Below are 57,063 nucleotides of genomic sequence, written 5' to 3'. Positions count from 1 at the left end.
GTCCCAAGGACCGTATCACCGCCATCGATGACAGCAACTGAAGCTTTACCTGTCGCACGTCCGGCAATAACGGCATCGCCTTCAGGGTTGATGCGCACAACATCAAAGCTGGGGCGAACGTTTTCAGCCTTCTTTTCCGGCTCTTTAACGGGTGTTGGGGCTGGTTTGGCTTCTTCTGCCTTTTCAACAGGGGCTGGTGTTACGACCGTTTCCTCTTCTTCCCAGAACAAGGCCAGAAAGACGGCTGCCAAAAGGGCTGCCAATCCGATCGCGATGATTACAACTGAACGCATAATTTCCACCATTTCCCGTCTATTTATAACAACCTAGACCTATTCTAAGGCCAGCGCAATTATAGAAGGCTATAAATTACGTAAGATATCAAAAAACACAAGGCTCAAAAGGGCTGGCAACAGGCACAGAAGGAACAAAACAAAATAATATCCCTTCTGCAGCCATACAGGGGCATTCACCAGCATTTTTACCGCAGCCGATCGTGTAAATAACACCAGCACCAGACACAGAAGCGCCACAATCGGCACCTGACCATGCAGCCACATATGCCAGATCAATCCGCCAACGGACATGCTTAAGATTACAACGGCATTTTCCTGAAAGGCAAAACCGAATTTCTTCACCGTCCAGATCAAAGACGTCAGACTGATCACACCCAGGGCCAATGCAAAATTAGTTGCTGAAGCATCTTCCATTTCCTGTCCGTAAAGCCACAGGACAGAAGAAATCACCGCCAGCGCAACCAGCGCCCCGGCAAAAGAGTCGTCATTTCTGACTTCATAGCGAGTGCGAAAGATAAAAACGCCCGCAATCACCAACAGGATATATCCAGCCATGGCTGATTTAACCAGCATGTCCACCTCCATGGGCATGCCGATCATGATCCAACACCAGATAGCCAACGTCACAAACGCCAACACCATGCGGGCAATCAGATTTTCAATCCATAAGACATACAGCAAGCACAGCAAACTGGCCGCTGCCGTCGCATAAACATAAGCCGCCATACCAAACTGGAACGGTTCACCCGGACGTCCAAAGGCAATCACCCCTGCGATCAAACAGGCAAAGCTTACGGAAAGCGAGGCAACGCAATCGCTTTTGTCATTTGAGATGGCCCAACGCAACAACGGCACACATCCCAGCATCGTCATTGCCGGAAAAACTATGCTTAATACAACTGGACTATTTAAAACTTCTGTCATCCCGTTATGATAGCGTCAAAGAGTTACTAGGGCGTAAATCCATCTAGAGAAAGTCATCTTATGAGTTTTAAACCAAAATCGCTTTGTGTGTTCTGCGGGTCGCGTGTCGGCAATGACCCGACCTTTGTTGAGGAAGCCAAAAAGCTCGCCAAACGTATGGCTGAGGAAGGCATTGAATTCGTCTATGGTGGCGGGTCTATCGGGATTATGGGCACTTTGGCTGAAGAAATCCTGGCAAACGGTGGGCGTGTCACGGGGGTGATCCCAGAATTTTTGCAAAAACTGGAAGTCGGTCACCATGGGCTGACAGAACTGATTATTACCGACAGCATGCATGATCGCAAACGCACCATGTTTGAACGGTCCGACGGATTTATCGTTCTGCCCGGTGGTCTAGGCACCCTGGATGAAACCTTTGAAATCATGACCTGGAAACAGCTGCGCCTGCATGACAAACCCATCATCGTGCTGGACTGTAAAGACTACTGGAAACCGTTTGAGAACTTGGTCAACGCCACCGTTGAAGGCGGCTTTGCCCACGAAGGGGTAAAGGACCTGTATCAGATGGTCAAATCTGCCGACGAGGTATTTGACAGCTTTAAAGAAATCCCTGAAGTCAAACAGGAAGTGCTGACCAGCCATCTGTAGCGCTGATGGAGTATGGTTGAGAATTAGTCTAAAACACTCTGAACGAGAGAACCACCAATGATTGCTGACTTTCTAAAAAATCACTTTATAGGTATTTTGCTCCTCAATGTTCTAGTTGCATTCTTGCTCTCTCATTTTGCGTTTCCCATTATCCTTGAAGGGCTATCCTACATTTATTCAACTGCCATTATTTTGGCAGTAATGTTGATACACTCTGCTATGGGATACATCTTTTTCTATAATCGAGAGATCACAGAACAAGATTACATTACAAACATTGGCTTATCTTGGAAGATTTGCCTGAATGTCATGTTTATGTTGTTTACTATTGGCATCATTTGGGCGGTTGTAGAGAGTCTTCTACATCGAAGTTTTAATACCTCATCCTACTTTCTTTTTTCGGTTGGCTTGAGCATCGGCCTATTTCAAATAAAAAACATCAAGGTTCATTTATCAAAAAAAATGATTTGAGCTTGGCAAAGCAACCTAGTGCAGTATTGAGCAATCTTATGCCCAATGCCTGATGGATTGATTCTATTGGCTTTTCATGCCATAAAGGCGTGGGTCTTACTTGGGAAATAACGAACCGTGAAAAAAGAATATCTTGATCTCACGCGTATGATTGAACGACTTCACCGTCGTTTTCTTGATGTTTTGCGCGCCGAACTCAACCGTTTGGATATCAAAGAAGTCAATGCTGTGCAGGCCCTGCTGCTTGCCAACATCGGTGATGAGGAAATTTCCATCCGGGATTTGATTGAACGCGGCTATTATCAGGGGTCCAATGTTTCCTATAACATCAAGAAACTGACGGAAAGCGGCTTTCTGGAACAAAAACGTTCGCCCCATGACCGTCGTTCCGTCAACGTCAAACTCACACCTCGCGCACTTGAATTCACTGAAAGCCTGAAAGCCATGGAAGACCATCACGCCAAAACCATGGAAGCTTTCGGCCTGACCCCCATCGAAGTCGAAGTCACCTTAAAAGCCATGAAACGACTGGAACGCACCTGGACCGATTACATCCACTACGGGCCTAATGAATAAAATCAACAGGGTCGGAATAATTTTCTGCCAAAACAGATAATCAGTGACATGGCCGTAATAGCGGCAGACCATCAATTATGAGTTTACGGCCTAATTATTAAATTCATTTCCATATATAGATTTTAACTTCATCAATGCAAAATCGGTTACGACCGAATGGGTATGCGATGTAATTTTTTTAATTGTTTGTGGGTTCGTAGCAGCAAACTTCTTCGAAGAATAAAGTGTATAATAGCGTTGTTCAAAAGGTAGAAAAATGCTGAAATCCATAAAATCAAGTCCTTGCAAAACCACTTCTTCAATAAACCTGACATCAGGTGTCGCGATAGCGTCAACCTTTCCTGAACTCAAAGCAGTTAACAAGGCGCTTGGGTCTTGTAGTTTAACTAATATTGCATTCGGAATGGATTTTAAATTAGTAACTATTGAACCTTTACTACTATAGCCTATTTTTTTACCAGAAATATCGGAAAACTGTTTAATTGGGCTTGTCGATTTAGAAGCAATCACGATCTCCGTTGCTGCAACATGAGTTAGTTTTACAGCAACCCTATTGCGCTGAGTGTTTTCAATAAATATTCCCAGATCCAGCTTTGATTTTTTTACAAGCTCAACTACTCTTGCAAACGGTAAAACATTTATGTCAATTTGGCGTCCAATAACTGTTTCGAGTTCGCTTAAATAGCTTGCAATTCCACCGTGCCATTTTCCAGTTACTGGATCTTTCGTCATATCTTTTAATGCAGAAACACCTATGGTAACAGGCTTCATCTCTGCATTCGAATGCAAAGGCATGAGTAATACTATGAAAAACAATAATGACTTTAATTGCTTCACAACGCTGCCTATACAAAACCCATCAATGTTTTTATAAAAATAAAACAGAAGTAAACATTTACATTTTGTTTCGAATTTTACGTATTTTAATATCGTAAAGATTATATTTTTCCGCTAATTTATTATATGCGCTAGAAAACAACACCAATTTCAACGCCTCCTTAAACCCATTTAATTCCGTTTCGCTAAAATCTTTACTAAACGCAAAATAGAGAGGAACTTTTCTGATAGAAAATACCTGCTCATACTCTTTTGCGTCAATATTCGATTTTCCCATCATATAAGACACAGCTTCCAACGGATGAGCCATCAAAGGCACTCTGCCGTTATGAAGTTTCAAAAGATTCATGTTTGGATCAAAACTGCTATCAAGTTGATGAACGGGAAATCCAAGCTTTTTCAATGCTTGCTCAGGTGCGGCATTTTTTACCGTAGTCACCTTGTACCTCGCCAAATCATCTATTGAAGAAACAGAGAAATTCCCTCTTGTTTTGCCAACAACACCGATTTCAATCGATAGGTATGGTCCCACCCAATGAAATAAATCTTCTCTTTGCTTATTTTTGACTACAGCAATCCCAACTCGCCTTTCCGCTTTCTGTAGTTCGGTATACAAGCGATTGAAGGAAACAGCAAAGATTTCATAGTTATGCGTTTTAGACGTTGCAGCCAACAACAATTGAAACAAGTCAATTGAAAACCCACTTACAGACTTGTTTTCAGAATGAATTGAAAAGGGGGGAAAAGGTTGTGCCAGTATCCGATAGTCATTCGCAAAAGCACTGTTCTTCAGCAAAAGAATAAACAGAACAAATTTGAACGCAATTTTCACCATACCCCACCCCATTAATCTACAACCTATATGAATATAGATATCATAAATTAATTAAAAGGTTAAATACAAACCTCTTGGTTGATATTTTTTCGTATCGTAAATATTAAACTGAAACCTCATAAAAATTACATTTTGTTATATTCTGACTGCAACCCACAAAAGAAAAAATAAAGCATTCTTTTTCATCGCTTGTTCACTAACACCTGAGTAGACATTAGACAGTCGGGCGAACAAAATAACTTCATTTACAACCGATTAGAGTAGATCCAGCGCATCACGTATGCTGTCTGCCAGATGAACCTGAAAATCTTTAGAAGCCAACCTGTCAGCCTTTTCACGTTCCCCGTCATCAGAGCCGTGACCTGTCAGAACATGCATGCCCGCTGTAATCCCGGCATTCAATCCGGCTTTCAGATCCCCGGCCTTATCCCCGATGATGAGGGAGCCTTGTTTTTCAATGGCAATCGCATCCATGGCGCGCGTCAGCATACCCGGATTGGGCTTGCGCGCTTCATGATCAGGGTGGCGGAACGGATCAATCCCGGATTTGTGATAGGGACACGCATAGACCGCATCCACAAAGGCCCCATTTTCAACCATCAGCAAATCCAGCATACGTTGCTGAACAGCAGCAAATTCCACCCAACCGAACATGTCACGTGCCACACCGGCCTGATTGGTAACAATAACCACTGGCATATCTTTGGCATTGGCTTTGGCGATAAGCGATGCCGCACCATCAATCAACGCAACCTCTTCAGGTTTGTGAAGGTAATGCATCTCTTCTACGATCACTCCGTCACGATCCAAAAACAATGCTGGACCTGGGGTAGTAAAACGGTTTGCGGTTTCAAACAACTGACACCAAATATGGTCTGGCCCGATAGTGACATTGGCAGGGAGGTCTAAGGACATTGCAAAATCTCAAAAATATTAAGGTGCGAGATTTCGTAACATGTTGCGGCAATCCGTGCCAGCTTATACTATGATAAAAAAGCATAAAAGGTGCCCCACATGATCACCCGGCGCAATATCCTGAAACTTGCCACCACCGGCGCAGCCAGCGCCTACCTGTCGCGTGGATTAAAGGCCGAAGAACAGCCCATCGTGATTGGGGAAATCAACAGCTATATCGAACATCTGGAAGAATTCACTACGCCTTATCGCAAAGGACTTTTGCTGGCGACAGAAGAGATCAACCAGAAAGGTGGCGTTCGTGGCCGCCAACTCAAGGTCATGTCCAGAAACGACTATGGTAAAGAAGAAGAAGCCATTCGCCTTGCCCATCATATGGTGAAGACAGAAAACGTCGCCATGATCTGCGGGACCTTTTTTTCAAACGTCGCGCTTTCTCTGGCAAAAACGGCCTTGGACCTGAAAGTCCCGTTTTTAGCCTCTGAACCGCTGAGTGACCGCCTGACACTGGAAGATGGTAACGATTATACCTTTCGCCTGCGTCCCAACACCTATATGCAGTGTAAAATGCTGGCAACCGAAGCGGCCAAACTTCCGGTTAATAAATGGGTTTGCATTGCACCGGATTATGAATATGGCCATTCCTGTGTGCAGAATTTCAAAAACTTCCTGCAAAAAAGCCGCCCGGATGTGGAATGGCAGAACGATCTGTTCATCCCGCTGTTTAATCTGGATCGCAAGGCCGTCAAAGACCATCTCTATAATCTGAATTGTGACGCGGTGTTTAACGCCACTTTCACCACCGATCTGTCTGAATTGGTCGATGTGGCTGAACAAAACAACCTGCTGGCGGGAAAGTCTGTAGTCAGTATCCTAAGCGGTGAACCTGAATACCTGCAAAAATTGACCTCCCCAATTTGCGACGGCTGGATTGTGACGGGGTATCCCTGGGATCAAATCAAAACCCGCCCCCATCAGACATTCATCACCACCTATCAAAGACGGTTCGAAGAAAATCCGACCATGGGCTCCCTTGTCGGCTATATGACCATTCTTGCTGCCCGTCAGGCTCTGCAGAATGCAGATGATTTAAGACCGGCTTCCGTGATTAAGGCACTGAGTCATCTCCATTTTGACAGCCCGCTTGGCACTACCCAGTTTCGCAGTATGGACAATCAATCCTCCATGGGGACTTTTGTCGGCAGGTTGGAACATCAAGATGGCATCAACCAGATGACCAAATGGTTTTACGCCGATGGCAGCGATTACTGGCCGACACAAAATGAAGTCAGACGTCGCCGACTTCAGGGAACGTAAAATGTGTTCCAACTTTGAAGCCGCCATTGCATCACGCCTGTTGCAGGAAACCTATGCTCCATCGGTAATCCCTAAGACAACAACACCCAAAACCAACATTCGACCAACTGACGAGGTGTTGATCATCAAGCCCGGCAATCAGGCAGAACTAATGACCTGGGGCTTTCAGACCACCTGGTCCACTCAGCCCTTGATCAATGCACGGGCCGAAACCCTGTTTGAAAAACCGACTTATCGCACCAGTCTTGAAAACCGATGCCTGGTCCCGGCCTCAGCCTGGTTTGAATGGCGCAAACACCATAACCAGAAATTCAAAAACCGCATTTCCATTGAAGGCCAGAACATGTTCGCCATGGCCGCCATCTGGCAAAATGACCGTTTCTGCATCCTGACCCAACAGGCAGATGCACAGATTGAACAGGTCCACCATCGCATGCCCGTGATTATTTCAAGTGATAAGCAAGAGTACTGGCTGGATACTTCAGTTCAAACCAAAGATATCCTGTGCGGCGATCAGCTTACACTGACAGCACGCTTTGATCTGGATGAAGAAAGGCCCAAGCACGAACAGTTCGACCTGTTTTAATGCCCCATGATCACCGGAATATCGCTCATCTGAATCACATCGCGTGTCACACCGCCCAGGATCAACTCCCGCATCCGGCTGTGGGAATAACCGCCCATCACCATCATGTCAGCGCCTTGCTTTTTGCTTTCCTCCAGCAATGCTTCGCCCACAGATTTTCCGGCAGGTGAAAAGAAAACAGATTTGGCCGAAATCCCATGCCAGCTTAGATACCGTTTCAGCTCATCACCTTCAGCCGCCGGAGTGGCAGAGGTATCAGCCGTGATCACATGGACTTCATCGGCCATTTTCAAGAAACCAAGGGCAGACGCCACAGCACGTGCACCTTCCACCGACCCATTCCAGCAAACAGCCATCACTTTTGGAAAATCTGTCATTTCCCTTTCTGGCAACAACATCATGGGACGGCCTGTTTCAAACAAAGCAGCATTCAAGGCAAGGGTACTGTAGATTTCAGTATCCTTTACAGGTTTTGGTACCAGGATCAGGTCATTCAGGCGACCATAACGGGCAATTACTTCATCTTCGCGACCTTCATCTTCGATCCAGGTAACGGTGGTTTGTTCCCCTTCCGATGGGACTTCGCTTTCCACGATGCAGCTTTCCGCAATCACGGTTTTAAAAAAGCTGCGTGCTTTGTCACGTTGGATCGCACCTTCTTTTTCCGCCATGCCGATCATGTCTTCGATCATGGCCCCGGACATACCTTCCCCCAACAGCGGGATGGCTGCTTTCGGGTCAGGCATAACATAAAGAACATTGATATGGGCGTGTAAGGCTTTCGCGAGAACACGCGCTGCGCACATGACATGACCGGAAGCATTACCACCGTCGATGGGCGCCAGGATAGATTTCACATACATGACAACCTCCCAATATAATATCTTATATAAGGATACGCCTATTTACCCGTTTCATAAAGGGAAATCGGTCTTTTCCAAAAGATGTGATCGCACGATTTGATAAATAGTTTCAAAGTCTTGAGATACATCAATCCGGTGCCAGTCCATTACCCCCAGATCATAAGACTGCTGTAGTTCCACAATCTCAACCGTCGCATCAGATGGATCATTCACTCTTGCCGCAACCCGTTGTTTTAACGTTTCTTTCGCGGCATCCAGCCAAATGCCGACGAAAGGAATATTCAGTTCCTCTGCATAGTTTTGAAGTTTTGCACGTTCTTCTTCGCGGGCAAAAACACCATCCACAATCACGCACTGCCCGGCTTTTAAGGCTGTCGTCATATCATAATACAAAGTCTCATAGGTCTGTTCTGTCACCTCTGGACTGTAAGCTGTTTGATCAAGTCGGTCTTGTGGCCTGACACCCTGCAATCGTTTACGGATCATGTCCGTGCGGGCAATAAAGGCACCGGGCTGCCGCCCCCAGTGAGGTGCCAACTTCTGTGATAAAACGGACTTGCCACTGCCTGACAGTCCACCTATGGCAATCAGTATGACTGGTTTTGGCGATAGATATTCTAAGGCTTCGGTTAAGTAAGACCGGGCATCCTGTTCCAAAGAAAGACGCGCAGCTTCTGTCTGCTGATTTTGCGAGGCCACACCATTGACATGCATCCGAATGGCAGAGCGGGAAGCCAAAAACAGCCCCGACAGGTAAAGCGCATTCATATCCCCACTGCAGCCTAAATATCTGTTCATCGCCTTGTTGGCCAAATCCATCTCGCCGCGATGACACAGGTCCATCAGCAGGAAGGCGAAATCATAAAACATATCGATGACGGCAAAATCCGGTTCGAACTCAATCGCATCAAAGACGAGGGTTTGGGATTGATACTGGCAGATATTGCGCAGATGCAAGTCCCCATGGCAATGGCGCACATATCCGCCAATCTGGCGTTCATCCAACAGGCTCTTATGGCGTTCAATTGTTTCGGCAACCAAGGACTTCAGTCGATCCAGCAAAGCCTCATCCAGAATATGATCCGGGCAGTTTTCAATGGCCTTGTAATGCCCCTCAAAGGCACGCACCATTCCTGCCACCCCACCATATTCTTTATCAATTTCCGCCTGATCATAAAAGGCCACCGCCTGATCACACAAGTCATGAATCATTTGCGTGGAGAGTTGCCCCTGATCGCACAGCACGTTATAGAGGCTGGCCTGATCGAAACGATGCATCTTTACCAGATAGTCAACAGGCTCCCCTGCCCCATCCAAGGATAATTCATCGCCTTCACAGGTCACAGGGATCACATCCTGATAGAGGTTTCCAGCAAAGAAATTATTTACGCTCAATTCCTGCTTACAGAAATGATGACGATCTTCAAGCGCGCGAAAATCAACAAACGGCAGGGCGATGGCGCGCTTAAGTTTATAGGCAAAATCACCAGCCAGAAACACAATGGAGATATGCGTATCAAACCGTTCAACCTCTTGTTCATCAGGCAGACCGTAAGCATCAGGGTGGCTTAAAAAATCTATCACATCTTCTTGATGCATTAATGATTGTCCTTGTGGGTAACTGGCGTTAATCTCTGATCTTATGACAGATGGAACACAAAAAACAGCCGTGATTACCGGAGCCTCTCAAGGGATCGGTCATGCCACCGCCAAGTACTTTCTGAATAAAGGCTGGCGCGTCATCACCTGCGCACGCAAAGACATGAAAGGGAATGAACTGGAAGGGGCAGAAAACCTGATCCATTTTCCCACTGACCTCGCCAGTGATGAAAGCCTCAACCATTTTATCAAAAAAGCGAATGAACTGATCGGTGATGATCCGCTGCATGCCTTGGTTAATAACGCCGGGATGTCGCCCAAGACCCCATATAAGGAACGTCTGGGCTGTCTAAACGGTGATTTGAACGCCTGGCGCGACGTGTTTGATCTCAATTTCTTTGCCCCGCTGAAACTGTCGCGCGGCTTTGCCCCTGCCCTTCATACCGGGAATGGGGCGATTGTGAATGTGACCTCCATCGCCGGGCATTACATCCATCCGTTTGCGGGTTCCGCCTATTCCATTTCTAAAGCGGCCCTTTCGGCCCTCACACGGGAAATGGCCAATGAATTTGCCGCCATCGGCGTGCGCGTCAATGCCGTTGCGCCGGGTGAAATCCAAACAGATATGATCCAGCCGGAATATGAAACCCTTATCCCGCGCATCCCACTAAATCGCATGGGCTCCACCGATGAAGTCGCCGCCAGCATCTATTATCTGGCCAGCGAAGATTCCTCTTATGTGACGGGGTCAGAAATGTGGCTGACCGGTGGACAGCATCTCTTCTAAGCAGGTAGCAGACATATGATAAAACCAAGATTACTGATCGTCGAAGATACGCAAGTCGTGCGCATGGTGATTGCCAAAACCGTTGAAGAAATGGGCGCCAAAGTCGTTGGCCTTGCAAGCGATGGGATTGAGGCTGAAGAAAAGTTTCAGGAACACAAACCTGATCTGACCCTGATGGATATTAAAATGCCCAACCGGGACGGAATTGAAGCACTGAAAATCCTGCTGAAAAAGAAACCCGATGCCAAAATCGTCATGTTAACCGCTATCGGCGATATCGAAACAGCCGAAAAATGCATAGAGATTGGCGCAACAGGCTATCTTTATAAAGATTTCAACTCCGACGATTTTATCGACGGGTTGAAAATGCATCTCGAAACCGCCTAATTTCCTTCTACGCAGAGATCATGTATAAAGGCGCAAATAGACTAAACCAGGAATAGAATAAAAATGATAAGACCAAGAATCTTGATCGTGGAAGATACCCAATCCATCCGCATGATGGCGGCTTCTATTGTCGAAACATTGGGCGGCAAAGTCGTTGGGGTTGCCAATGACGGGATTGAAGCGGAAGAAAAATTCCTAAAACACAAACCAGATTTAACACTGCTGGATATCGAAATGCCCAACCGCAATGGTATTGATACGCTTTCAACTCTGCTGAACATTCAGGGGGATGCCAAGATCGTTATGCTGACAGCCGTTGGTGATATCTCCGTTGCTGAACGTTGCATCCGACTGGGGGCTTGCGGCTATCTGATGAAGGACTTTCAATCGCCTGAATTTAAAGACGGCCTGAAACAACTCCTTGATACAGCCTGATAAAATCCGCACGCAAAAAAGCCGCCTCACCCGGACAATGAGGCGGCTTTTTCCTGGTCTTGATTACTTATATGACGACGTTACCGTGATCTGTTCAAAGATCGCCTGTGGCATAATCATCGCCATGGGGATGGCTTCGGCAAATTTAAGCGATTGACCTTCATTAGCTTTGATCGAAATCGCAAACTCGCCGCCCTTGTTCAGCATGCTGGATAAATCCGTGCTGATTTTGGTTGCGGTTTCCGCCCCGACAAATTCGCTCATCACTGCCTGAGACATCATGGCTGCCCCCATAATCAGCATATCTTTGCTGGTATTCTCTTTCTCCGCCTGAATATCCAGCAGCGTGCCAATCAGGTTTTTGTCTTCCACACTGAGTGACAAGTCCTTAAAGCTCAGTTGTTCCAGCACAGCGCCAAACTCCTGGGGCATTTCATCGCCTTCCTGATAAGACATAAAGACCTTCTGAATTTCCTTCAGCTTTTCAAAGTTGGGCGTATCAGCAATGGTCGCCGCCAGACTGACCTTAACCGCATCCTTCATTTCAAAGGAGAAATCCTTATAGGCCAAAATCTGTTTTTCCAGATCCCAATCAAATTCCATGCGAGTATTCAGCACAATACTGTCCAGACCCATTTTTTTCATCACAGCATCAAATTCTTCCGGCTTTTCTTCTTCCGGAATGATGATTTCAAGGCCGTTCATGCGCATCAAAGCCTTGGTGGCGATATCTTCAATGAAATTGTCGCTTTCATAAAGGATTTCATTGATCGTCACAGCCTTTTTGCCTTCGATACTGATCGCTGTATCACGCATGGCAAAATCTTTGAAAGTACCCGAGAAAATCTGGTTCACGTCGATCGTTGACAGGGTCATATCGACTTTACTGCCTTCATACCCTGTTCCTTTCATATCAAGGCCTGTAAGCGTGAGCTTATCAGCCTTGATTTTCTTCGACAGTTCCACCAACTCGGCAAATTCCAGCTCATCTGCTTTTTCAAATTCAGGGCTGAGACTGCCCAGGTTAGACCCGGCAAGTGTGATGTTATCGACGTTCAGGAGAACGGTTTCTTTCTGTCCCTCTTCATTGGTGGTTACGGCATCAACCACGATATCGACAACGGACATCGTCTCAAAATCAACCACCTCAGGCTGATTGATCACTTGCATGATGTCAAAACCGGATGCTGTAATTTCTTTTGCGAGCAAGCTCACTTTGACCGCATCTTGAACAATTGAATATTTTGTATCTTGAGTAACGACTGTTCGGCTCAATAGATCGACTTTGATCGGGCCAACAGACAGTTCAGCACCGTCATTCCTGGCCTCTTCAATCATACGATCAGCGTCCATACGCAGCGCTGATTCGATTTTATTTTCTGCCAGTTTCAATCCGCCAAAAGCAACAACGCCCAGGCCAACAACGGACAGGATAACCTTAGATGATGTATTCAAAATCTATTCCCTCCACAGTAAGGGCCACAGGCTATGCCATTTACTGGAGCAGAGTCTACACTCAAATGGGAAACTTGCGGTTATAGATGCGATTAAATGCCTTCAAGCTTGGCATATAGATCATTGCGCATGGCTTCCAGCCATTCCAGGCGTTTTTCGATCAAATCAAGGTCATGATCCAGCCATTGGGTGAGATATCCCGTTTCTTCGCAATGGTTGTCACGCAGATCACCAAGGCGGGACAATTCAGCTTGTGCCGCATCACACAGGCTGTCCACCTGATTGCATTGTTCTTCGCCTGGTAAAAGATGCAGAAAGCGGAATTTCAGGGTGATGATCAATTTATTTAGATCATTGCTGTCAGCACGCACGCGGGCCATCAGCAGTTTCTGAAGCTCAGCACGGCCTTTTTCCGTCAGTTCCATCAAGGCATCATCTTCCATACCCTGACCTTCGCTGGGTTTAATCAACCCCTCAAATTTCAACAGTTCAAGGGACGTGCCCATCAATTCCAGCGAGGGACCTGTGACCCGGCTCATGAAATGGCGGGCATCATGGGCCAGAACACTGTAGCGCATACCAACACCCGCCTGGGCAAGTGTCCCCAGCGCGCAAAGCCTGACGGCTTCTTTCGGTGTTAATGTATTATCGGCATACATGTCTGAACGGTCCTGTTTCTACTTCGATAGAATTATATCACAGGTCACGATGATATTCATTTAAGAATGATTTGCAATAAATTTTCACACAGAAAAAGAGGCAACGCTTCCTCAACGTTACCTCTTTCAAGTCATAGGTGGCAATTTTGTTTAAGCAGCTGCTTTTTTCAGTCCCAGCGTTGCCCAGACTTCGACCAGACAGTTCACCAGTTCGTTCATCATTTCTTCCGTATGGAACGGTGACGGCGTAAAGCGCAGACGTTCTGTGCCTTTGGGAACGGTTGGATAGTTAATCGGCTGAACATAATGGTTATATTTTTCCATCAGCATATCACTGGCCTGCTTACACAGAACCGGATCACCGACCATCACCGGAATGATATGGCTGGGGTTATCGATATGCGGGATACCCACTGCATCCAGTTTAGCACGGAAATATTTCGCACGCGCCTGATGCTGTTCGCGGATTTCGTTATGTTGGGATACATACTGAATGGAGGCACGACAGCCAGCAGCCACCGCAGGTGGGATGGATGTAGAGAAAATAAAGCCCTGACCGAAGGAACGGATGAAATCACACATGGCTTTGGAGCCTGCGATATACCCGCCCACAACACCAAAACCTTTGGCCATCGTGCCCTGAATAACGGTCAGACGATCCATCAGACCTTCGCGTTCAGCAACACCTGCGCCATGTTCCCCATAAAGGCCAACAGCGTGAACTTCGTCGATATACGTCATGGCGTTATATTTATCAGCCAGATCACAGATTTCCTTGATCGGCGCAATATCACCATCCATAGAATAAACCGATTCAAAGGCGATCATTTTCGGGCGATCTAGTGGTTGTTCTTTTAAGATACGTTCCAGATCTTCCAGATCATTATGCTTAAAGACAACTTTTTCACTGCGCCCCAGTCGAATACCTTCGATCATGGAGTTATGGTTCTGATCATCAGAAATGATCAGCATGCCCGGCATTTTTGCACCCAATGTGGACAGGGTTGTAAAGTTTGCCACATAACCGGATGTGAAGATCAGGGCAGCTTCTGTTTTATGCAATTTTGCCAGTTCTTGTTCCAGCAGCACATGATAGTGGTTAGTACCCGAGATATTGCGTGTCCCGCCCGCACCTGCGCCACATTTTTGCAGGGCGTCCTGCATGGCGCTTAGGACTTCTTCGTTTTGCCCCATACCAAGATAGTCGTTAGAACACCAGACGGTGACTTCTTCGACGCTTTCTTCACGATGGTTCATCGCGCGTGGGAAATGACCCGCTTTACGTTCCAGATCAGCAAAAACACGATAGTTGCCTTCATCCTGCAAGTCACTGATGCGCTCGGCAAAAAACTCTTCATAATTCATTTTATACTCTCCGTCCGTGCAATCTATATGCTCGGTTCCCCTTACTCTCTGTTTAAGAGTACTACCTAAACAATGTGACCTGAATGTGTCCATTTTCACTATAGGGATAAAAATAATAAAATTACGCAACCGGACTTGACCCACATCATGCAAGTACGCCCCCCTTTCAAGGTATAAAGGTAATACCAATTTAAAGGCATAATTTATAAATGCCTCTTTGCGCTTTTCTGTCTCACACTTACAAATTAAGGACGACCAAAATGTCCCTCAAAGATATCCTTGTACATGTCGATCACACCCGCAGTTGCCATGAACGTATCCGTGCAGCCCTGAAACTGGCGGAGCTTCATGACGCCCACTTGACGGCGCTTTATGTTCTTTCCAAACCAATGATCCCCGGCTTTATCGAGGCCCAACTCAGCAAGGAAGTGCTCAAGGCACAGGCCGATGCGTCAAAAGAAGCAGCCAAGGAAATTGAAGAACTGTTCAACGATCTGGCAGCAGGCACCAACGTGCGTGTTGAATGGCGCTGCGTCGAAGGTGATCTGGTGGAACAGGTCATGCTGCACGCACGCTATTTCGACCTGACTGTGCTCGGTCAAAATGATCCGGAAGGCGACGAAGCCCCCGGATCCAACGAAATGCCGGATCAGATTCTGCTACGATCCGGTCGCCCGGTTCTGATCATTCCTTATGTGGGTACGTTTGACACCATCGGTGAATATGTCATGACCGCCTGGGACGGCAGCCGCCTGGCCGCCGCCGCGATCAATGATGCGATTCCGTTGATGAAAGGGGCCAAGAAAGTCGAAGTACTGGCTGTTGACCCACAGGATTCCAAACATGGACCGATTCCAAGTGCGGATATGTCCCTGCATCTGGCACGCCATGGCATCAAGGCCGAAGCTGACCACTTGGCCTCCGGTGGTCTTTCTGCCGGCGACACACTCCTGTCTTATGCCGCAGATAACAGCATCGATCTGATCGTCATGGGCGGATATGGCCACCGTCGCTGGCGTGAAGTGGTCTTGGGTGGTGTGACCCGCCATATGTTGCAGCATATGACTGTTCCGGTCTTTATGACCCACTAGGTCATGGCAACAGACACAAAAAAAGGGGGCTCTCAAAAGCTCCCTTTTTCTTTCCTATGGTTTTCGCCTTACATTTTGACGACGCTCTCCACAAAGGCGTTTACGTCATCCGACAGAACTTGTGACTGTTTGGCCAGTTCTGCCGATGCGGACTGAATCTCTCCAACCGCCAGACTGGATTCTGATGCACCAGCAGCTACATCGCCAATGGTATCCGCAACGGTGCGCACTTCACTTACAGCATGTTGGGAATTTTGTGAAATCTCGGACACAACCGCACTTTGCTGTTCTACGGTCGAAGCGATATCACCAGCGGTCTGATCGATCTGTTCAATGGTCTGTGAAATCTGATGGATCGCACTGACCGCAGAATCGGTAGCCGACTGCATGGATTTCACTTGCGTGGAAATTTCTTCTGTCGCATTGGACGTCTGGTTTGCCAGGTTCTTCACTTCGCCTGCCACAACCGCAAAGCCTTTACCTGCATCCCCCGCACGTGCGGCTTCGATGGTTGCGTTCAGCGCCAGCATGTTGGTCTGATCAGCAATATCGTTAATCAGGGACACAACCTCGCCAATGCGTGAAGCCGCTTCATGCAGTGTTTCGATCACTTCATTAGCATCAGACGCACGGCCCACAGCTTCAGAAGCCATTTCGGCGGAGCGTGTCACCTGAGCATGAATTTCGTTGATGGAAGCGTTAAATTCTTCAGTTGCCGCAGCAACACTTTCTACGTTACTGGATGCCCCACCTGCTGCACCGCTTACAGTTTCTGACTGCTGACTGGTACGTGCTGCCACATGCCCCAGTGATTGACTGGATGCTTCCAGTTCCTGGGCAGCAGCGGATACGTTGTGGACAACCCCTTTGATGTTAGCACCGATTGCACTGGCACTTTCAACAAAATCTTTGGTCTTCTTGCCCATAGCATCCAGACCATTGTTGACAACAGCCGCGTAGTTGATGAAGTCCCCGGTAATCCCGCGCAGCAGAATTTTACGGAAATATTTGCCTTTTGCTGCATATTCAAGCGCAGCGCCTGCTTCACGCGCAAAAGCTTCGGTTTGGTCAAGCAGGTGGTTGGTGTCATGCATCAATTGCGAAACATTGCTTTTTCCACGAATATCCAACACACGAACATCAAGGCGTCCTTTGGCCGCCTGCGACATAACTTCGCGGGTCTTTTCTACCATATTGTTGGCATTAATCGTCGCACGAAGTGCCAATAGCTGAACCAGAACCGCAATCAGAACGACTGCACCTGGGACAAGACCAACAAAAATAAACATGTAGATTGCAACAAGAGCAGAGACAATCAACGATACAAGCGCCAAGCGCTCTGACTTAGAGCGAGAGAATAAATTCATCGTATTCCATTCCTGCATCTGCGAGTTTATCAAGCAGCATCTGATGAGCTGCATTCATGCCATCCTTGCGATTTGCATGGCGGTCTTCTTCGGCTTTCAGTTCCGCATAAAGCGGTTTAATCACTTCAAGAGCTTCTTCACTGGGGACGCGACGGTTTGAATGATAGCCCTTGATGGTCTTGCCATCTTCATCAAACGTCGGGGTCACGTGCGCCAAAACCCAATAGTGGTCGCCATATTTGGTTCTGTTCACCACATATGCAAACAGTTCTTTACCGTCTGAAATTGTATCCCACAGTAATTTAAAGACACAGCGCGGCATATCCGGATGACGGATCATACTGTGCGGCTGACCGATGACCTCGGCTTCAGTATAATCGGCAACCTCCAAAAAGGTCTGGTTGGTATAGATCAACCGCCCTTTCGTATCGGTCTTGCTGACGATAATTTCATCTGCTTTAAAGGTACGCTCCTTACCTGTCAAAGCATGCGAATTCGCAACCATTCATAATTCCCCTATAAAATTCAGGCACTTTTCTTTTTATAAAATACATACCCATAATTAATTTATGATTAATTTGGTAATGCATTTTACACTTCTTGTCTGCACTTAATTGTTATATTTTTCAACATATATTATATTCACGTAATATTACGTAATTCCAATGGTATAATTCAATAGTTTTAAAGAGTTAGCTAAACCACTCAGATACAATAAAAAAACAAAAAAGATAATAAACTATAAGGTGTTAGTTAAAATGACAGACGCAACAGACAGCAGTCAAATCATCATCTAAAGGACGCGGTGCCTGCGCCAAAAACGGGGTGAGAATCCCCTCCACATCCCAAGTATCTGACGATTGAACTGTCTGCCTCAGTAATTTTTCCACACCATCCTGTCCGAGGTTCAGCTTTTCCTTTCGACCATGTTCCAAAAGGGCATCACTGAACAAAAAGATGGCGTCGTCATTTCTGATTTCAAGTCTTCTATTTTCATAAACAGCCGATTTCATCATCCCTAGCGGAACCCCTTTGCCACAGCCGATTTCAATCTCGGCTTTCTGACGGTTCAAACGAATTGGTGTCGTCGTCCCGGCGGCTGCATATTCAAAGGATTGCTGTTCTACGTCCAGAACGCCCAACAGGACAGTTGCATACTGTCCGGTCTGTAACTGTTCACACAACCATTTATTAAGCTTTCCCAGGTACTCAGCCGGTGTTTCCTCCCCAATGGGATCGCTATCCATTTTACTGGACAGACGAAAAGTGTTCATCGCTGCGGCAACCCCGTGCCCTGAAAAATCCACCAGATATATCATGACCTTCTGAGGGGAGATCATATGCACGCCCCAGATATCTCCACCCAGATCACGCGAAGGTTCATAGTGACTGGTCAGTTTCAGATTGTAGGCCAGTTCAATCGCGCGCTGCATATCGTTGGATGGAAGAAGATCACGCTGCATTTCATGGGCACGATTTAATTCAGTTTCCATTTCCTTGAAGGATCGTTTTTCCAGATCCTTCACCCGTTTAACTTGACGCAGGGACGTTTCAATCCGGGCCAACAAAACCTCATAATCAATCGGCTTGGTCAGGAAATCATCTGCCCCTTCCGTCAGCCCCTTGATCATGTCATCACGTTCCCCGTAAGCCGTCAAAAAAAGAAACGGAACCGTCCCCCAGGGCGCATCGCTTTGACGCACCTTTGACAGCAATTCATAGCCCCCCATAACGGGCATACGGATATCACACAAGACCAGGTCCGGGCATTGGGTCTGGATCAGGTGCAAGCCCTGCTGACCATCAGCCGCATCATACACGTCGTATCCCGCTTCGCGTAACTCATCACAAATATCAAAACGCAGGATTTCTTCATCTTCAATGCAGATTATTTTAACCATGCACCTGTCCCTCTGAAACAAAGGAACATTCCAGCACGTTGCCTTTACCGACAAAACGCAATTTTTCCAGCCCGGCTTTTTGCGCGATCACAAGACCGCGCCCACCTTTTTCTGCCCCTTGTCCGCCAGCCGTTCTTTCAAGAGTCGTTTCCCAGTCAAAGCCATTGCCGTGATCTTCAATCTTCAGATCAACACCACCATCTTTGCGCCTGACATACAAATGCGCCTGCCTGTCCTTAAATCGATCATCTTCAAGACGCTTATCAATTTCGTCCAGCCAACGCCCTTCATTGCGCAGCTTCAATTTTTCTTCTGATCCGATCTCAAGATTACCATGTTCCACCGCGTTAATGAAAAGCTCCCCCAATCCCAAACGCAGCAGTTTCTTTTCCGGGGCAAGGCTCGCAATCAACAAGGCCAGAGCCTGGGCTTCTTCCAGGTTTTGAAAGGTGAAGACGGCTTCTTCCATATGCTGTACGCCTTGGGCGGCACGCACCAGATCATTGCGGATCACCCGTCTTTGGGCATGGTTGGTCACCAAAGCCCAGGCAATATCACGCAACAAGTCTGCACTATGATAAACTTGCACATTTTCAAAGCGTTCCAGAAGTTGCTTCTGATAATGAACGGGGGCCAGAACGGGAGCATGACTTTCGCGGATCAGCAATTCCACATTGCCAATTTCCTGGCCGACTTCTGGGATAGCAGCATCTTCACCAATAATCACCAGGTCAGGTTCAGCGATGCATTTTTCGCAAACAAACAGACCATCACAGTCAATAATGCGCAAGCCCAGACCTTCCATAACCGCCTGCAGTTTCTGACGGTTGTCAGGATCATTTTCAAAGATAAAACAACATTGATGCTTGCCGATCATTATTCACCAGACGTTTTAAGCATCCTCGTAAGGAATAAGGTTTTGGAATTCTGAAATATCCAGCACGTCACGCACCGCACTGCCTGCAACTTTCATAGTCACGGACTTGCCACTTTCTTCGCAGAATTCTTTAAAGACTAGCATCAACCCCAGTCCTGCAGAATCAAGGAAATCCAGTTTCGTCACATCAATTGAATATTTCTGCGCATTCAACGCCATTGCTTCACTGGTCAGGCCACGAAAATCATCTTCATCCGAAACGGTCAGTTCTCCAGAAAGCTGCACGTTTACCACGCCATTACTTTCGATCAGTGAATACTTCATCTCTTGCGTTCCTTCCCCGAATTCAAAAACTAATCTTATCTATTTTGCAATAAGATAGTCGATAATTGATCATAATCCTAAATTATATCCAATGACAACTACACAGATGCAGGAAGCGTCATTTTAAAGCGACTGCCCTGCCCGCTTGCACTTTCACAGGTGATCTCTCCTTTATGAATGGTCACGATCTGCTTAACGATACTTAGCCCCAACCCCGTACCTTCCACATTGATTGCCCCTCGTGATCGATAAAAGCGATTAAATATCTGATCTTTGTCTTCATCCGCAATCCCCATACCTTCATCTTCCACCATCACTTCAACCGTCCCATCACGCTTGAGAACGAAAAGCTTGATAGCAGAACCTGCCGGGGAATATTTGGCTGCATTGTTGATCAGATTGCCAAGGGCAATTTCAAACAGTTCCGGGTCAAGCGGGACGGAAACATCCTCATCCAGCGCAGCCAACTGGATATCATGCTGTTTTTCGATGACCTGCTGGCGTTCCCCAATATCCCTGACCGCCTCTGAAATATTGATCTCTTTCGGTTTGAATTCCAGATTTTCACTATCGATGCGCTGTCGGGTTAAAGTGCTTTGCAACAGCTTCATCAAACGACGCACCCCGTCGCGGATATCATTCAACCGCTTGACGGCCTCTGCTTCCCCCATCTTGTCTTTATGACGCAACAGACGCTGGGCCGTACTGTCAATGATCGCCAGTGGATTTCTGAATTCATGGGACACCACAGACACAAACATCTTTTGTTGTTCGTTCACTTCCTGTTGGGTGCGCAAGGCTTCTGCCAAATCTTCGGCCTGACGCTGCAAAAGGGTTTGCTGATCTTTAAAAGAGGTCACATCGGTGTGAACAACCACGGTCCCGCCCGATGGTGTTTTGCGCCGCCTTGTATGGATCCAGCGTCCATCGGTCAATTGAACTTCATCGCCACTTACCCCGGCTGTAACACGGGCCAGTCGTTCTTTCTGCGCAGCTTCATCTTCCTGTGTGCGTAAACTTTGTAAAGCACATAATCGTTCAGCCGACACGCCGGGGCGCAGCGCAGATGCCATTTCCGGGAAAAAGATATGCACCAGCTTACTGGAAAATTCCAGGCGATTCTGGTTGTCAAACACCAAAATGGCATTGTCCGCTGCGTTGATGGAAGCGATCAAATTCTCCCGCGTGCCCTTAACCTCTTTCGTGCGCACGGCAACCAGATCAGCCAACTTGTCACGATGAAGCTTTAATTCATCCTCTGCCTTTTTGCGTTTGGTGTAATCATGATACTGGCAGATCACGTTTTTAAGCTTGCCCACCTTGTCATAGACTGCCGTGTAGCTCGCGACCACCCACAGGGTCTGACCGGATCGGTTGACCAGTTTTTGCTCACTTTGAAAAGTTTCGCGTTGATGGCGACGTGCCGCATCCAGCCAATTGGAAAATTCTTCAAACGCATTGGGATGTAAGAAGTCCTGAATATGGCGGGTATAAAGCTCGTTATTGCGAAAGCCCAAAAACACCTGCAAGGCCCGATTGGAATCCTTGATATAAGATTCCGCATCAATGATCGCCATGGGCATGGACCCCAGCAGAAATGCCTGACGAAACTGTCGGTCAGTCTGGCGCAAACGTTCTTCGGTCTCGCGTTGATCAGACACATCACGAAAAGTCACCAGCCAGCGCATATCCGCAACATCGTGAAGGGGCGTCACCACAATGGCAAGTGACAAAGCTTCCCCATCATGTCTAATAACTTCAATCACCGGAACGTCTGCGGACTTACTTTCTTCAAGGTCTTTGTTTTTGAAATAGTCCAACCCCGTATCAAAAGCGCCTGGCCCCAAAATGACGGAAATATGCTGACCGATACATTGCTCATCACTGACATTCAACAAATCGGCAGCCGTCAGATTACAAATGCAAACCGTTCTACTGTCATTCAGTGCCAGCACCCCTTCTGAAGTGGTATTGAGGAAATGACTATAAAGCAGATTTCGTTGGCGCAATTCAAACGTATGGGCGTCAATGCCCGCTTCCAGGCGGTATTGGTTTTGATGATGTTGGACACGCAGGATCAGGGTCAGCAGCGTAATCACCAGCCCCATAAAGGTCACCCCACCCCACAGCAATCCATAATGCCCACTAAACTGGCTAATCACGGACAGTTCCAACACCCGGCCTGCGACGGTAAAGCGCGCAGCCGTCATGTCTTTTTGACGAAAATCTTCATCCCAGTTATCTGAAAACAGCGTATGTTCCACCATGGGCATGGTGATATCACGCAGGCGCACGGCTTTGACCTGTGCGATCTTGGATTTCAACAGAGGTTCAATATAGTGACTGAAATCAAAATGCCCCAGCACCACACCACGAATTTCAACATCAGAAGACCGCCTGTTTTCCCGCACCGGAAGCAAAGCGATATAATCTTCCTGCTTGCCAGTCCCTAATACTGAGGCCGTGCTCATCATCAAGCGACGACCACGCGTGGCATGTTCGATAATATCAGCCATATTGGGCAAAGACAGAATATCTCGTTTTTGAAAACGGGTCACAAGATGGGAATATTCCATCTTCACCTGATAGGACAGTTCACCAATTTTATTTTTGCGTGCTTCGGCCCAATAGATACTGCGCAAAGCGGGAAAGCGCGCAATAGAGCTAGAGACAAAAATATCGAAATCTTCTTTGGAAAAATCCTGACTGGTCAGAATGACATTTTTCAGTCCATGCATAACCTCGCTTGCGGTTACGATCTCTGCCTTTATTTCGGACCCAATGGCGGTGACCCATTCTTTCTTATAGGCGTCTTCTTCATTTTCCAGCCAGACACGCATCAACCCGCCCAGCGCGATTGACAATCCAATCCCGAGCATGCCGATCAGAATAAATTCAATTAACCCTCTTTCTTCCCGAACCAGGTCGCTTTTTTTCATTTTTTACAAGCATTCCTCTTCAGCCGCCCCATATCTTACATAACAGACCAATATCTGTGAATTAAATTAAGGGGTTAATCATGTCAGATCATGTTTATAAAAAAGTAGAAATCGTTGGCTCTTCCAAAACCAGCATTGAAGATGCCATTGAAACCGCACTCGCAAAGGCATCCGCCAGCTTGAAACATATCGACTGGTTCGAAGTCACAGAAACACGCGGCCATGTGATCGATGGCAAGGTCGGCCATTATCAGGTGGTTATGAAAGTCGGCTTCAGACTGGATTAGGTTTTTCCAGGCGAAACCGTCGAAAGGTCTCGCCCGCAACACTCAGCGGGCGATCCTCAACAAATCCCATACGCAACACTGCCCTGGTATTCTTCCGGCTGGGCGGCAACAGGATCGTTATGGCCGCAAGCTTCATCTCCTCAAAGGCCTGATCACACACTTTCCTGAAGATGCGCAGTCCACATCCCCAGAACCGAGGGTCCAGCACAAGGGCGAAATCCGCCTCGCCTTCTTCTTCCTGCAACCCGCCCCATCCCGCAAATTCCCCGTCAATCACAAACGCCCACGGCCCATAGCCATGATCGTCCCAGAGCTTTTGCTTGACGGTGAGGAAAGCTTCACAGTCAGCCGTAGAGAACCCGCCTTGCAGCAAAGGAAGTTGTTCGCCCACCAACGGATCATTCATCAAGGAGATGATCTTTTCTTTAGGGATGTCATTGAGGGAAACGAAACGAACGTCAGCCATAAAAACGCACAGACTCCAAAAAATGTTTCTTTTTCTGCCAAGAAGAACTAAATACAGCCTGATCAATATAGCCCAATTGCTCTTTCAGGAAACCCTGCCGTGTCTGAACAAACGAACACCACCAAGAAAATTGACCGTCGCCTCTCTGTCGCCCCGATGATGGAGTGGACGGATCGGCATCAGCGGGTGTTTATGCGCGGGCTGACGAAAGAGACCTTGCTTTATACGGAAATGGTGGTCGCCCCAGCGATTATCTTTGGCAAGGATGGGCCTGGGCGGTTTCTGGATTATAACGAAATTGAACATCCCATCGCCCTGCAGCTGGGCGGCAGTGATCGTGACCAACTGGTGCAATGTACCAAGATCGCCAATGATTGGGGCTATGATGAGGTCAATCTGAACTGTGGCTGCCCAAGTGATCGGGTCTCTGCCGGGCGGTTTGGGGCCTGCTTAATGGCGGAACCTGATCTGGTGGCTGACTGTATCAAGGCCATGCAGGATGTAAGTGACGTTGATGTAACGGTCAAGCATCGCATCGGGATTGATGATCTGGACAGTTATGATCTTCTCTGCAAGTTCATCGACACCATCGCCCAGACGGGCTGCAAGACCTTTATCATCCATGCGCGCAAAGCCTGGCTGAAGGGCCTCAGCCCAAAACAAAACCGGGAAATCCCGCCGCTGCGTCATGATATCGTGCATGAAATCAAAAAAGACTTCCCTGATCTGGAGATCATTCTGAATGGTGGCATCCAGACGGTGGAAGAAGCCGCAAGTCATCTGGATAAAGTCGATGGCGTCATGATTGGCCGTGCGGCTTATGAAACCCCTTATGTAATGGCAAATGCGGATCAGGTGATCTTTGGGCAGGACAAGCCCGTGATTGATCGTTTCAAAGCGTTGGAAAACTTCATTCCTTATGTAGAAAAACAAGTTGCCAATGATGTGTATGTGCGTCATATGGCGAAACATCTGTTTGGGTTGTTTCAGGGGTTGCGCGGGGCAAAAGCCTGGCGTCGCTATCTGAGTGAACATATGTTTTTAAATGATGCGCAGGCCGACATCATCACGCAGGCCGCCGCCTTGGTCGAAGCCCAAAATAAAACATTCACTGAACTGCAAAACTCTTGATTGGGACAGCCTGCCCACCTATACTTTCGATTAATTCCATTCAAGAAAGATAAAGCGTGTGCCGTCGAAAAAAGTAACGTGGAACGATAAACTCACGACTGAGTTACGGTCCATTGATAACGACCATAAGGTTCTTATCGAAGCCTTCAACGAATTTGTTGATGCCATCAATGCCGAAGAGCCGACAGACAAGTTATGTGAGATGTTTCAAGGAGTGATTGACGAGGTCGTACGTCATTTCGCCTTTGAAGAAAAGGTCATGCTGAACATCGGCTATAAAGGCTATATCGAACATAAACAGCATCATGCCAACCTGTGTGCCGATGCCGCCGGGATTCTGGAAGAACTAAAAGCAGCGAACTCCGCCAAAGATACTTTGCCGTCAGTTAACTTCCTGCGCGCCCTGGTCGTAAAACATATGGTCGAACAAGACCTGAAGATCAAAGAATTCGTTATGCGTGACGTTTAACAGCATACATATGTATTTTATCACGTTTTCTTGTGGTTATCGGTTGCCACATTTTTAAAGTGTGCTACCGTCTAAAAAACAACAAAGTAAGCGTGACGGACCCCATGCAAACTGACTGGCAGGACATATACGAAATCGGCATCCCTGAGATTGATCAGGCGCATGCTGGCCTGTTTGAAAGTTTCAATGATTTTGTTGACCTCAGCCAGTCCGGCGCCAAAGTCGATCTAATCCTGAAAAAGTTCATCACCCTGATTGAAAAAGTGGAAAAGCACTTCCGCGAAGAAGAAGAAATCATGGCCAGCATTGACTATGATGACCTGGAAAATCACGCGCTGATCCATCAGCAATTGCTGGGGGATGCCAAAGAACTAAGTATCGAACTGTCCAACGCCATTGAAACAGACGACATGATGCCTTACATCACCTGTCTGAAACATCTGATCATTGAACATGTAATCCGCCATGACAGTCAGATCACGGCTGCCTAAAATCAGCCTTTACAGAAATAATCCATCACGTACGGAAATTCTGAACCCGGTGTCCACTGCGCCACATCCAGTGGGTTTTCAGCCTTTGCCACCTGTTCCAGCGGCTGGACTGAAACCAGTTTTTCTTCACATTTGATGAAGGCAGACAGGTTCAACGGGTCCACATGTTCCTGCATAGCAACCAATGGCGCATGCAAGATGTTTGTGCCTGCAATCTGTTCCGGTTCCTGCTTGGTATTGGCCGCGATGAAATGGGAGACACGCGGGACAATAATAGTCCAGGGCATAAAGAAGCTTTTGCTGCGATATTCCTTCAGCACCACGATTTCGGTGTCGTAGGAATCGATCATACGGTCAATCCAGCTGTAGCTCATATAGATATTGTAGCTAAACAGCGTAATCCCGGCCAGCATGGGCAGAACGAACTTGGGAAGTGGGACGCGCAGAAAACGGGCAATCGCCCAAACAGGTCCACAAACAAGGGCGGCCAAACAGATGGCTGTCAATACTGTCCACATGGGAAAATCTTCTTTATCCAGAGATCACGACAAGGTGCCTGAAAATGCTGGAAAACTGTGGGTTTGTCAATGTTTTGACCGATGAAACGCCTATTTATTTCGAAACATTAATTCACGCAGCGTAATCTGTTCCCCCTTGGACGCTTTATGGGCGGCCTGGGCAAGGAAAAGCTCCCCGGAGGCCACGGCATCCACAAGGGCGTTATGGGCGCGATAACGCGGTAGATTATAGACTTCCCGCGCTTTAGCCAGACGCAACACGCCCCCATCCAAAGGCTGGTTTCGCTGCTGACGGTTGCGCTTTTCAAGTTCCAGCGTATCAACCGCACGGGTCAGCAGCGGATAGCCGTAAATCCGCTCACACGCCGCATTCAAAAAGCCGATTTCAATGGGCGCATGGTGGGCCAAAAGAACGCGACCGGACAAGGCCAGCAACACATGGGGCAGAATTTCTTCCAATGGTTCAGCTTCAGCCAGACGGTCATCGGTCAGCCCATGCACGATCACGGAATCTTCTGGCAGATCACTGGACGGTTTAACCAGATAGTGGGCGGACTCAGACAGGACCACATTCTCCTTCACAATCGGAGCAAAGCCGATGCTGAGGATTTCATCTTTTTCCGGGTTCAGACCTGTCAGTTCCAGATCGATACAAAGATATTCCAATTCCCGATAATCCGTTTCCGGCCAGGGAATTGGTTTTCTGTAATATTCTTTCATGGGACCGTCCGGCATGCGGATCAGATACCATTCACGACGCAGATCAGGACCAAAAAGGCGTTTCCACATAAGTCATATTCTCCGTTTTTCTTATGTGTAATGCGAGGCCAAAGCCGACTGCATGGTCTTCACCACATTGAACGCATCTTTTAGGTGGTTGCGTTCAAAGTTGGACATATCTTCCGGTGCCATGAAGTTATCCGCTTTCTCACCGCGCTGAATTTGCTGTGCCTGATGGCGCAAGCGCGTGATGCTGATAAATTCAAGCGCATCCAGCAGATCGTCCGCCCCTTCCTGAGAAATCACCTTATGTTCGACCGCTGCTTTCAGACGTTCTTCGGTATTGACCTCATAAAGGCCCACATCCAGTGAGTAGGTGCGGGCTAAATCAATGATCGGCACCACGCCATTATGCTTCAGATCAAACGTATGGTCATGTTCCCCACCGCGGATCAGAACGAAGTTCTTGAAGAAACCAAGCGGTGGCTGGTGCGACAGCGCATTGCCCGCCATAAAGGACAGGAAGATACGGTTGCCCGTTGATTTTTCCACCACGAACTTGCGCAGTTCTTTGTACAGGTCAGCTTCGCCGTGCAGACTGCGCATATCAAAGAAGATACTGGACAGCATCAAGGCTTCCGGTTCCGGCGCATCGATCCATTTGGCAAAATATTTCTTCCACTGCGACAGGGGCTGGCGCCATTTATCGTTGGTCGCCATCACATCACCCGGGCAATAGACATAACCACAGGCATTCAAGCCATCACAGACGAACTTCGCCAGATCACGGAAATACTGCCCATGTGTGGCTTCATCGTAACTGTCATCCAGGATAATGCCGTTGTCCTGATCTGAAAGGGCCGTCTGTTCATGACGCGCTTCTGATCCCATCACAATCCAGGCATAAGGGATCGGGGCCTCGCCCAGTTTTTCTTCTGCCATTTGCAACAGGCGTGTGGCGATGGCATCGGTCACGGTAGAGACCACATGGCCGATGTTGTGCGCTGTCGCCCCACCGTTCACCAGGTTCATCACCATGGTCGGGACCTGCTTCACAACGCCCTGCAATCCTTCGATTGTTTTACGTTTGTAAATATCACCAACCAGATAGACCATGGATGTGGATTGCTGCTGCACGATATTGCTGTTGGTAATCACGCCCGCTGGCTTGCCATTATCCATCACCGGCAAGTGACGGATGTTCTTTTGTGACATCAACAGCATGGCATCAAACAGATAATCTTCCGCATCAATGCAGATCGGATTTTCCGTCATAATGTCACGAAGCGGTTTAGAAATATCCAGACCCTGCGCCACAACCCGGTTGCGCAAATCTTTGTCAGTGACAATTCCGACCAGATCATCGCCTTGATCGACCAGCAGGCAGGAAACACCTTCATCAGACATTTTACCTGCCGCTTGCTGAATGGACGCATCCGGGCCAATAGTGACCGGTTTCTTACGGCGCAGCAGATCGCGCACCTTGGTAGTCACCAGACCCATGTCATCGTTATTGCCATCGGACTTGGAATGTTCCCGCGCACTGCGCAGACGATCCGCGCCCATGGGCGCAAAGAAAAAGGCAAATTGCGGGTGATTGTCACGCAGGCGGTTAAATTCTTCCACAGGCAACAGATACAGCAGGCTATCTTCAATGGCTTCACAGCGGTTCACCGCCATGCCGCGTAAGATCGCGCGAACCCCGAAACATTCCCCTTCTGACAGGCGAGCAAGCAGGTTGCCGTCCGGGTCGATGGTTTCAATCGCGCCTGTGCGCACCACCCACAGGAAGTTATTTTCTTCGCCCGGTTCAAACATCACCGTCCCACGACGTGCATAGCGCACTTCGATAGATGTCGGCAATGCTTCCAGTGCCTCTTCCGGCAATAGGTCAAAAGGGTGGTGGACCTTCAAAAAGTCCCGTATCTCGATCAGTTCAATATCCATTAAAGACCCCCGTCCAACTGATATAATTTTGTCAGGATCATGGTGCTTTTCAGACCAAAAGTCAAACGCAACCCTATCTTATCCGATATGCACATAACTCATAGTTAAAACAATAAAAAAGCGGGCCCTGCCAGAGCAGGACCCGCCTTTTAAAGTGGTTCACTTAAGACCAAGATAAATCTTAGTGGTCTTGAGCTGCACCCGCACCTTTAGGGATACGAATGTCTTCAACCATAGCTTCGATTTCAGCAGGAACCGGAGCAGTCATGTTCATGACGATGAACGCGACTGCGAAGTTAATGATCGCACCAACTGTACCAAATGCTTCCGGTGAAATACCGAACAAGTGGTTAGCAGGTGTGTTCGCCATCAACTCAGTACCTTTGATGAAGAAGAAACCTTTGTAGGAGAAGATGTACAACAGTGTAGAACCGATACCAGCAGCCATACCCGCGATTGCACCAGCGCTGTTCATCTTCTTGGAGAAGATACCCATCATCAGTACAGGGAAGATAGAAGAAGCTGCCAGACCGAACGCCAGAGCCACTGTTTGTGCAGCAAAGCCTGGAGGGTTCAGACCGAAGTAACCAGCCAAGATGATCGCACCAATCATGGAAATACGAGCCCACATCAGTTCCTGTTTCTCAGAGATCTCAGGCATGAATGTGGATTTCAGCAGATCGTGTGAAACCGCAGAAGAAATCGCCAGAAGCAGACCCGCAGCAGTTGACAGGGCAGCCGCAAGACCACCAGCCGCAACAAGTGCGATTACCCAGTTAGGAAGTTGAGCAACTTCAGGGTTGGCAAGTACCATGATATCACGGTCAACCTTAACCATCTCGTTGCCTTTCCAGCCCCAAGCTTCAGCTTTAGCAGCGAATTCTTTGTTTTTGTCGTTGTAGTACTGGATCTTGCCGTCGCCGTTTTTATCTTCAAACTTCAACAGGCCAGTAGCTTCCCAGTTCTTGAACCATTGTGGACGCTCGTCATAAACGAGGTTGCCATCAGGTGCACCAACTTCGCCAACTTGGATCGCGTTCATCAGGTTCAGGCGAGCCATAGCACCAACAGCAGGAGCAGTTGTGTACAGGATCGCGATGAAGACCAGTGCCCAACCCGCAGACGCACGTGCGTCGCGCACTTTAGGTACTGTGAAGAAGCGAATGATTACGTGTGGCAAACCAGCTGTACCGATCATCAGAGAGAATGTGTAGAACAGCATGTTCATCATTCCGCCCTTTTGTGCGGTATATTCAGCAAAGCCGAGGTCAGTGATAACCTGGTCCAGTTTCGTCAGCATCGCAACGCCACCGTCTGTGTCAGAGAACAGACCGATTTGTGGCAGAGGGGAACCCGTGAGGTTCAAAGAGATGAAGACAGCAGGAACTGTGTAAGCACAGATCAGTACACAGTACTGAGCGATCTGAGTGTAAGTTACACCCTTCATGCCACCCAATACAGCGTAGAATGCTACGGTTACCATACCGATGATCAGGCCAGTTGCGTAGTCAACTTCCAGGAAGCGACCGAATGCAACACCGATACCTTTAACCTGACCAATAACGTAAGTAATAGACGCTACGATCAAGCAAACAACGGCAACAACGCGTGCAGTGCTAGAATAGAAACGATCACCAACGAATTCCGGCACAGTGAATTTGCCGAATTTACGCAGGTAAGGTGCCAACAGAAGTGCCAGAAGCACGTAACCGCCAGTCCAACCCATCAGGAAGATAGATGCGTCGTAACCTTTAAAGGCGATCAAGCCAGCCATTGAGATAAATGAAGCCGCAGACATCCAGTCAGCAGCCGTAGCCATACCGTTAGCTACTGGGTGTACACCGCGACCCGCAGCGTAAAATTCACCAGTAGAGCCCGCTTTGGCCCAGATAGCGATACCAAAGTAAAGCGCAAAAGAGCCGCCCACAAAGATATACGTAAGTGTTGTTAAATCCATTTTAAGTCATTCCCCAGACGATATTAGTCTTCGTGTACGCCGAAATCTTCGTCAATCTGCCCCATTTTCTTGGCGTAGATCGCAATGATCGCCAAGAAAACAAAGATTGAACCTTGTTGTGCAAACCAGAAACCCAGTCCAACACCACCAAATGATACCATTGAGTCCAGCGTGTCACGCAGGAGAATACCAAAACCGTATGAGCACAGAGCCCATACTACCAGAAGCCAAGTTACCAGGCGAATGTTCGCTGCCCAGTAGCCTGATCCATCATGATCACTCATTAAAAAAAGCCTCCCCTACAATCGAGAGTTTCCACTCCATAAATTGGAGCGGTTTATTTGTTTACAAAAAATTCAATACAGCAACTTTATTTCAAACAAAGTGCCGTAACCCGCATTTTTGTACCTTAGAAAAACACCAGTGGTCCAGCAATCAATGCAAAAAAAATTGAGAAATTTTAAAAAAATGTATGGTGAACTAACAATATTTTGCACTTGCGAACGCGAATTGTCTAATATTCCGAATTCTGCAAGCCTTTAGTTTCTGCTGGGCTTGACCGAAGTCAATGTAAAAATGGCACAATTCCGCCATTTCTGGTATTACCGACTATTTTTTTTGCATTGCTGCGTTGCAGCATGCATAAAAATCATGCCTGAAACGAGAATCTCGCATAGCTCGCACAGAAGAATCACGAGAAATCCGCATAAAATTCCGCTTCGATTTTGCCTAAATTCCTCCATAAAAACCCGATTTTTTGCCTAATTTTTAAGCAACATATGCATCAAATATTGCTAATTTCACGGTTTTTGGACGCCAATTGATTGATGCTTTTCAATCAGCACTTCTGTGTTCATTACATTTTTATGTCTTTCGTCCTTCCCGTCTTCATTGGTTTCGTATAAAAAGAAAGGAAGCATTGGGTGATATGAAAATATCGATCTAACAGGACATATATAATAGTGGCTTCAAACTATATGCATCAGCGCAAACGGCGTCAAAAAACCGGGCGGATGCAAAAAAACAACTCCCTGCCTTTATATGCCGCCCTCGATTTGGGGACGAACAACTGCCGCATGCTGATCGCGCGGCGGACCAAACAGGGATTCCGGGTCGTTGACTCATTTTCCCGCATTACACGCCTGGGCGAAGATGTAGCCCAAAGCGGTCGCTTGAGCGATGATGCGATGGAACGCACCATCAAAGCCCTGGCGGTCTGTTCCAAAAAACTGAAGTCGCGCAACGTCACCTTCGTCAGAAGTGTCGCGACAGAAGCCTGCCGCCGCGCCAGCAATGCGGACACCTTCTTATCACGCGTCATTGATGAAACCGGAATTGATCTTGAAGCCATCCATCCAGAAGAAGAAGCCAAGCTGGCCCTGACCGGATGCGCCTCCCTGTTGAATCTGCAAAAACCAAAGGCGCTTGTCTTTGATATTGGGGGCGGCAGTACCGAAATTATGTGGATCGAACTGGACCGCCTGGGTGATCCGCAGGTAGTTGATGTCATCTCCCTGCCCATTGGCGTGGTCACGGTCACAGAAGAATATGCCCAGGGCGATGAAGTCACCCCGGATGATTATCAGGCGATCCAGAACCATGTGTTAAATGAGATCGCAGATTTCAGTAAACGCAATAATATTGAAGCCGATGTGGCCGCTGCTCAGGTTCAAATGCTGGGTACGTCCGGCACGGTGACAACATTAGGTGCCATTCACCTGCGTCTGCCGCGCTATCTTCGATCCAAGGTCGATGGCATGCACCTGCCTTTTGATGAAGTCCATCGCGTTTCGCAAAAACTGACGGAGATGAACTGCCATCAGCGCGCTGCCCACCCCTGCATTGGGGTCAACCGCGCTGATCTGGTTCTGGCAGGATGTGCAATCCTCGAAGCCTTGTGCAAGCTTTGGCCCGTGGGTGAACTGACAATTGCAGATCGTGGTATTCGTGAAGGAATTTTGCTGAAACTGATGCGTGATCAGGACGAAAAAAGCCGCGACCAAGACTAAAGACTTTATTTCTGTTATAAAGAAGACTATGTAAGCGCCACGTTTTCACCCTCTTTACATATATGTGCAGCCATGTCTCAGACTAAAAAATGGAAAACACCGCAGGCCCGCCGTGACAAAACCGTCCGGGTAAAAACCGCGCGTGGTCGTAAATCTTCTTCGACCCGGTGGCTGCAACGCCAGTTAAACGATCCCTATGTGCAGGAAGCCAATCGTCTTGGCTATAGATCCCGCGCGGCCTTCAAGCTGATCGAACTGGATGACCGTTTCAATTTCCTGAAACCCGGTCAGAAAGTTGTCGATCTCGGTTGTGCCCCCGGCGGCTGGACCCAAATCGCTGCAGAACGTATTGAAGCAGAGAAAAACCCCAACGGTCATGTGATCGGGATTGACCTTCAGGAAGTGGAAGACATCCCCGGCGCCACCCTTCTGGTCGGCGATTTCATGGAAAATGATGCACCTGAGCGTTTGAAAGAAGTCATCGGCGGCAGTGTCGATGTGGTCTTAAGCGACATGGCAGCCGCAGCCAGTGGCCACCCACAAACCGACCACCTGCGCATCACCGCCCTTGTGGAACTCGCTGTCTATTTTGCAGAAGAAGTTTTGAAGAAAGACGGCTGGTTTGTCGCCAAAGTCCTGGCAGGCGGAACCGAAACATCCCTGCTGCAACAAATGCGCAAAAGCTTCACCAACGTGCGTCACGCAAAACCACCCGCAAGCCGTAAGGATTCATCTGAAACTTACGTGATCGCCAGCGGTTTCCGTGGGAAGAATAATTATAGTGAATGATTGAGATTCCTGCCTTCGAAGGAATGACAGCACCGCGTCACCCCTGCGAAGGCAGGGGGCTTAGTCACATCTTTTCAATGGTTTCTTCCAACCCTTTCACAAAGGCGCTTAACCCCTGTGATCTCAGCGGCACAAACGGTTTTTCATCTTTTATACACACCCGTTTAATTTCCCGCGTTGCTTCATGACTGACACAGGTTACAGGGAACATGACCGCGTCTGCCTGCGACAAGATACTTTGCAAACGGGCCTGACCATCGTGCAGTCCACCATCATGGTGAATGAACTGACCGTTCTTTTCTTCCACCTTCTTTCTGAAATGCGCGGCCTGTTTTGTCTGCCCACCGATATAGGCAATACAGCGTCCACAAAGATCAGACTCTTCACCAGCACATCCTTCCTGTTGCATACAAACCGTAACGGCCTGTTCCTGAACTGGCGTAGCAATCTGAGACTGCCGCAATTCCTTGTTCCAAGCTTCCAACTCTTTTAATTTTTGCTGATTTTGATCCGCACGTTCCGTTTCCTGCAACACGCGCATGGTCAAAACGTCGATACGTTTTTCCAGACGTGCAATGGTATCGCCATCGCGTTCTGCCAACAGCAAAGCTTCCAGCTCGTCAGAGCGGCGCGCCTTGGTCGATGTATCTTTCAAGTCCCGTTTCAGCTGGCCAATCAGATGATCACGTTTTTCAATAGCTTTTCGGTTGGTGCGACGGACATCTTCCAATTCCAATTGTAATTTGGCGCAAGTCGTTTTGATATCGGCCAATTCACGGTGATCTGCACGGTTCGTCGCCCCTTCCAGATGAGACAACATATGAACTTCACCGTAAACTTCACTCAGCAAGTCAGAGGAAGCATTTGGGTGCGTCATCACCGCCCAGAACGCACCCGGGATATCCCCATTCCCAACAGCTTCCAGCCATTTTTCTTCTATCAACGCTGATGTTTTCAAGCGTGAAAAAGCTTTCACCGTGCGATTAAATTTTCGTTCCAGAAATTTATGAAGAAGCTTGCCGACACCCTGGCTATAGCGTGCCTGACCGACAAAGAAAGAATGCATCTTGTAATCCGCAATGCGGCCTTCGAAATTCGGCGCCTGGCATTTTTGCGCAATCTTTTCGATATCTGATGCGTTCAGACAGGTTCCGATCACGGCGCAATGCCAGTGGACATCCAGCTCCCACAGCTTGCGACGTTTGATGCGTGGTTTCAGGTCCGCCTCACTCAGGCGTTCCATCGGCTTTGGATCAGACAGAAAACTCAACGGGTTTGCATCAGACATAAGTGCTTAAACTCCTGCTTTGAAAACTAACCTGAACCCCCGGCCTTAAGGAGAAGACGAAAAGAAGCCAGAGATTCAGGTAAGTCGTTTCACAGTGCCTCTGGGAGGAGGCAGGACAAACGATATTAATAATCATTATCATTTGCAAGAAGTTTTTTTAACTTTTTTTGGAATAAAGCTCAAACCCTGCTCGTTTATTTAAAACTAGACTAATTAACAGGAGAGGTTTCAATGAGTTTGAAAACCACAAAAAAGACGGATACGTCCCCAGCATCTGCGGTGCAAACACCCAGTGAACATGAAATGATCGAACAGGTCGCATCCTCTGATCGTCGCGGCTTTCTTAAAGGTCTCGGCCTGACCACCATGGGCGCCATGGTCGGTATGTCCATCCCATTTGGCAAAAACATGCCTGCAGGTCTGGTGCCTGTTGCATTGGCCGATGATGAAGATGTTCTGGCAGGTAAAGATGGCCTGACACTGTTGAACAACCGCCCGGTCAACGCTGAAACACCTGCGCACCTTCTGGATGATGCCATCACGCCAACATCGCGTCACTTCATCCGCAACAACGGTATCCCACCCGAAGATGTTGATCCCAAAACCTGGGAGCTGACCATCGACGGTCTGGTTGACAAGCCGATGAAACTCACCATTGCGGATTTGAAAAAGAAATTCAAAACCCACACCATGGCCATCACCATCGAATGTGGTGGTAACGGCCGTGCAGCCTTTGCCCCCCCCGCAAAAGGCAACCAATGGACTTTGGGTGCAGTTGCCTGTTCAAACTGGACGGGTGTAAAGCTGAAAGACGTTCTGGAAGCTGCTGGCGTTAAAGACAATGTGGTTTACACAGCCCACGAAGGGGCAGATCATCACCTGTCCATGAACCCGGACAAACTGCCGATTTCACGTGGTCTGCCGATTGAAAAAGCGCTCACAGACAACATCCTGATCGCCTTTGAAATGAACGGCAAGCCATTGCACCCGATGAATGGTGCACCCCTGCGTCTGGTCGTTCCGGGCTGGCCGGGGTCTTGTTCACAGAAATGGCTGAAGCGCATTTATCTGCGTGATGTAGTTCATGACGGACCGAAGATGACGGGCAAAGCGTATCGCGTACCAAACCGTCCGGTTGCCCCGGGTGAAAAGGTTGATAAGAAAGATTTCGAAATCATCGAACGTATGCCTGTGAAATCCCTGATCACACATCCTGCCACAAACGTTGAAATGAAATCCATGGAAACGGAAGTGCGCGGCCATGCCTGGTCTGGTGATCGTGACATTGCCAAGGTTGATATCTCCATCGACTTCGGTGTGACATGGCAGACAACCACTCTTGATAAGCCTGTCAATTCAGGGGCCTGGCAGAACTGGCGTGCAAACGTCAATTTCCCGCAGAAAGGTTACTATGAAGTTTGGGCACGTGCCACCGATGATGCGGGTGACGCACAACCCCATGCCCTTAAATGGAACCCAAAAGGGTATCTGAACAACACCATGCACCGCATTGCCGTGCGCGTTGTTTAACCCCCTGCCCTTTTGACCCAGGCCGGGTGCCCTCTCTCCCTCTAGTTTGCGGGCACCCGGTCACTTTTCATCAAACCAATCGGTGAGAAAATGAAATTCCTATCTTTCATCGGCGCTATTGCTGCGCTGAGCCTTGTTTCCATCCCTGCCAAGGCAGAGGACACCAATATTATGAAACGTCTTGCCGTGGCCAATGTGGAACATGGCAAAACTGAATTTAAAAAATGCCTGCAGTGCCACACGCTGGAACGCAACGCTGATCATGGCGCAGGTCCAAACCTGTGGGGTGTGATGCACCGCGATGTGGCAACCGCCAAAGATTATGATTACAGCCCGGCCTTTAAAAAGCTGAGCGGCAAATGGACGGCGACCCGTCTGGATGATTATCTGGAAAAACCGACCGAACATGCCAAGGGCACCAACATGACTTTTGTCGGTATCAAAAAGCCAAGCCAGCGCGCCAACCTGATTGCCTATATCAACCAGAACAGTGACCTGATCTTCAACTTTGCTGCCCTGTCTCAGGATATTTCCGGCGATGAAGCCGAAGCCCCGGATGATGCCGATGATTACGGTGTTCTGTTTGTCGCAAAAGGCGTTGAAGAAACCCATGCCTACTGTACGGCGTGCCATTCCGAACGTATCGTTGCCCAACAGGGCCTGACCCGTGATGGGTGGGTTGAACTGCTGGAATGGATGGTCGATGAACAGGATATGGGGGAAATTGACGAACCCGACCTGACCTTGGTGCTGGATTATCTGGCCGCCAACTATAATACGGACCGCCCCAACTTTCCTAGATAAGCCCATACAAAGCCCTGCCCCTTATCGATAAAGCGGCGGGGCTTTTATGCGCAAGGGGCGTTGTCGTTATTTTCAAAGCGGGCATATTGCCCTTTGTCTTTATGCAGCTGATGAGAAATCATTTCCTGCGAATATAGCGCGATGGACCGGAAACGGTTCACATCCATCCCCTTGGTCAGCATAGCAAAATGCAAGCCCTGATCCGACCACGTATGGGTCAACAAGTCGTCTGCTTTGATCTCCCCCATCAGCTTGTCCGGATTTTTCATGGCAAAGATGGTCAGGCTACAACCGCGCAAGCCCCGATAATGAATAGCAACCTGCGCCTTATCGCGTTGGTTCGACATTTTCATATCGACCAGATAAAGCCGTGCACCTGTCAGGTCCGGGGCAAGAATGCCAATCTCGGGCGTGACCCAGGCAGCAGATTGAACGGGCGAGACATCCACCACATAATTCTGGCTCGCCATATCACGGTGGCTTTTAAGGGCGAGTTCATCCCAGCTTTTATGGGAATTCAGATAGGAATAGCCGATCATGCCGATAACGGATGCCGCGACACCAACAGACAGCGCCCATTTTTTGAAACGCCCCTTGGGTGCATGATCGTTCGCTGCTGGTTTCAGAGAATAATCCGCAGGTGGGTCCATGGTGGATAAAGTGGCTTTCAGGGACAGGATTTTATCCAGTTCGCGCTGCAGATCAGCATCACTGACAAGGCGCGCTTCAAAATCGGCGCGCAACTCTTCAGGCAGTTCACCATCGGCGAATGCATTTAAGAGTTCCCAATCCTGATTGTTGTCACTCATAACAACATAGCTCCGCTTTTTGCCCTTAATTAATTACCGCTGTCTAATATGTCAAGCAATTCCCGACGTGCCCGGCTGACCCGACTCATCACCGTACCGATGGGGATATCCATCACCTCGGCGATTTCCGCATATTTCATCCCGGCCACATCCACCAGAAACAAAATCTCCCGCTTGTCCTCATCCAGTCGATCAAAGGCCTGACGGACCATCAGGCTTCTGGTCATATCGGATCGATTGGTTTCCTCTATATTATATAAACGTATCTGGTCCCTTAAATATTCCGTGCGCACATTCTTTTTTCGTACATCATCAATATGCAAATTGCGCATGATGCGAAAGAACCAGGGTTTGACCTCACCTTCCGTTTTCGGAAGTCTGTCCGTGTTCAGCGCTTTCATCATGGCAGTTTGCACCAGATCTTCAGCATCATCGGCATGGCGACACATTTCACGCGCATAGGCGAGAAATTGCCCCTGCAAATTTATGAGGACTTTACGAAGGTCCATACCCTGCCTAAATCATTTCACTTGAACATTTTTGCTTTGTATATCACAGCAATGAAATCACATCATTTCTTAATTTATTAGAATGTCTTTAGACCTTTTGCGCTTTTATGGTTATTGTTAGGCAATGGAACAAAATAACAAACATAATGATACCCCTGCTTCACCTGTCATCGGTATCCTGTCTGCCCTTTTCATTGCTGCGCTTTGGTCCGGCTTTATTGTGGTTTCGCGTATGGGGGCGCAAAGCCCGTTGAGTGTCTATGATATGGCTGCCCTTCGGTTTGGTTTTGCCGGATTAATCCTGTTGCCTGCCACGTACCTGTGGTGGCCCTGGCGACTGAAATTCTGGCAAATCTTTGTTCTGGCCGCAGGCACGGGCGTGCCTTACGCGCTATTTGCCTATGCAGGCTTCCTGTTTGCGCCCATTTCCCACGGCGGCGTCTTTATCAACGGCGCTTTACCCATCTTCACCACCATTGTCTCTCTTGTCTGGATGAAGCTTTATCCCAACAAAATGACGTGGCTTGCCATCACTGTTATCCTGATCGGCTGCGGCCTGACCGCCTTTGCCAAAGATGGATTAGGTGGATCAGATGCGTGGATTGGGGACTTATTGTTTATGGCCGCCGCTTTTGTCATGGCAGTCTATATGCCTGCAACCAAAATCTGGAAACTGACGTTGAAGGAACTGCTCAGTTTCATCCCCTTCGTCAACGCCATTCTGTTTCTGCCTATCTGGTATTTCTTCCTGCCGACCAACCTGTCTGAGGCCAGCACATTCGATATCCTGATCCAGATGCTTTATCAGGGTCTGGGCCCCTCCATTTTGGGACTCGTCTTCTTCTTTTTAGCCATCAAACATCTGGGCGCGACGCCAACGGCTGCCATTCTCGCCCTTGTGCCGTCAATTGCCGCACTTATGGGCATTCCGCTCCTGGGCGATATTCCTCATATTTCTGAATGGGTTGGCATGGGTTTGGTGACGCTCGGAATTTGGATTACGCTGAAGGCGAAATAAAATAATAAAAAGACAAACAAACTTGTGGATGTTTGGTAGGACCTGTGTATATATAACGCGCCAAATCCACTAACACCAAGCGCACTGGAGATGGCCGTGACAATTAAAGAAGCTTTGACCTTCGACGACGTACTGCTTGTACCTGCAGAATCCGACGTCCTTCCCGCGACAGCAAACACCACAACACAACTGACCAAAGGCATCGAACTGGGTATTCCCCTTGTTTCTGCTGCCATGGATACAGTGACAGAAAGCCGTCTGGCAATCGCCATGGCACAGTTTGGCGGCATCGGGGTGATCCATAAAAACCTTGATATCGACGAACAGGCTTCTGAAGTGCGCAAGGTTAAGAAATTTGAATCGGGCATGGTTGCCGATCCGCTGACTTTCCCACCTGATGCCACACTGGCTGACGTGCTGGCAAAAAAGGAAGAAGTCAAATTCTCCGGCTTCCCGGTTGTGGAACGCGGCACAGGTAAACTGGCAGGCATCATCACCAACCGCGACATGCGCTTTGCTGAAAACCCGAACCAGCCAATCTCTGAACTGATGACCAAAGAAAATCTGGTCACAGTTAAAGAAGGTGTTTCCGGTGACGAAGCCAAACGCCTGTTGCACCAAAACCGCGTTGAAAAACTGCTGGTGGTGGATGATAAAGACCGCTGCGTCGGCCTGATCACCGTTCAGGATATCGACAAGGCAGAAACACACCCGGATGCCTGTAAAGATGAACATGGCCGCCTGCGTGTTGCAGCTGCCACGGGCACAGGTGACAGTGGTTGGGAACGTTCCATCGCCTTGATTGATGCAGGTGTTGATGTTTTGGTTGTTGATACCGCCCACGGCCATTCCCGTGGTGTGATCGATCAGGTTGCCAAAATCAAGAAACAGCATCCAAACACACAAGTGATCGGTGGTAACATCGCAACGGGTGCTGCGGCACAAGCGCTGATCGATGCTGGGGCAGATGCGGTCAAGGTCGGGATCGGCCCGGGATCGATCTGTACAACCCGTATCGTAGCAGGTGTGGGTGTCCCACAGCTGACCGCAGTTATGAACGCGGTTGAAATTGCCAATAAATACGACGTGCCTGTGATCGCAGATGGCGGCATCAAACATTCCGGTGATATCGCCAAAGCAATCGCAGCGGGTGCAAGCTGTGTGATGGTTGGTTCCATGCTGGCTGGTACACATGAAGCCCCGGGTGAAGTCTTCCTCTATCAAGGTCGTTCTTACAAGTCTTATCGCGGCATGGGCTCCATGGGTGCGATGGCACGCGGGTCTGCGGATCGTTACTTCCAGGCTGACGTTAAAGACGACATGAAATATGTGCCCGAAGGGATCGAAGGTCGCGTTCCTTATAAAGGGGAAGCCAGCGCCATCGTTCACCAGATGGTGGGGGGTCTGAAATCTTCCATGGGTTACACAGGCTGCGCAACCATTGCTGAAATGCGCAAGAACTGCGAATTCAACCGCATCACAAACGCAGGTCTTCGTGAAAGCCACGTTCATGACGTGACCATCACACGTGAAGCACCAAACTATAGCGGGCGTTCTTAATCACGCCCCCTGTTCAGGGCTTCAAACATTTGCTATCTATGAACCCTTGCCTGATGGCAGGGGTTCACTCTTTTTAGGTATTCAATCTCCATGAAACCATCCGCACGCATTCAATCGGTTATCGAAATCCTCACCACGGTTTTTGATGGCAAACGCCCGGCCGATGCTGTCATTGCTGACTATTTCAAAGCACGCCGTTATGCCGGATCGAAAGATCGCCGTGCCATCAACGATCAGGTCTATCGTATCCTGCGCAATCGCGCCAAGCTGAACTGGCTGGCAAACAAGGTGGAAAGCACATCCGGTCCGCGCATCCTGACCCTGATCGATTGTGTGCAAAACGACCTGGATATTGAAAACCTCTTTACAGGCGATCAATACGCCCCCGAAGCCTTATCTGATTTTGAAAAAGGGCTGGTCCCCGTTCTGGCACAGTTTGACACAAACGATGCCCCCGACCCCATCCGTCTTGAATATCCAGATTGGCTGGATGACGACCTGCGGGCTTCCCTTGGAGATGATTTTGAAGATGTGCTGAACGCATTGAACGAAGAAGCACCGCTTGATCTGCGCATCAATGCCCTTCATGAAAATGCAAATGAAGCAGCCCAACTTCTTGCAAAGCAGAATATTGAAACAGTGGCCGGGCTATATTCCCCCTTGTGTCTGCGCACCAAAAAGAAAGTCAAGCTGGGCGGCATTCAGGCTTATAAAGAAGGTCTGGTTGATGTGCAGGATGAAGGCTCCCAACTGATCGCACTTTTATCACAGGCTAAAGACTGCGAACTGGTGATGGATTTCTGTGCAGGCGGCGGCGGCAAGACGCTGGCACTGGCTGCGGAAATGGAAAATCAGGGCGCATTATATGCGCTAGATATTTCTTCCACCCGTCTTTACAAAATGAAACGCCGCCTAGAACGTGCGGGCATCACAAACGTACACCTGAACCCCATCAAATCTGAAAATGACCCCTGGCTGAAACAATTTGAAATGCGCGTAGATCGCCTGCTGATCGATGCGCCCTGTTCTGGCCTTGGGGCTTGGCGTCGCAATCCGGAAAGCCGCTGGAAATTAAGCGCGGAAATGCTGGAAGATATGCTCGGTCGTCAGGAACGTATCTTGGAAAATGCCGCCCATCTGGTTAAACCGGGTGGCCAGGTGATCTATGCGACCTGTTCGTTGCTGAAACGAGAAAACGAAGACCAAATCGCGAAGTTCCTTAAGAAAAACGACAACTTTGCCATTAAACCTGTTGGTGATATCTGGGAAGAACGATTTGGCACGGACTGCCCGTTTGATGGGGACTTCATGACCATGCGTCCGGACCTGCATAAAAGTGACGGATTCTTCTGCGCCATTCTGGAACGTACCAACTGATGGATTTTCTTGCGCTTGATACCTTAGCGATCCTATTTGGGATTGCGATCCTTTCCGGCTGGGTCGACTCAATTGCGGGTGGCGGTGGGCTCATTGCCCTGCCCGCCCTGTTAAGTGCAGGTCTCAGCCCCGCACAAGCATTGGCGACCAACAAGTTACAGGGCAGCTTTGGAACCTTTGCCGCCACCGCCAATTTTGTGCGCAAAGGCCATCTGAAACTTACCGATATCTGGCCCATGATCCTGCTGACCTTTGCAGGTTCTGCCACCGGGACAATCCTGATCCAGAATATGGATGCAGCCTTTCTGGTTGATATCATCCCCTTCATGCTGCTAGCTGTTGGTCTTTACTTCCTGTTTCAGCCAAAGATTGGCGAGGATGACCAAAAACAGCGCGTGGGTATCTGGGGCTTCTCCTTCATCGCGGGCTTCACCATCGGGTTTTATGATGGCTTCTTCGGGCCTGGCACCGGGTCGTTCTTTGCCATCGCTTTTATCGCGCTGATGGGCTTTAACATCTTAAAGGCCACGGCCCACACCAAGGCCCTGAATTTCACCAGTAACATTGCCTCGCTTGCCTTCTTCATCGTGGGTGGGCAAGTGGTCTGGATTGTTGGCCTGGTCATGGCGATGGGTCAAATGATCGGCGGTTTTATCGGCTCGCACATGAGCATGAAACACGGACCGAAAATCATCCGTCCCTTGCTGGTCATCATCTCTTTTGCCATGACAGCCAAACTGGTCTGGTCCACCGAAGATCACATTATTCGCGACTGGGTGTCCTATTTGCTTGGCTGATACCACAGATCTTTTTGATTAAGCGGCGTCTCCGGGCTTAGGTTTATATTTTCAATGGGGATAATTCGGCGATTTGCGAGATTGGCGCGCTTGATCGCATCGCCATGAAAATCAAAAAACAGTTTTGACAACGTCCCGTCTTCACGCAACAGCATCAAGCCTTCTTCAATGCGCTTCGCCAATTCCAGTTTTCTTGGTGAAACAAAAAAGTAAGTTGGCTGAGGCAGGTAAAGGGCGATTTCCTGTTCAATAGCCATAGACGGAAATTGCGTTTTACGCCCTTCATATTCCTGGAAAATTTCGTTCACGCCCCTGGGAAAAAAGTCAAAACGTCCCGCCTGCAACATGGCAAACAGCGGTTCATATTCAACACTACCGATGACATTAAACCCCTGAGACCTAAGTGCCAGCGTCGAACTCCATTGTGCCCCGCCACCAACACGCAGTTTCATTAACTCATTGGCCGTATTCACCCTGCTGAACAGGTCTTGCTGGGTCGCATTGATCAACAACAGCTTGTAACCCAAAATACCTTTTCTGATGGGGATACGCACCGGAATCAGTTTTTCTTCCCATTCTGGTCGAGTCGCTGTGGAAAAAACACAAATATTGCCTTCTATTAGTTCACGCAACGCACGAGCACGGCTGATCGGATGTGGGTATCGTTTGACATCCGTTGCACCATATTTTTCCTCTGTTCGGTTTAATATTTCCTTCAGCACCACCATGGGATATTCAAATCGGCGGTCCGTTGACGATTGGGCTGCGTTGGTAATGATCACATCATTGGCGAATACCGTGCCTGAAAAGACAAAAATAAAGCCCAAAGCAAAAAATATTTTGATTTTTCCAGACACACCTGTACTCAGCTTATTTTTCCTGAATAAAGATAATATAAGTATCCCCTTAGATAAAATTCAATAGAAAGGATTTAGATAACTTTCTGCAATTCTTGTTTCGCCTGATTTAATATTTCACTTGAAAGCTCTTCATCTTCACCAACAGCCCGCGCGAGCGTCACGGCGCCAACCATCATAGACAAAGCAGCCAACCCGTTCTTGTCCTCTTTCTCCCCACTCAGCCAGCGCCCAAAGCGCGACACCATAATATTTAACACGCCGCGTGGTTCATTCCCCAGGCGCGAGACTTCCTGTGACAGAGTAGTCAACACACAGCCATCTTCTGGGTGATCGCGGTGCGGATGGTCCAGATACCAGTCGATAACATACCTTTGTTGTTCTTTGCGGTCCGTAATCCCCTTGGCTTCCAACTTTTTTAATCCTTCGATCAGGCGATGATCGGCTAAAGCTTCTGCAAACAGGGCATCCTTGGATTTAAAATGCGCATAAAAGCCGCCCCGTGTCAGGCCAGCCTCTTTCATCACATGATCCACACTCGCCCCGCCATAGCCCTTGGTTTTCCAAAGCTTGCGGGCTGCCAGAACAATACGTTCGCGGGTTTTTGCCTTGTGGCCTTCGGGGTATCCCATCGTCTGACCTCCTTAAATTGACTCGACGTCTTTGCTGAATATGTTATATATCATATTTAAATATGACGATCATCATATTCTAGAAAGGACCCGAAAAAATGACCCCACCGCTTTTGTTCATCACCCCGATTTACGCTGTCACCCTGACATTCATGCTTTTTGCCTTGACCGTCCGGGTCATCAAGACACGCCGTACCCACAAAGTTTCCCTGATGGATGGCGGTGTGGATGACCTGAAACGCATCATTCGCGCCCATGGCAACTTCACTGAATATGTCCCGCTGGTCCTGATCCTGATGGCGGTGGCGGAAATTAATGGCGCCCCTGAATATGCACTTTACGGATTGGGCTCGATTCTCTTGGGTTCACGCCTGATCCATGCTGCCGGATTGATCAAATCTGTGATCAAATGGCGCATTTATGGAATGTACGGCACCTTCACCGCCCTGAGCATGGGCGCAATCCTTGTTTTAAGCACACTTTTCCAGTTCTAGCCTATTGTCCACCGTGATGGCTTGATGTATGTTGCGGCCACTTTCTACAGACATTATTGGTGGCCCATGACCGATCGCATTCTTATTATCGACTTCGGATCTCAGGTAACTCAACTGATCGCACGACGTGTTCGTGAAAGCGGTGTTTATTCTGAAATTCACCCCTTCAATCTGGTAACGGACGAACTGCTGGATGAATATGCCCCCAAAGGCATTATCCTGTCCGGTGGCCCGGCTTCCGTAACCTGGGAAGAATCACCACGTGCACCGAAAAAAGTATTTGAGATGGGCATTCCGGTTCTGGGCATCTGCTATGGTCAGCAAACCATGATGCAACAGCTGGGTGGCCTGGTTGAAACATCTGATCACCACGAATTCGGCCGTGCCTTTGTCGATGTAAATGAAGAATGCGCCATCTTTAAAGGCGTCTGGGAAAAGGGTGCCAAAGAACAAGTCTGGATGAGCCACGGTGACCGCGTTTCCGAACTGGCCCCGGGCTTCAAGGTTGTTGCCACATCCGAAGGCGCGCCTTACGCTGCCGTCGCCAACGAAGAAAAGCAATTCTACGCCGTGCAGTTCCACCCCGAAGTGGTCCACACACCGCACGGTGCACAATTGATTGAAAACTTCACCCATGCGGTCTGCGGCTGTTCTGGTGACTGGACCATGGCGGCCTTTAAAGAACAAGCGATTGCCGCCATTCGCAAACAAGTTGGCGACAAGAAAGTCATCTGCGGTCTTTCCGGCGGTGTGGACAGCTCGGTTGTTGCCGTCCTGCTGCACGAAGCCATTGGGGATCAGCTGACATGTGTATTCGTTGACACCGGCTTCATGCGTATGGGCGAAGCGGAAGAGGTTGTGACCCTGTTCCGTGACCACTACAACATCAAACTCATCCACAATGACGCATCAGACCTGTTCTTTGATGCATTGGGTGATGAATATGACCCAGAGAAAAAACGCAAAACCATCGGTGGCCTGTTCATCGATGTGTTTGAGAAAGAAGCCAAAGATGCAGGTGGCGCTGACTTCCTTGCACAAGGAACGCTTTATCCGGATGTAATTGAATCCGTATCCTTCGTTGGTGGCCCATCTGTCACCATCAAATCTCACCATAACGTAGGTGGCCTGCCGGAACGTATGGATATGGAACTGGTTGAACCGCTTCGTGAACTGTTTAAAGACGAAGTGCGTGAACTGGGTAAAGAACTCGGCCTGCCCGAAAAATTCGTCGGCCGTCACCCCTTCCCCGGCCCAGGTCTCGCCATCCGCATCCCGGGTCAGCCCCTGTCGCGTGAACTCTGTGATATCCTCAGAAAAGCGGATGCCATCTATCTGGAAGAAATCCGCAACGCTGGCCTTTATGATGCCATCTGGCAGGCCTTCGCGGTTCTGCTCCCGGTGCGTACCGTCGGCGTGATGGGCGATGCCCGCACCTATGATTTCGTTTGTGCGCTTCGCGCTGTGACATCCACAGACGGCATGACAGCTGACTACTACCACTTCGACCACGAATTCCTCGCCCGCGTCTCCAACCGCATCATCAACGAAGTCCGCGGCATCAACCGCGTCGTTTATGACTGCACAAGCAAGCCTCCTGGGACGATTGAGTGGGAATAAAAGAATGCAAAAGGGGTTGGCTTCGGTCAGCCCTTTTTTGTCTTCCCTCTCAAATGAAATGAATGACCACGATGACCAAACCAATATTTTTCCTAATCTTTATCCTAAGCTGGTTTCTTGTAATCTCTCCCGCCTATGCGGAAACGAATACCAGTACTGTCAACGTACAGGAAAAACTGATTTCTCTTTATCTATCCGAAATTCAAAGCGAGAGTGGACAACATGGCGGGCAGTGTAAAAGCTACCTTCAATTAAAACTCGCCCATGTCGCCCGAAAAGCAGGGATCAAAGCAAGCGACGGGAAGGCGATTTACATGCCCCGGAATGACACCTCTATCGGACGCAACACCTATCAATGGTCTGGCCTTGGAAACTCTTTTCAACAAATCGACCAAGTGGTCATGGCAAATTTCAAAGAAGCTACTCTTTATAAAAAAGCACTTTCTGACATGTTGCAGCAAATTAAAGCGGGCGATTTCCTGCAATTTGTCTGGTGCCCCAGTCGATCAATCTGCAAAAAGGGCAGAGAGACTTTACACACAATTGTCTTTAACAAAGATTTCAGTGATCCGTTAAACTGGTCAGATTCAAATGGCATAGGAAAAGAGAAAGTGCATTCTGGGACCCTATACCCCTACACCAAAAGAAAAGCAGAAAAAACAGTATCCAGTTTAATTAATGCTCTGTCCAAACAAGGGTGCAAAAATTGTGGTGCAACCCTTTATCGTCTAAGACATGACGTGAAGAATTAACCTTCCTTACGACTTCTGGTCTGACTCATCTGATCTCAGCACATCATCCACAGAACTCTGCCATTGGCTGGAATATCTGAACGCGCGTTTGCGCAGGGCTTCGATTTCGGCCTTGGTATTTGATTTATCGACCAGCACGATATCACCGGAATAGATTTGCGGAACCTCTCCACGACGCCCCGTCTGGTCCAGGTAAATCGCTTCGGCCATGGCGACGCCGTTGTCGTCGTTCATGCGCATGACGGTGAAGTCCAACTCGCCTACGCTCAGGGCTTCCAGCTCATCGCCGCCGCCGCCCCAGCCGTTGACGGAGATTTTATCCAGCATATTCATCTCCTTGGCCGCATCAATTACCCCAAGGGCGATGTCGGTTGAACAGGCGTAGATGAACTTGGGCATCTTGTTACGTTTGATCAGATGAAGCGCTGCTTTGCGGGAACGTTCCCGGTCAAAATCCAGATAATAAGAAGCCGTCACTTTTGATCCGTGCATCGCATCTACCCGGTTCATGAAGGTATCCCCACGTGCCGCACTCACCAGACCGCGCGAGCCGTAAAACAGAGCGTAGTCTGTTCCTTTGCCAAACGTCTTCATGAATTTTTCGGCCAGCATCTCGCTACCAACCGCATGGTCAAATCCAACATAGAGAAACGGCTGATCCTGCCATTTTTTGATGGGACGGGTTGAATTCTGAATAATAACTTTCGGGCGCCCCTGTTTAACCAGTTTCTGAATGGTATTTTCGTGACGCAGAGCATCCAGCGTAAAAATCAAATAATCCGGATCTTCTTTCAACGCCTCTGCAATCATTTTTTCCTGCAGGCGAATTTCGCGCGCAGGTTTGGTGAAATAAGGATAGATCACATAAGGCGTTTTCTGCTCCCGAAGGCGTGCTTCAAAGGAAGATACACTTCTGCGCCAATAATCACTGGCCTGAATCCCGGGGTAAACAACCGCGATTTTAACGGGTTTTGTAATCACACCCCCTGTGACATCTGCCATGGCGCGCACACGCTCAGAAAAGCTCTGGGAAATTTCGCGCTGCGCAGGCGCGTTATCGAGAAATTCGCTATAAGACCAGTAATTCGACAGATCAGTTTCCGCCACCGATGTCTGTGCCCATAAAAGCAAGGCCGCTAAAAAACAGGCAACCCTATTCGCGTACAACATGTAATTCCTCTATCCTCATATTCAAATCCCGAGCGGGGCATCCATCTTTCAGGAGTCATATAGACTGTACCTACATAAAAATAAAACCAAAAGATGTTTTTGTTGTTTTTATTTAATCCATAAAATGCTTAAAACATGTTATAAACGATATCTCTTTACAAAGAGATAATACTCAATTCAGAATTCAATAGTTTCTTGGGTGTGAATAGCACAAGTTAAAGACCATTGCAGTGACTTTTGGATTGACCTTCCCTTTCCCAATCGGAAATAAAATTATTTATACATTCAGATAAAAGGCTTGGGCATATTCTGGAATTAAATTAAAACTATCTTCAATTAAACGTCGATAGGAGGGTGATACATGGCAGACGATCATAATTTGCTTTTAGCTGTTGTCCTCCTGATGGGCGCGGCAGTCATTGCTGTCCCCCTCTTCAAGCGACTGGGCCTTGGCACCGTTTTAGGGTATCTGGCCGCTGGCGCTGTTGTCGGGCCTTGGGGGTTTGGCATTGCGACCGAGGTTGAAGCCCTGCGTCATTTCAGCGAATTCGGCGTTGTTTTCCTGCTGTTTATCATCGGACTGGAACTGCAGCCACGTAAACTCTGGGACATGCGCAGCAATGTGTTTGGTCTTGGCAGCCTGCAAATTCTGGTCACCGCCGCCCTTGTCGGCGCACTTAGTTACTGGCGCGGACAACCGTTCGAGGCCGCCATCCTGCTGGGGGCCGGGATTGCGCTGTCTTCCACAGCCATTGTCCTGCAAATCCTCAGTGAAAAGGGGGAACTGCAAACCCATGCAGGACGCGGTGTCTTTTCCATCCTGTTGATGCAGGATATTGCCGTGGTTCCTTTATTGGCGGCTGTCCCGCTACTGTCAGAAAGCAGTGACGTTGCAACCCCGCATGCCGTTTGGGCAACGCTTTCCATCATCGGGATTGTGCTTGGCACCAAATATATCATCATTCCTGTCATCGGTTTTGTGGCAAGTACGCGCAACCAGGATATCTTTGGCGCAGCGGCCGTCCTTGCGGTTTTGACCGCTGCGCTGATTATGGAATTCAATCACCTATCCATGGCACTGGGCGCGTTTCTGGTGGGGCTGACTCTTTCAGATTCCGAATACCGCCATCAGATTGAAGCGGACGTGCGGCCTTTTAAAGGATACTTGCTCGGACTGTTTTTCATGTCCATCGGCATGACACTGGATTTCGCCATCCTGATGAAAGACTTTGGGCAGATCGTCGGCAACCTTGTCTTGCTGTTTCTGTTAAAAGGGATCGTGCTTTTCGTCCTCGCGCTCATCTGGCGCTATAATACGCGGGATTCTTTGCGCATTTCTTTCCTGCTCTCACAATGCGGGGAATTTGGGTTCGTACTATTTGGCGTCATGCTGGTCAGTGGTCTGATTGATCAGGAAACTTTCCAGGGATTGCTGGTCTTTGTGGCCCTGACCATGGTGATTGCACCTTTTTGGGAAAAACTTGGCAATGTCATCATCAAACGCGTGCCTGCCGAGGAAACCTATACCGATCTGGGACTGGATGAAGACAACCACGAAAAGCCAAAGGCCCTGATCGCAGGGTTCGGGCGGTTTGGTCAATCCATCGCCCATATGATGCAGGAAATGGATATCCCCTATGTGGCCGTGGAATTTGCCCCCAAGGTGGTATCACAGGCCCGTGCCAATGGATATCACGTGGTCTATGGTGATGTGACGCGCCCGGACTTTCTGCAATCGCTTGGGGTTGATTGTGACACGGTGGTGGTGATCAGTCTGGGCGATACCAAACAGGCCAAAAAGATCGTTGAAATCCTCCACGCCAGCCACCCCGGGATTGATATCCTGTCACGTGCCCATAATCTGAGTGCGCGCGAAGAACTGCTGGCGATGGATGTGACCGAAGCCGTGCCGGAAACACTGGAAGCCAGCCTGCGCCTAGGCGAAGTGGCCCTTTGGCGTGTGGGGGCGGACTTTGACAAGATCGCAGGCGTGATCCGCCGTGCGCGTCAGGATGGCTATGCGGTCATTCGCCAGGAAACCTTCCGCGCTGACACACCAGAACAGCAGAAAGGTTAAAGGCAACGCATGGGAAACCGTCTTCTCATCATCATCCTTCTCATCGGGACATTTGCCGTCAGCGGCACATGGACACTGGTGCTGAATTTGGCGGATGACATGCTGGAAGAACAGGCCCGGTCAGAAAGTCTGGCTTGGGCACAATTTGTACGCCGGGACTTGCGTGATCTCGACCACATCCTGCGCGGTGCCCCGCCCACCATCACCGATATCCAGACCCTGAGCACGGCGAAAAATGTCGGCAATGTCATCTGGTTTAAAATCTACGATCATGACCGCACGGTGGTCTGGGCAAAAGACTTTATGGAAATCGGTGATGAAAACACCGCGCCCTACTTCATCAATATAGTCAGTAAAGGCACAGAACACGTTGAACTGGATCGACCACAGGACGAAGATACCGTCATCGCTCACGCGTTCCTTCCGATTATGGACGATGACAAGTTTCTTGGGGCCATCGAAGTCTCCCTCGACCTGACCCATATCGCAAAGAACAGCCAGAAACTCGCTTTTAATATCTCGTCTGGTCTTGCCATTTTATTTGTTCTGCTGCTGATCATCACTGCCTATTTTGCCCGCCGTGAGATCAAGCGTGAACGATCCCTGAAAGAAGACGCCCAACAGGCCGCACGCGCGCGTAATGACTTTATCGCCATGGTCAGCCATGAACTGCGCACACCGCTAAACGGCGTTCTGGGGGCCCTGGGCCTGATGCGTGAAACACGTAATCAAAGGGAAATTCAAAATCTCAGCACAACGGCCATTCATTCCACCGAACATTTACTTGAAATCATTAATGAGATCATCGATTTCACCCAAGTGTCCGCCCACCGCGCTAAGATTGAGCCGAGTCCGGTCAACCCGCATGAACTGGCCCGCGAGATTGAAACCATCTTTAAAATCGATGCACAGGAAAAAGGCTTAAAGCTGATTCTGGAAAACAAGCTTCCAACAGAGGCCATGGGCGAAACTGACCTGAAACGCCTGCGTCAAATCCTGTTTAATCTGGTCAGCAATGCGATCAAGTTTACCGAACAAGGTAAGGTGGTCATCACCTTTGACATTGATGAAAAAGTCAAACGCACGCTTTGCTGTCAGGTGTCAGATACAGGTATTGGCCTGTCCCCCAAAGACCAGCAGGAAATTTTCACCAAATTCCATCAGGTGGACAACAGCTTGTCGCGCAAACAGGGCGGTATTGGTTTGGGGCTTAGCATCTGTCGGGAACTTGCCCAATTGATGGGCGGTAGCCTGAATTTAACCAGTAAATTAAATCAGGGCAGTCACTTTAGCCTGCGCCTTCCCTTTGAAAAGGTTTCTGTTCCTTACACAGAAAAAGACATGGCAGATGACACAACCGAGAACCTGTCACTCAACCTGCTACTGGTAGAAGACAATGCGGTAAACCAGAAGGTTCTAAAGACCATTCTTGAAAAACCCGGCCATCAAGTCACATTGGCCGAAAATGGGCGAGAAGCAGTTGAAATGGCTGCGGACCAAACGTTTGATCTGATTTTAATGGATATCCAGATGCCGCTGATGAATGGGGAAGAAGCCACAAAGGAAATCCGCACCAAAGAAGGCCCTAATCAGCACACGCCCATCATCGCCCTAAGTGCCAATATTCTGGCAAATCAAAAAGAAGCCTACTTTGAAGCAGGTATGAATGATTGTCTGGCAAAACCGATTAAACCGCTTGAACTGCGCCAAGCGGTTGTCGATCTCTACCAGAAACATTCAAGTCAGGATTAGAGCGCGACGCGCTCTAGTGCAATACAGCCGTTGTTGGTCGTTCTGTAGTTTGCAGAACTTCAACAGCGCGCGTGATACGACGCCACAGGATTTCGCCTTCCTGATTGCCAAGACGCTGGAATTCATCCCCACGAATGGCGGCATAAAGGGCTGCTTCTTCACCAAATTTTTCAATAACCTGGTTGGCAGTTTTATAGATATCGTTCTCGTTCTTCATCGGCTTCGCTTCGACCTCATAATATTCCCGATGCTTACAGCGAGCTTGTCTTCCACCACAACGACTTCCCCATCGGCGATTTTCTGATCCGAGGAAAACACATCGATAGGATCACCCACGCCACGGTCCAGTTCCACAACCGCACCACGACCGAGTTTCAAAATCTGGCTCATGGGCATGATTGACATACCCAAAACAGCACGAACGTTGACTTCAACGTCATAGACGGCTTCGACATCGTCACCAAGCCCCAGCGCATCGCCCAGTGTTGGGCCGCCAGCAGCTGGTGCAGGTTCTGCTTCAATATCCGATAACGCAGCCTGCTGTCTTTCATCCAGCTCGATACTGTCGTCTTCGGCCAGGGCAGCCCCCCAATCGATGTCCATATCGTCGTCTTCTTCGTCCGCCATAAGCGCCTCTTAACTCTTACGATTCAAGGATCGGATTATGAGACTCATAAATCCGATACTGCCTATTTAAAGCCCAAAAGGTTAACAAATGGTCTAACCTTTAGCCTTGCCGTTATATTTTTTAGAAATTTCGTACAGTTTATCACAATTATCGCGAATATTCACCAACAGCGGCGCGGCCTCTTCATTAAAGCCATCAATATGTGTCAATAGCGCAAGGTCCCCCATGGCATGGCTGTGACGCACGATGGACTTTAGATGCCCATCAAAATTATGCGAGGGGTTCTTGTAGGTATCATGGGTATCACGCAAATTGGTCATAAAGATCGACAACAAGGTTTTGACGAATTTATCAGCGCCCTTGATACGTTGTTCCAGCGTTTCCGGCGAAACCACAATCAAGGATGAATCGGTCAAAGCAATGGCAGAAGCCAGACGTTCCCGCCCGGCCAGAACAGCAATTTCTCCAAAGATTTCACCGGGGTTCAGCGTCGTAATTTCGACTTCGCTGCCTTCAATCTTTTTATAAATCCCAACTTCGCCCATTTCCACGATATAGGCATAGTCACCCGCTTCGCCTTCGTTGAAAATGCGCCGCCCTTTAGCAACGCGGCGACGTTCATAGGATCCATCTGTTTTATTATCTGCCATTGTTCATTCCCCTCACAAACATTCAGCAAAACGGACCGCCTCACCCAGCGGGTCGCCCAGCAGTTGATCTTCATGCATAACCACATTGCCACGAATGATCGTGGTTTTGGGCCAGCCCTGTACTTTCATACCATCATACGGTGTCCATCCGCAACGCGACGCGATCCATTGATCGTGAATGGTGCGTTTTTCTTTCATGTCCACAATGGTGAAATCCGCATCATAGCCTTTGGCAATGCGGCCCTTGTTCGCCACGTTATAAATCCGGCATGGCCCCGCACTGGTCAGATCGACAAATCTTTCCAGTGTCAGTTTCCCGTTATTCACATGGTTCAGCATGATCGGAACCAATGTCTGAACGCCTGTCATACCCGACGGGCTGTTGGGATAGGCCGCTTCTTTTTCTTCCAGGGTGTGGGGTGCATGGTCTGAGCCGATACAATCAACCACCCCCTGATTGATCGCTTCCCACAAGGCATCGACATGACGCTGAGACCGGATCGGCGGGTTCATCTGCGCACGCGTGCCAATACGTTCATAAGCTTCGTCATTCAGGGTCAAGTGCTGCGGTGTACATTCCACCGTGGCGAAACTTTTATGCTGGGCCAGCAGGTCCATTTCTTCGGCTGTGGTCACATGCAATACATGCACCCGGCGTTTCACTGCCTTTGCCAATTTCAACAGGCGGGTTGTGGCACGAAGGGCTGTTTCTTCATCACGCCAGACGCTGTGCATTTTGACAGGCGCACCTTCTTTCACCAATTCAAAGCGTTCTTCCAGTCGATCTTCATCTTCACAATGAACCGCCACACGCCGATTACCAGAAGCCAGCACAGAGGCCAGCGTCGTATCATCACGCACCAGCAGGCTGCCTGTTGAGCTACCCATGAAGATTTTAACGCCGCTTACACCCTGTTCACGTTCCAGCGTTGGCAGGTTTTCAACATTTTCTGCCGCTGCCCCGATAAAGAAAGCAATATCTGTCCAGACCCGGTTTTTCGCCCGGCGGCATTTATCGGCGATATCTTTATTGGTGATGGTGGTTGGTTTGGTGTTTGGCATTTCAAAAACCGCCGTCACCCCACCCAGTGCCGCACCCGCCGTACCAGTCATCAAATCTTCTTTATGTTCCAGCCCCGGTTCACGAAAATGAACCTGGCTGTCAATCACACCGGGCAGCACATGCAGCCCTGTGACATCCATCACCTGTTCTGATTTTGAAGGGTCAAGATCGCCAATTTCCTCAATTTTCCCATCCAAAATAGCAATATCAGTTTTAACAATCCCCGCGAGCGTAGCACATGTGCCACCTTTCAGGATCATATCATACATAAAGAATTTCCTTATTTTTGTGCGAGGGCCTCAAACACATCACCATCGCATTTCAGCTGGAGAATATGGCGTTGATGCCATAGGGCGTAAAACAGCAAGGTCCAAGCCGCAAAACCTTCTTCCTTGCCTTCGGTGGTAAACAGGCGAATAACCGCATTGCGATCACAAATCTCTTCAACAGCAGGCTGATAAGCCACTAGTGGCCCCAATTTGGCGCCGTGGCTGGCAATCCAATGGCCCACAGGCACAGTAAAGCCTCGTTTTTTAGAAAAAGGCTTGGCTTCGGGCAGGCGTCTGCTCAGCCAGTCGCGCAACAAGGATTTCCCCAACTTGTTACTAATCTTCAGATTATCCGGCAGATAAAAAGTCGCGTCAGCCACAACCGGGTCAAGAAACGGCGTGCGCCCTTCCACCCCGTTTGCCATCAAACAGCGATCCAGCTTGATCAGCAAATCGTGCGGCAGCCAGTCGATACAATCAATGGCTTGCGCGCGTTGCAGGCGGGTCCAGTTAAACTGTTTGGCAAAGTTTTCTGCATTTTCGATGCCCTTGTGCCAGCCTTTGCACATATTGTCCTTAAAGACCCCGAGGCCATCAAACGTGCCTGTGCCCCGCATCGGTTTGCGAAGCGGCCAAGGGCGGCAATAGGCACGGTATCGACCATACCCCCCCAGCAGTTCATCTGCGCCTTCCCCACTAAGCACCACTTTCACATCCTTGCGCGCTTCACGCGCCAGTTTAAAGGTCGGCAGCACGGCATAATCAGCCACCGGATCATCGATGGCTTCTGCAATCTTGGGCAAAAGCGTCAGGAAATCATTTTCATCAAATTCAACCTCGGTATGATCCGCGCCGACCTTTTGGGCCAGCATGCGCGCATGTTCACGCTCATCCTGTACGTCGGTTCCGCTAAAGCCGGCGGTGTAGGCCTTGATCGGATTGTCATTCAGTTCCGCCATCAAAGATAAAAGCGCAGACGAATCAATCCCACCGGACAGGAACAAGCCATATGGCACATCGGCACGCTGGTGAACCTTGACACTGTCGATCAGTGCCTCTTCCATGGCCTTCATCGCATCCATGCTGCGCATCGGTTTGGTCTGCTTGTCCTTAAGCGCATATTTCATATGGTGTTCAACCACCAGACCGCGTTCCACAATCAGGGTTTC

At 48.7% G+C, this 57,063-nt stretch carries 58 protein-coding genes (2 of these 58 only partly in view); 25 read left to right on the top strand and 33 right to left on the bottom strand.

All coding sequences use genetic code 11. The features are described 5' to 3' along the window. Positions 1-293: the 5' portion of a LysM peptidoglycan-binding domain-containing protein gene (locus RYZ26_RS06635; protein ID WP_317682389.1), read on the bottom strand. The gene continues 685 nt to the left of window position 1, outside the view; only the first 293 of its 978 coding nucleotides appear in the window; it begins with the start codon at positions 291-293; its stop codon lies off the left edge, out of view. Positions 294-362: 69 nt separating this feature from the next. Next, positions 363-1,169 carry a hypothetical protein gene (locus RYZ26_RS06630; protein WP_317682388.1) on the bottom strand — a complete coding sequence of 269 codons (807 nt, stop codon included), beginning with the start codon at positions 1,167-1,169 and terminating at the stop codon, positions 363-365. Positions 1,170-1,280: 111 nt separating this feature from the next. On the opposite strand from RYZ26_RS06630, the gene RYZ26_RS06625 reads away from it, so the two are divergent. Both RYZ26_RS06625 and RYZ26_RS06620 read left to right on the top strand, forming a co-directional pair. Continuing rightward, complete coding sequence (locus tag RYZ26_RS06625; RefSeq protein ID WP_317682387.1) at positions 1,281-1,868, top strand: LOG family protein; 588 nt, start codon at positions 1,281-1,283, stop codon at positions 1,866-1,868. Between the two features lie 588 nt (positions 1,869-2,456). Next, positions 2,457-2,915 (top strand): MarR family winged helix-turn-helix transcriptional regulator, encoded by a 459-nt coding sequence (locus tag RYZ26_RS06620; RefSeq protein WP_317682386.1) that lies wholly within the window; start codon positions 2,457-2,459, stop codon positions 2,913-2,915. A gap of 90 nt (positions 2,916-3,005) precedes the next feature. Here the strand turns inward: RYZ26_RS06620 and RYZ26_RS06615 are convergent, their stop codons facing one another. The 3 genes from RYZ26_RS06615 to RYZ26_RS06605 all read right to left on the bottom strand — a co-directional run bounded on the left by RYZ26_RS06615 (position 3,006) and on the right by RYZ26_RS06605 (position 5,502). Beyond that, entirely contained in the window at positions 3,006-3,752 is a 747-nt protein-coding gene (locus RYZ26_RS06615; protein ID WP_317682385.1) for a substrate-binding periplasmic protein, read from the bottom strand. A 58-nt stretch (positions 3,753-3,810) separates the two neighbouring features. Then, the gene (locus RYZ26_RS06610; RefSeq protein ID WP_317682384.1) at positions 3,811-4,587 is read right to left on the bottom strand and encodes a substrate-binding periplasmic protein; all 777 of its coding nucleotides are present in this window, start codon (positions 4,585-4,587) and stop codon (positions 3,811-3,813) included. A gap of 255 nt (positions 4,588-4,842) precedes the next feature. Beyond that, the gene (locus RYZ26_RS06605; protein ID WP_317682383.1) at positions 4,843-5,502 is read right to left on the bottom strand and encodes a D-glycero-alpha-D-manno-heptose-1,7-bisphosphate 7-phosphatase; all 660 of its coding nucleotides are present in this window, start codon (positions 5,500-5,502) and stop codon (positions 4,843-4,845) included. Positions 5,503-5,601: 99 nt separating this feature from the next. Here RYZ26_RS06605 and RYZ26_RS06600 point away from each other — a divergent pair, with 99 nt between their 5' ends. Both RYZ26_RS06600 and RYZ26_RS06595 read left to right on the top strand, forming a co-directional pair. Next, a complete protein-coding gene (locus RYZ26_RS06600) occupies positions 5,602-6,819 on the top strand; it encodes an ABC transporter substrate-binding protein (RefSeq protein WP_317682382.1) in 1,218 nt (405 codons plus the stop codon). 1 nt (position 6,820) lies between these two features. Beyond that, a complete protein-coding gene (locus RYZ26_RS06595) occupies positions 6,821-7,405 on the top strand; it encodes an SOS response-associated peptidase (protein ID WP_317682381.1) in 585 nt (194 codons plus the stop codon). On the opposite strand, the gene RYZ26_RS06590 is transcribed toward RYZ26_RS06595, so the two are convergent. Beyond that, entirely contained in the window at positions 7,402-8,268 is an 867-nt protein-coding gene (locus RYZ26_RS06590; protein WP_317682380.1) for a universal stress protein, read from the bottom strand. The two genes, RYZ26_RS06595 and RYZ26_RS06590, sit on opposite strands and share 4 nt — an antisense overlap. Before the next feature lie 51 nt (positions 8,269-8,319). After that, positions 8,320-9,867, bottom strand: a complete 1,548-nt coding sequence (locus tag RYZ26_RS06585) for a bifunctional aminoglycoside phosphotransferase/ATP-binding protein (RefSeq protein ID WP_317682378.1) — start codon at positions 9,865-9,867, stop codon at positions 8,320-8,322. A gap of 43 nt (positions 9,868-9,910) precedes the next feature. Here RYZ26_RS06585 and RYZ26_RS06580 point away from each other — a divergent pair, with 43 nt between their 5' ends. The 3 genes from RYZ26_RS06580 (at position 9,911) to RYZ26_RS06570 (ending at position 11,476) form a co-directional block, all read left to right on the top strand. Beyond that, positions 9,911-10,654, top strand: a complete 744-nt coding sequence (locus RYZ26_RS06580; protein WP_317682377.1) for an SDR family NAD(P)-dependent oxidoreductase — start codon at positions 9,911-9,913, stop codon at positions 10,652-10,654. Between the two features lie 15 nt (positions 10,655-10,669). Then, positions 10,670-11,041, top strand: a complete 372-nt coding sequence (locus RYZ26_RS06575) for a response regulator transcription factor (protein ID WP_317682376.1) — start codon at positions 10,670-10,672, stop codon at positions 11,039-11,041. A gap of 63 nt (positions 11,042-11,104) precedes the next feature. Beyond that, the gene (locus RYZ26_RS06570; RefSeq protein ID WP_317682375.1) at positions 11,105-11,476 is read left to right on the top strand and encodes a response regulator transcription factor; all 372 of its coding nucleotides are present in this window, start codon (positions 11,105-11,107) and stop codon (positions 11,474-11,476) included. Between the two features lie 63 nt (positions 11,477-11,539). On the opposite strand, the gene RYZ26_RS06565 is transcribed toward RYZ26_RS06570, so the two are convergent. The 3 genes from RYZ26_RS06565 to hemA all read right to left on the bottom strand — a co-directional run bounded on the left by RYZ26_RS06565 (position 11,540) and on the right by hemA (position 14,955). Continuing rightward, entirely contained in the window at positions 11,540-12,931 is a 1,392-nt protein-coding gene (locus tag RYZ26_RS06565) for a hypothetical protein (RefSeq protein WP_317682374.1), read from the bottom strand. Positions 12,932-13,023: 92 nt separating this feature from the next. Next, positions 13,024-13,590 (bottom strand): hypothetical protein, encoded by a 567-nt coding sequence (locus tag RYZ26_RS06560; protein WP_317682373.1) that lies wholly within the window; start codon positions 13,588-13,590, stop codon positions 13,024-13,026. A 150-nt stretch (positions 13,591-13,740) separates the two neighbouring features. Next, positions 13,741-14,955, bottom strand: coding sequence for a 5-aminolevulinate synthase (gene hemA / locus RYZ26_RS06555; RefSeq protein WP_317682372.1), 1,215 nt, complete (start codon positions 14,953-14,955; stop codon positions 13,741-13,743). Between the two features lie 260 nt (positions 14,956-15,215). On the opposite strand from hemA, the gene RYZ26_RS06550 reads away from it, so the two are divergent. Continuing rightward, positions 15,216-16,046 carry a universal stress protein gene (locus RYZ26_RS06550; protein ID WP_317682371.1) on the top strand — a complete coding sequence of 277 codons (831 nt, stop codon included), beginning with the start codon at positions 15,216-15,218 and terminating at the stop codon, positions 16,044-16,046. Positions 16,047-16,114: 68 nt separating this feature from the next. Here RYZ26_RS06550 and RYZ26_RS06545 read toward each other — a convergent pair whose 3' ends face one another. From RYZ26_RS06545 to RYZ26_RS06520, 6 genes are all read right to left on the bottom strand, one after another. Further along, positions 16,115-17,413 (bottom strand): methyl-accepting chemotaxis protein, encoded by a 1,299-nt coding sequence (locus RYZ26_RS06545; RefSeq protein WP_317682370.1) that lies wholly within the window; start codon positions 17,411-17,413, stop codon positions 16,115-16,117. Then, entirely contained in the window at positions 17,391-17,918 is a 528-nt protein-coding gene (locus RYZ26_RS06540; protein WP_317682369.1) for a PAS domain-containing protein, read from the bottom strand. Before RYZ26_RS06540 ends, RYZ26_RS06545 begins: the two co-directional genes overlap by 23 nt. Before the next feature lie 244 nt (positions 17,919-18,162). Then, the gene (locus RYZ26_RS06535) at positions 18,163-19,314 is read right to left on the bottom strand and encodes a SpoIIE family protein phosphatase (RefSeq protein ID WP_317682368.1); all 1,152 of its coding nucleotides are present in this window, start codon (positions 19,312-19,314) and stop codon (positions 18,163-18,165) included. Beyond that, positions 19,307-20,191, bottom strand: coding sequence for an ATP-binding protein (locus RYZ26_RS06530; protein ID WP_317682367.1), 885 nt, complete (start codon positions 20,189-20,191; stop codon positions 19,307-19,309). Before RYZ26_RS06530 ends, RYZ26_RS06535 begins: the two co-directional genes overlap by 8 nt. Before the next feature lie 15 nt (positions 20,192-20,206). Then, positions 20,207-20,515, bottom strand: a complete 309-nt coding sequence (locus RYZ26_RS06525) for an STAS domain-containing protein (protein WP_317682366.1) — start codon at positions 20,513-20,515, stop codon at positions 20,207-20,209. Positions 20,516-20,613: 98 nt separating this feature from the next. Next, entirely contained in the window at positions 20,614-23,454 is a 2,841-nt protein-coding gene (locus RYZ26_RS06520; protein ID WP_317682365.1) for an ATP-binding protein, read from the bottom strand. Between the two features lie 80 nt (positions 23,455-23,534). Here RYZ26_RS06520 and RYZ26_RS06515 point away from each other — a divergent pair, with 80 nt between their 5' ends. Beyond that, a complete protein-coding gene (locus tag RYZ26_RS06515; RefSeq protein ID WP_317682364.1) occupies positions 23,535-23,741 on the top strand; it encodes a dodecin in 207 nt (68 codons plus the stop codon). Here RYZ26_RS06515 and RYZ26_RS06510 read toward each other — a convergent pair. Then, the gene (locus RYZ26_RS06510) at positions 23,728-24,207 is read right to left on the bottom strand and encodes a GNAT family N-acetyltransferase (protein WP_317682363.1); all 480 of its coding nucleotides are present in this window, start codon (positions 24,205-24,207) and stop codon (positions 23,728-23,730) included. The genes RYZ26_RS06515 and RYZ26_RS06510 overlap by 14 nt on opposite strands. 99 nt (positions 24,208-24,306) lie before the next feature. Here RYZ26_RS06510 and dusA point away from each other — a divergent pair, with 99 nt between their 5' ends. From dusA to RYZ26_RS06495, 3 genes are all read left to right on the top strand, one after another. Then, positions 24,307-25,338: a tRNA dihydrouridine(20/20a) synthase DusA gene (dusA, locus tag RYZ26_RS06505; RefSeq protein ID WP_317682362.1), complete on the top strand. Its 1,032-nt coding sequence runs from the start codon at positions 24,307-24,309 to the stop codon at positions 25,336-25,338. 58 nt (positions 25,339-25,396) lie between these two features. Continuing rightward, positions 25,397-25,807 (top strand): bacteriohemerythrin, encoded by a 411-nt coding sequence (locus RYZ26_RS06500; protein WP_317682361.1) that lies wholly within the window; start codon positions 25,397-25,399, stop codon positions 25,805-25,807. Positions 25,808-25,911: 104 nt separating this feature from the next. Next, on the top strand, positions 25,912-26,298 hold the full coding sequence (locus tag RYZ26_RS06495; RefSeq protein WP_317682360.1) for a bacteriohemerythrin: 387 nt from the start codon (positions 25,912-25,914) through the stop codon (positions 26,296-26,298). A 2-nt stretch (positions 26,299-26,300) separates the two neighbouring features. Here RYZ26_RS06495 and RYZ26_RS06490 read toward each other — a convergent pair whose 3' ends face one another. From RYZ26_RS06490 to RYZ26_RS06470, 5 genes are all read right to left on the bottom strand, one after another. After that, a complete protein-coding gene (locus RYZ26_RS06490) occupies positions 26,301-26,816 on the bottom strand; it encodes a hypothetical protein (RefSeq protein ID WP_317682358.1) in 516 nt (171 codons plus the stop codon). Positions 26,817-26,906: 90 nt separating this feature from the next. Beyond that, positions 26,907-27,605 carry an exonuclease domain-containing protein gene (locus RYZ26_RS06485; RefSeq protein WP_317682357.1) on the bottom strand — a complete coding sequence of 233 codons (699 nt, stop codon included), beginning with the start codon at positions 27,603-27,605 and terminating at the stop codon, positions 26,907-26,909. A 21-nt stretch (positions 27,606-27,626) separates the two neighbouring features. Further along, entirely contained in the window at positions 27,627-29,483 is a 1,857-nt protein-coding gene (locus RYZ26_RS06480) for a DUF294 nucleotidyltransferase-like domain-containing protein (RefSeq protein ID WP_317682356.1), read from the bottom strand. Positions 29,484-29,664: 181 nt separating this feature from the next. Beyond that, on the bottom strand, positions 29,665-31,440 hold the full coding sequence (locus RYZ26_RS06475) for a sodium:solute symporter family protein (protein ID WP_317682355.1): 1,776 nt from the start codon (positions 31,438-31,440) through the stop codon (positions 29,665-29,667). A gap of 23 nt (positions 31,441-31,463) precedes the next feature. Next, positions 31,464-31,724, bottom strand: a complete 261-nt coding sequence (locus RYZ26_RS06470) for a DUF4212 domain-containing protein (RefSeq protein ID WP_317682354.1) — start codon at positions 31,722-31,724, stop codon at positions 31,464-31,466. 678 nt (positions 31,725-32,402) lie between these two features. On the opposite strand from RYZ26_RS06470, the gene RYZ26_RS06465 reads away from it, so the two are divergent. Then, a complete protein-coding gene (locus tag RYZ26_RS06465; RefSeq protein WP_317682353.1) occupies positions 32,403-33,449 on the top strand; it encodes a Ppx/GppA phosphatase family protein in 1,047 nt (348 codons plus the stop codon). Positions 33,450-33,521: 72 nt separating this feature from the next. Then, entirely contained in the window at positions 33,522-34,238 is a 717-nt protein-coding gene (locus RYZ26_RS06460; RefSeq protein ID WP_317682352.1) for an RlmE family RNA methyltransferase, read from the top strand. Between the two features lie 64 nt (positions 34,239-34,302). Here RYZ26_RS06460 and RYZ26_RS06455 read toward each other — a convergent pair whose 3' ends face one another. After that, positions 34,303-35,526, bottom strand: coding sequence for a DUF2325 domain-containing protein (locus RYZ26_RS06455; protein WP_317682351.1), 1,224 nt, complete (start codon positions 35,524-35,526; stop codon positions 34,303-34,305). Between the two features lie 231 nt (positions 35,527-35,757). Between RYZ26_RS06455 and RYZ26_RS06450 the strand changes: the two genes are divergently transcribed. Continuing rightward, on the top strand, positions 35,758-37,056 hold the full coding sequence (locus RYZ26_RS06450; protein ID WP_317682350.1) for a sulfite oxidase: 1,299 nt from the start codon (positions 35,758-35,760) through the stop codon (positions 37,054-37,056). Between the two features lie 90 nt (positions 37,057-37,146). Beyond that, positions 37,147-37,860 carry a c-type cytochrome gene (locus RYZ26_RS06445; protein ID WP_317682349.1) on the top strand — a complete coding sequence of 238 codons (714 nt, stop codon included), beginning with the start codon at positions 37,147-37,149 and terminating at the stop codon, positions 37,858-37,860. Between the two features lie 44 nt (positions 37,861-37,904). Here RYZ26_RS06445 and RYZ26_RS06440 read toward each other — a convergent pair whose 3' ends face one another. Together RYZ26_RS06440 and RYZ26_RS06435 are read right to left on the bottom strand one after the other, a co-directional pair. Continuing rightward, positions 37,905-38,669: an anti-sigma factor family protein gene (locus RYZ26_RS06440; RefSeq protein ID WP_317682348.1), complete on the bottom strand. Its 765-nt coding sequence runs from the start codon at positions 38,667-38,669 to the stop codon at positions 37,905-37,907. A gap of 29 nt (positions 38,670-38,698) precedes the next feature. Then, positions 38,699-39,178 (bottom strand): RNA polymerase sigma factor, encoded by a 480-nt coding sequence (locus RYZ26_RS06435; RefSeq protein ID WP_317682347.1) that lies wholly within the window; start codon positions 39,176-39,178, stop codon positions 38,699-38,701. Positions 39,179-39,302: 124 nt separating this feature from the next. On the opposite strand from RYZ26_RS06435, the gene RYZ26_RS06430 reads away from it, so the two are divergent. From RYZ26_RS06430 to RYZ26_RS06415, 4 genes are all read left to right on the top strand, one after another. Next, positions 39,303-40,196 carry a DMT family transporter gene (locus tag RYZ26_RS06430; protein WP_317682346.1) on the top strand — a complete coding sequence of 298 codons (894 nt, stop codon included), beginning with the start codon at positions 39,303-39,305 and terminating at the stop codon, positions 40,194-40,196. 96 nt (positions 40,197-40,292) lie between these two features. Further along, positions 40,293-41,756 carry an IMP dehydrogenase gene (gene guaB / locus RYZ26_RS06425; protein WP_411576854.1) on the top strand — a complete coding sequence of 488 codons (1,464 nt, stop codon included), beginning with the start codon at positions 40,293-40,295 and terminating at the stop codon, positions 41,754-41,756. Between the two features lie 90 nt (positions 41,757-41,846). After that, the gene (locus RYZ26_RS06420; RefSeq protein WP_317682344.1) at positions 41,847-43,133 is read left to right on the top strand and encodes an RsmB/NOP family class I SAM-dependent RNA methyltransferase; all 1,287 of its coding nucleotides are present in this window, start codon (positions 41,847-41,849) and stop codon (positions 43,131-43,133) included. Next, positions 43,133-43,930 carry a TSUP family transporter gene (locus tag RYZ26_RS06415; RefSeq protein WP_317682343.1) on the top strand — a complete coding sequence of 266 codons (798 nt, stop codon included), beginning with the start codon at positions 43,133-43,135 and terminating at the stop codon, positions 43,928-43,930. Before RYZ26_RS06420 ends, RYZ26_RS06415 begins: the two co-directional genes overlap by 1 nt. Here RYZ26_RS06415 and RYZ26_RS06410 read toward each other — a convergent pair. Next, the gene (locus RYZ26_RS06410) at positions 43,915-44,658 is read right to left on the bottom strand and encodes a hypothetical protein (RefSeq protein ID WP_317682342.1); all 744 of its coding nucleotides are present in this window, start codon (positions 44,656-44,658) and stop codon (positions 43,915-43,917) included. The two genes, RYZ26_RS06415 and RYZ26_RS06410, sit on opposite strands and share 16 nt — an antisense overlap. 203 nt (positions 44,659-44,861) lie before the next feature. Continuing rightward, complete coding sequence (locus RYZ26_RS06405; protein WP_317682341.1) at positions 44,862-45,419, bottom strand: TetR/AcrR family transcriptional regulator; 558 nt, start codon at positions 45,417-45,419, stop codon at positions 44,862-44,864. 98 nt (positions 45,420-45,517) lie between these two features. Here RYZ26_RS06405 and RYZ26_RS06400 point away from each other — a divergent pair, with 98 nt between their 5' ends. The 3 genes from RYZ26_RS06400 to RYZ26_RS06390 all read left to right on the top strand — a co-directional run bounded on the left by RYZ26_RS06400 (position 45,518) and on the right by RYZ26_RS06390 (position 48,285). Beyond that, positions 45,518-45,913, top strand: coding sequence for an MAPEG family protein (locus tag RYZ26_RS06400; protein ID WP_317682340.1), 396 nt, complete (start codon positions 45,518-45,520; stop codon positions 45,911-45,913). 66 nt (positions 45,914-45,979) lie between these two features. Next, complete coding sequence (gene guaA, locus RYZ26_RS06395) at positions 45,980-47,533, top strand: glutamine-hydrolyzing GMP synthase (RefSeq protein ID WP_317682339.1); 1,554 nt, start codon at positions 45,980-45,982, stop codon at positions 47,531-47,533. A 62-nt stretch (positions 47,534-47,595) separates the two neighbouring features. Beyond that, positions 47,596-48,285 (top strand): hypothetical protein, encoded by a 690-nt coding sequence (locus RYZ26_RS06390; protein ID WP_317682338.1) that lies wholly within the window; start codon positions 47,596-47,598, stop codon positions 48,283-48,285. A gap of 6 nt (positions 48,286-48,291) precedes the next feature. On the opposite strand, the gene RYZ26_RS06385 is transcribed toward RYZ26_RS06390, so the two are convergent. Then, complete coding sequence (locus RYZ26_RS06385) at positions 48,292-49,455, bottom strand: substrate-binding domain-containing protein (RefSeq protein ID WP_317682337.1); 1,164 nt, start codon at positions 49,453-49,455, stop codon at positions 48,292-48,294. Between the two features lie 361 nt (positions 49,456-49,816). On the opposite strand from RYZ26_RS06385, the gene RYZ26_RS06380 reads away from it, so the two are divergent. After that, complete coding sequence (locus tag RYZ26_RS06380) at positions 49,817-51,532, top strand: monovalent cation:proton antiporter-2 (CPA2) family protein (protein ID WP_317682335.1); 1,716 nt, start codon at positions 49,817-49,819, stop codon at positions 51,530-51,532. 9 nt (positions 51,533-51,541) lie between these two features. Beyond that, positions 51,542-53,284: an ATP-binding protein gene (locus tag RYZ26_RS06375; protein ID WP_317682334.1), complete on the top strand. Its 1,743-nt coding sequence runs from the start codon at positions 51,542-51,544 to the stop codon at positions 53,282-53,284. A 13-nt stretch (positions 53,285-53,297) separates the two neighbouring features. On the opposite strand, the gene RYZ26_RS06370 is transcribed toward RYZ26_RS06375, so the two are convergent. From RYZ26_RS06370 to asnB, 5 genes are all read right to left on the bottom strand, one after another. After that, positions 53,298-53,501 (bottom strand): hypothetical protein, encoded by a 204-nt coding sequence (locus RYZ26_RS06370; protein ID WP_317682333.1) that lies wholly within the window; start codon positions 53,499-53,501, stop codon positions 53,298-53,300. After that, positions 53,498-53,911 carry a FliM/FliN family flagellar motor switch protein gene (locus tag RYZ26_RS06365; protein ID WP_317682332.1) on the bottom strand — a complete coding sequence of 138 codons (414 nt, stop codon included), beginning with the start codon at positions 53,909-53,911 and terminating at the stop codon, positions 53,498-53,500. Before RYZ26_RS06365 ends, RYZ26_RS06370 begins: the two co-directional genes overlap by 4 nt. A 93-nt stretch (positions 53,912-54,004) precedes the next feature. Continuing rightward, entirely contained in the window at positions 54,005-54,562 is a 558-nt protein-coding gene (locus RYZ26_RS06360; protein WP_317682331.1) for a cyclic nucleotide-binding domain-containing protein, read from the bottom strand. A gap of 12 nt (positions 54,563-54,574) precedes the next feature. Further along, positions 54,575-55,894 (bottom strand): dihydroorotase, encoded by a 1,320-nt coding sequence (locus tag RYZ26_RS06355; protein ID WP_317682330.1) that lies wholly within the window; start codon positions 55,892-55,894, stop codon positions 54,575-54,577. Between the two features lie 11 nt (positions 55,895-55,905). Then, a protein-coding gene (asnB, locus tag RYZ26_RS06350) for an asparagine synthase (glutamine-hydrolyzing) (protein WP_317682329.1) crosses the window boundary here: on the bottom strand, positions 55,906-57,063 show its 3' portion. Its footprint extends 603 nt past the window's final position; 1,158 of the gene's 1,761 nt are visible here — the last part of the coding sequence; the start codon falls outside the window, past its right edge — the gene reads right to left on this strand; it ends in the stop codon at positions 55,906-55,908.

Source organism: Terasakiella sediminum (assembly GCF_033100395.1).
In the GTDB taxonomy this organism is placed as follows: Bacteria; Pseudomonadota; Alphaproteobacteria; order Rhodospirillales; family Terasakiellaceae; genus Terasakiella.
This window is presented reverse-complemented; position numbering and strand designations above follow the sequence as displayed.

Bases quoted from the DNA above. Each gene is read 5' to 3' on its own strand.
- RYZ26_RS06570 (WP_317682375.1), top strand. From the start codon at position 11,105: ATGATAAGACCAAGAATCTTGATCGTGGAAGATACCCAATCCATCCGC.
- RYZ26_RS06400 (WP_317682340.1), top strand. From the start codon at position 45,518: ATGACCCCACCGCTTTTGTTCATCACCCCGATTTACGCTGTCACCCTG.
- RYZ26_RS06365 (WP_317682332.1), bottom strand. From the start codon at position 53,911: ATGGCGGACGAAGAAGACGACGATATGGACATCGATTGGGGGGCTGCC.
- RYZ26_RS06590 (WP_317682380.1), bottom strand. From the start codon at position 8,268: ATGTATGTGAAATCTATCCTGGCGCCCATCGACGGTGGTAATGCTTCC.
- RYZ26_RS06530 (WP_317682367.1), bottom strand. From the start codon at position 20,191: ATGATCGGCAAGCATCAATGTTGTTTTATCTTTGAAAATGATCCTGAC.
- RYZ26_RS06610 (WP_317682384.1), bottom strand. From the start codon at position 4,587: ATGGTGAAAATTGCGTTCAAATTTGTTCTGTTTATTCTTTTGCTGAAG.
- RYZ26_RS06390 (WP_317682338.1), top strand. From the start codon at position 47,596: ATGACCACGATGACCAAACCAATATTTTTCCTAATCTTTATCCTAAGC.
- RYZ26_RS06510 (WP_317682363.1), bottom strand. From the start codon at position 24,207: ATGGCTGACGTTCGTTTCGTTTCCCTCAATGACATCCCTAAAGAAAAG.
- RYZ26_RS06495 (WP_317682360.1), top strand. From the start codon at position 25,912: ATGCAAACTGACTGGCAGGACATATACGAAATCGGCATCCCTGAGATT.
- RYZ26_RS06440 (WP_317682348.1), bottom strand. From the start codon at position 38,669: ATGAGTGACAACAATCAGGATTGGGAACTCTTAAATGCATTCGCCGAT.
- RYZ26_RS06630 (WP_317682388.1), bottom strand. From the start codon at position 1,169: ATGACGATGCTGGGATGTGTGCCGTTGTTGCGTTGGGCCATCTCAAAT.
- RYZ26_RS06535 (WP_317682368.1), bottom strand. From the start codon at position 19,314: ATGGTTAAAATAATCTGCATTGAAGATGAAGAAATCCTGCGTTTTGAT.
- guaA (WP_317682339.1), top strand. From the start codon at position 45,980: ATGACCGATCGCATTCTTATTATCGACTTCGGATCTCAGGTAACTCAA.
- RYZ26_RS06550 (WP_317682371.1), top strand. From the start codon at position 15,216: ATGTCCCTCAAAGATATCCTTGTACATGTCGATCACACCCGCAGTTGC.
- RYZ26_RS06375 (WP_317682334.1), top strand. From the start codon at position 51,542: ATGGGAAACCGTCTTCTCATCATCATCCTTCTCATCGGGACATTTGCC.
- RYZ26_RS06410 (WP_317682342.1), bottom strand. From the start codon at position 44,658: ATGGTGGTGCTGAAGGAAATATTAAACCGAACAGAGGAAAAATATGGT.
- RYZ26_RS06515 (WP_317682364.1), top strand. From the start codon at position 23,535: ATGTCAGATCATGTTTATAAAAAAGTAGAAATCGTTGGCTCTTCCAAA.
- RYZ26_RS06575 (WP_317682376.1), top strand. From the start codon at position 10,670: ATGATAAAACCAAGATTACTGATCGTCGAAGATACGCAAGTCGTGCGC.
- RYZ26_RS06405 (WP_317682341.1), bottom strand. From the start codon at position 45,419: ATGGGATACCCCGAAGGCCACAAGGCAAAAACCCGCGAACGTATTGTT.
- RYZ26_RS06380 (WP_317682335.1), top strand. From the start codon at position 49,817: ATGGCAGACGATCATAATTTGCTTTTAGCTGTTGTCCTCCTGATGGGC.
- RYZ26_RS06475 (WP_317682355.1), bottom strand. From the start codon at position 31,440: ATGGATTTAACAACACTTACGTATATCTTTGTGGGCGGCTCTTTTGCG.
- RYZ26_RS06385 (WP_317682337.1), bottom strand. From the start codon at position 49,455: ATGTTGTACGCGAATAGGGTTGCCTGTTTTTTAGCGGCCTTGCTTTTA.
- RYZ26_RS06370 (WP_317682333.1), bottom strand. From the start codon at position 53,501: ATGAAGAACGAGAACGATATCTATAAAACTGCCAACCAGGTTATTGAA.
- RYZ26_RS06525 (WP_317682366.1), bottom strand. From the start codon at position 20,515: ATGAAGTATTCACTGATCGAAAGTAATGGCGTGGTAAACGTGCAGCTT.
- RYZ26_RS06360 (WP_317682331.1), bottom strand. From the start codon at position 54,562: ATGGCAGATAATAAAACAGATGGATCCTATGAACGTCGCCGCGTTGCT.
- RYZ26_RS06595 (WP_317682381.1), top strand. From the start codon at position 6,821: ATGTGTTCCAACTTTGAAGCCGCCATTGCATCACGCCTGTTGCAGGAA.
- RYZ26_RS06470 (WP_317682354.1), bottom strand. From the start codon at position 31,724: ATGAGTGATCATGATGGATCAGGCTACTGGGCAGCGAACATTCGCCTG.
- RYZ26_RS06455 (WP_317682351.1), bottom strand. From the start codon at position 35,526: ATGTCTGATGCAAACCCGTTGAGTTTTCTGTCTGATCCAAAGCCGATG.
- RYZ26_RS06420 (WP_317682344.1), top strand. From the start codon at position 41,847: ATGAAACCATCCGCACGCATTCAATCGGTTATCGAAATCCTCACCACG.
- RYZ26_RS06415 (WP_317682343.1), top strand. From the start codon at position 43,133: ATGGATTTTCTTGCGCTTGATACCTTAGCGATCCTATTTGGGATTGCG.
- RYZ26_RS06560 (WP_317682373.1), bottom strand. From the start codon at position 13,590: ATGTATGCCGATAATACATTAACACCGAAAGAAGCCGTCAGGCTTTGC.
- RYZ26_RS06480 (WP_317682356.1), bottom strand. From the start codon at position 29,483: ATGGATATTGAACTGATCGAGATACGGGACTTTTTGAAGGTCCACCAC.
- RYZ26_RS06435 (WP_317682347.1), bottom strand. From the start codon at position 39,178: ATGGACCTTCGTAAAGTCCTCATAAATTTGCAGGGGCAATTTCTCGCC.
- RYZ26_RS06625 (WP_317682387.1), top strand. From the start codon at position 1,281: ATGAGTTTTAAACCAAAATCGCTTTGTGTGTTCTGCGGGTCGCGTGTC.
- RYZ26_RS06355 (WP_317682330.1), bottom strand. From the start codon at position 55,894: ATGTATGATATGATCCTGAAAGGTGGCACATGTGCTACGCTCGCGGGG.
- RYZ26_RS06430 (WP_317682346.1), top strand. From the start codon at position 39,303: ATGGAACAAAATAACAAACATAATGATACCCCTGCTTCACCTGTCATC.
- RYZ26_RS06485 (WP_317682357.1), bottom strand. From the start codon at position 27,605: ATGTGGAAACGCCTTTTTGGTCCTGATCTGCGTCGTGAATGGTATCTG.
- RYZ26_RS06585 (WP_317682378.1), bottom strand. From the start codon at position 9,867: ATGCATCAAGAAGATGTGATAGATTTTTTAAGCCACCCTGATGCTTAC.
- RYZ26_RS06540 (WP_317682369.1), bottom strand. From the start codon at position 17,918: ATGGTTGCGAATTCGCATGCTTTGACAGGTAAGGAGCGTACCTTTAAA.
- RYZ26_RS06445 (WP_317682349.1), top strand. From the start codon at position 37,147: ATGAAATTCCTATCTTTCATCGGCGCTATTGCTGCGCTGAGCCTTGTT.
- hemA (WP_317682372.1), bottom strand. From the start codon at position 14,955: ATGAATTATGAAGAGTTTTTTGCCGAGCGCATCAGTGACTTGCAGGAT.
- RYZ26_RS06600 (WP_317682382.1), top strand. From the start codon at position 5,602: ATGATCACCCGGCGCAATATCCTGAAACTTGCCACCACCGGCGCAGCC.
- RYZ26_RS06580 (WP_317682377.1), top strand. From the start codon at position 9,911: ATGACAGATGGAACACAAAAAACAGCCGTGATTACCGGAGCCTCTCAA.
- RYZ26_RS06605 (WP_317682383.1), bottom strand. From the start codon at position 5,502: ATGTCCTTAGACCTCCCTGCCAATGTCACTATCGGGCCAGACCATATT.
- RYZ26_RS06490 (WP_317682358.1), bottom strand. From the start codon at position 26,816: ATGTGGACAGTATTGACAGCCATCTGTTTGGCCGCCCTTGTTTGTGGA.
- RYZ26_RS06520 (WP_317682365.1), bottom strand. From the start codon at position 23,454: ATGAAAAAAAGCGACCTGGTTCGGGAAGAAAGAGGGTTAATTGAATTT.
- RYZ26_RS06450 (WP_317682350.1), top strand. From the start codon at position 35,758: ATGAGTTTGAAAACCACAAAAAAGACGGATACGTCCCCAGCATCTGCG.
- RYZ26_RS06545 (WP_317682370.1), bottom strand. From the start codon at position 17,413: ATGAATTTATTCTCTCGCTCTAAGTCAGAGCGCTTGGCGCTTGTATCG.
- RYZ26_RS06460 (WP_317682352.1), top strand. From the start codon at position 33,522: ATGTCTCAGACTAAAAAATGGAAAACACCGCAGGCCCGCCGTGACAAA.